Here is a 56951-nt window from a genome sequence, read left to right on the forward strand (position 1 = left end):
AAGTACCGGAGTTACTGGCGCGACCGGAGTTACGGGAGACACAGGAACAACTGGCGTGACCGGAGAAACGGGGTTAACCGGAGCCACAGGAGTAGGTGTAACAGGAAGTACTGGGGTTACAGGAGCAACAGGCCTTACGGGAGCCACAGGTATAACTGGCGTAACGGGAGAAACGGGATTGACTGGAGCCACGGGAGTAGGTGTAACAGGAAGTACTGGGGTTACAGGAGCCACAGGTCTTACGGGAGGCACAGGAACAACTGGCGTAACGGGAGAAACGGGATTAACGGGAGCCACAGGAGTAGGTGTAACAGGAAGTACTGGGGTTACAGGAGCCACAGGCCTTACGGGAGCCACAGGTATAACTGGCGTGACCGGAGGAACGGGATTAACGGGAGCCACAGGAGTAGGTGTAACAGGAAGTACTGGGGTTACAGGAGCAACAGGCCTTACAGGAGCAACAGGCGTTTCAGGTGCAACAGGGGCAACTGGCATAACAGGCGAGACGGGGGTTACGGGAGCCACAGGTGTTGGTACAACCGGAATTACCGGTGCAACAGGCGTGACAGGAACCTCTTTAACTGAGACTTCTGCTTATGCAGAGAATACTAATGGAACCATTCTTGTTATTTTGGGTGGAACATCGGTAGCCCTCCCTACAAATCAGAATTTAGGAACAGGTATTACAGTAAATGGAGCCAACAATACGTTCACACTTGCTACGGCCGGTCGTTATTATATTAGCTACAAAATAAATCTTACAGCTGCGCTCGCCATTCAATCCCGCATATTGCTTAATGGAGCTGTCGTTCCACCTAGTGTAATTTCACCATTACTTTCACTTAGCCAGCTAGCGGCCGATTTTATAATAACCGTTCCGGCGGGATCGACCATTCAGCTTCAATTGTTTGGATTAGTTGCAACTGCTGTGCTGTCACCTCCGGGTGCAACACTAAACATTATTCGATTAAGCTAAGTTTAAAAAAAGAGACGAACCCTTTGGGATCGTCTCTTTTGACTATCTTTGCAAGATGAGTAACTATTCAAGTACAATTTCAACAGCTGTATTAAGCTCAGGCAGAGCAGTGAGCTGGACAAGAACATCTTTCGGAACGGCTTTGTCCACAGTCAGAATCATGATCGCCGCACCACCAATAATTTTCCGTCCCACTTGCATGGATGCGATGTTGACATCATTTTGTCCAAGCAGGGTACCTACACGCCCGATAATTCCTGGCTTATCATTATGGGAGATCAGGATTTGATGGCTCTCCGGGGCGATATCTACCGGGAATTTGTCCAGGCGAACGATCCGTTCTCCATAACCTGCAAGCAATGTACCAGCGACACGGCGCTCCTCTGCATCCTGCGTTGTTACCAACGTTACTGTAATGAGATTGGTAAATCCTTTGGTTGCGGATGTTTGGCTTACAACCACATTTAGATCACGGGTTTTGGCCAGATGCATGGAGTTGACGATATTGGCTTCCCCACCCAGATGTCTGGCGAGAATACCCTTAACAATGTAACGGGTAAGAGGTGAAGTATCTACCTCAGAAAGATCACCTGCATAATCGATCCGAATCTCTTGTACTGCATTTTGTGTAATCTGTGCTGCAAAGCTACCCAGGGTTTCACCCAGTTTGAAGTACGGTTGCAATTTGTTCATAACGGTTGGAGCAACAGCGGGCATGTTCACCGCATTCTTGAACGGTTCATTCCGCAAAATGTGAAGCACTTGCTCTGATACATCAATCGCCACATTTTCCTGAGCTTCCACTGTGGATGCGCCAAGATGAGGTGTAACAATGATGCTCGGATGGTTCAGGAAAGGGTGATCCTGTGCTGGTGGCTCGCTTTCGAATACGTCAAATGCCGCACCTGCAACAATACCCTCATCGATCGCTTCGACAAGCGCCATTTCATCCACCACTCCACCACGAGCACAGTTGATAATGCGCATTCCTTTTTTCATGACTTCAAATTGCGCACGGGAGATCATGTGGCGGGTTTCTGGTGTCAATGGAGTGTGTACCGTCATGAAGTCGGCATTGCGAATGATATCATCCACGCTGGCCAGTTTAACCTGAAGCTTGTCAGCACGTTCTTGGGTGAGGAATGGATCATAAGCCAAAATGTCCATACCAAATGCCTTGGCACGTTTGGCTACCTCACTTCCGATCCGTCCCATGCCGAGCACGCCAAGGGTTTTGTTTCTCAACTCCACACCCAGGAAGGTTTTACGATCCCATGTACCCTGAATGGTTTTGGCGTATGCCTGTGGAATGTGACGTGCCAGCGCCATCATCATGGCAAATGTATGCTCACATGTGGTGATGGTGTTGCCATCAGGTGCATTAATAACGATGATACCGCGCTGAGTTGCAGCTTCCAGGTCAATGTTATCTACCCCAACTCCTGCACGGCCAATGACCTTAAGGTTTGTTCCGGCAGTCATAATACGATCTGTAACACGAGTCTGGCTTCGAACGAGAAGGGCGTCATAATCGCCAATGATAGCTACGAGCTCATCTTCACTAAGACCGGTATTCTTTTCAACAACAACATCATTTGCATCCACCAGCTGCTGGATACCCAAATCACTGATTGGGTCCGATACTAACACTTTGTACATGGTTTCTTCCTCCTTAGTATGTGTATCTATATCGTCAAGGTCTGACCTCAAGATAGAGGTGTTCCTTAAAACCAAGTCCATCCTTCCGCCCAACAACGCGGTGTCGCAGCAGAGGGTAGAGGTGTAATAATAGAGTGTTCCCACGTCATTCGCCTAAAAATAAATCAAAAAACTCTCAATCCACATACTGCTTGCGCAATAAGGGACGAGAGTTGTCGTGGTACCACCCTAATTCACTGCCGCTTCGCAACGACAGTCTTCACGGTCAATAAAGACCGAAGAGGATAACGGCTCTAAACCGATTGCACCTACTCCAATTTCAATGCAATAACTCAGGAACGCTCAAGATTCATTGCCTGCCACCGATTTACACCATCCATCGGCTCTCTGTAAGAACAAAGCAACATCTTTTTTCCATCATCGTGTTTAACGTGACTAATTTTTTCATAATGTATCATGGCTAACATGAGCATGTCAATAGGCATAAATGTTTTAATTCGAATCGAGTGAAACTCTTCCATATGTCTGTCTTTTGTTGGAGTAATACATGAATCATATTCGTAAAATAGTGAGATTTCGAAGTTGGAAACGCAATGCCAGACATCCTGTTGAAGCCCGCGAAATGCGGGTAACAATGGCTGGAAAACCGGGACTTGAGGCAGGTCTTGAACCAATTTGGTTTTTTGGCTATCATTTAGTATACTATCCGATTGGGCAGCCAAGTAGGTTATCCATCAAAAATATATCAAGAGGACAGACGCAGGCGATGAAAAAATCAAAGTTTTCCAAGTTCAAAATTCAGAAGGCTGAACCACAGCAGTTAACCGAGCGCTTGCTTCTGATCAATCTATATTTTACACAGGGTTTAACTCTGATCATTGGAGTTATATGGATTTTACTTCAGAAACGTAATCTGTTCGATGTTCTCGCATGGCCTGAAAATGTTCATTTTATCTGGTGGGGGCTTGGTCTTGCTGGCATTATGCTGGTCATGGACATGGTCCTGTCGTATGTCATTCCTCAGGAGAGTATGGATGACGGGGGAATTAACGAGATGTTATTCAGGTCTCGTCCCATCTGGCATATCGTGTGTATAGCAGCCCTTGTCGCTATTTGCGAAGAATTGTTGTTCCGGGGAGCCATTCAGCATGCAATTGGACCTTACTGGACCAGCATTTTGTTTGCCGTAATTCATATTCGCTATCTTCGCCACTGGATTCCTACAGGTTGGGTATTTGTTTCAAGCTATGGATTGGGTTGGATTTATTTGCAATCCGGCACATTGTGGGCGCCGATATTATGTCATTTTATTATTGATTTGGTGTCCGGATTAGCGATACGTTTTCGGAGGGGATCATGAACCAGCAATTAAGTAGAATGAAGACATATGGCAGTCAGCGTCACCGACACTCGGACAAAACAGAGACAACCGAGCGGACTAATGCATCCCAAGTAAACTTGGTTGCTGAACCGGCTGCTGCAGTGGAAGGGGCAGGTACAGCGTTGACTACGGTAACTGTACCAAGATCGCAGCGCAAGTCATACGCATCAACCCTGGAAAGCCCAGTGCTTCCCAGTCGTGCACCAGCACGTTCCAAATCACAGCAAAAAACGACGGATGAAACTGTCGCGGAAGCAGGTTCACTTCCCACTCGAACCGAGCTTCATCCTTCACGGCGGTTACGTTTAAGCAAAAGGTTTGTAAACTCGCTAATTGTTATTTTTGTTCTTCTTACGGTCAGCCTCGTTTGGTGGGGTATACAAGGGGCTCCGCCCCTAAACACTTTCCTTCCTTGGCCTTGGTGATGATGCTCTGGTTCAGCGCTGTTTTATTATTGATTGTGATGTTAGGGATTCATATGTGGCGTGAAGCGCATTTTCATCAGGTAGTTGAAGATGAGGTGGAGGTAAACGGTTTGCCCCATTCGTTTGATGGAAGTGCCATTTTGTTTGTATCAGACCTTCATAAGAGAAAGCTTAGACAGCGGGACCTTGAACCGTTAATGGATCAGGTGGATTGGGTTCTGATAGGTGGAGACGTCGCTGAAAAGGGGATATCCTGGTCTACCGTTAGACACAATATGAAACTGTTGACAGATATTGCTCCCACTTTTGCGGTTTACGGAAATCATGATAAAAGGGCGGGAACAGCTCATTTAACTCGAATTTTTCAGGAAACGGGTGTTGAACTTCTGCAAGACAAGGTGGTATCTCTGCATCAAGGGAATTCAAACATCAATCTTGCCGGAATGGATTATCGGTCCCGTCAACTTAGCAAGCTTCTTATGGATCAGGACATAAATAAATGCACGATTATATTAATTCACGATCCGCTACAGGCAAATCGCATTCAGGAATATGCTGATCTTGTTTTAAGTGGGCATACACACGGGGGACAACTGGTCATCCCATTCCTTGGACCGCTTTTTCTTCATAAGGCATACCGGGATGTGTCGCACGGTTGGTATACCTTCAAGCGGGGTGACGGTCTTCCTGATGGTAAACTGCTGGTCAGCAGAGGTTACGGAACGAATCACCTGCCGTTCAGACTATGTTGCCCGGCTGAAATGCACAAGATTACTTTAAAATCGGCAAAACTAAACAGCCTTGATCATGATTGATCGAGGCTGTTTTTTATGTCTTATCGAGCTTCAAGCTCTATTGAACGAGGGTCTACAAATGAATAACCCTTTTTCTCCAATTTCGTTAACAATTCATCCAGTGCGTCTACAGTCCAGGGAAGCTCATGCATCAATATGTTACTCCCTGGATTCAACTGGTCAAGCACATTTTGAATCACTTTTTCCGGTTTGTTCTTTGTGCTTTTGTCCCAATCCAGTGAACCGTTGGACCAAGTCATGTATAACATGCCGTTTTTTTGAACTGCAGCTTTCAGAGCGTCATTGCCGGAACCAAAGGGAGGTCGGAAAAATTCCGGCTCGACACCAATGGTATCTTTAATGATGTCTTGAACATCCGTTACCTGCTTGGCGGCTTGTGTAGTGGACATTTTTTTGAGATCTTCATGGTCCCACGCGTGATTCCCTATAATTTGACCCCGCTCATGAATGATCTTTAACAACTCAGGGTGACTTTCGACACGATATCCATTGACGAAAAATATGGCCTTGGCATTATGTTTGTCCAGCGTATCGATTAATCCATTGATCATTTCTTCTTCCTTTGGACCATCATCAAATGTAAGCAAGACAACCTTCTTTTCACCATGTTCATCATTTGGCTTAATGTAATAATTCTCATTCATATGATACGTTTTCGTAATTTTTTGTTCTTGCTTATCCTCAGTTGGTTCCTTGTCTTTTGTAAGTTCAGGGTTGTCTTGAGCTGTGGGCTGATCAGTCTCCGCCGTCTCGGAGGAATCATTCAGACCACTTTGTACAGTGGAGGCGGGTTCATTTTCTGGAGTTGTTTTTTCAGCAGAAGTATCTTCTTGCACTCCACACGCAGACAGCAGTAGGCTGGCGGCAATAATGATTGCTGCAGTAGTTCTAAACATAAATTCAACTCACTTTCCTGTATTTATGCGGAATGAGATGTCGTGCTTCCGCAAACACTAGTTGTGATCTTAACATAAGAGGAGGTTGGTGTAATGAAGGCGTCATCCTTTTTCTGGGGGATAGTAGTTGGCGTTGCTGCCAGCTCATATCTGTCCAAAGGCAAAATACCCATGCTGTCTTCTCTGTCGTCAGGCAACGTAATGGGTCAGGCCAAGCACAAGATGATGGAAATGACGTTTCCTGGCATGGATGGATTCAGCCCCAAGAATAATGAACATGGTGAATCCCACAAAAGTACAGTGAAGAAAACGGCAAGAGCGATCACCCCGCAGGAAAAAGAAGAGAACATGAACATGCTCAAAGATTTTATTCGCACCAATCCTGATGTTAAACATGAAGTTGAGCAGATTTTGACTCAAACAAACACAACAGTACCGGGTTTATAAACCAAAACTACTGAATAGAATCAACCACAGTCTTGTATGATGTGGCTTGATTCTTTTTTTGTCGATTTTACTTCGTGCATTTGCAGGTATAAAATGATAACATAACTACATAGATTTATTTTCAGCACATATTGTTTTGTGCTTCATAATCTGTTATAAGACTTGCTTATAAAGGGGAGATCCTGTATGAAAATAGAACGATTAAGTCACGATAAGATACGGATTTTCCTGACCTTTGACGATCTGAGCGAGCGCGGAATACAAAAAGAAGATATGTGGCAGGAAATACCTAAAGTTCATGAACTGTTCACTGAAATGATGGATCAGGCATATTCCGAACTTGGGTTCGATGCTACAGGTCCACTTGCTGTCGAAGTATTCGCACTTCCCGCTCAAGGAATGGTTGTCATTGTTACCCGTGGGAAATATGATCCGCAACAATATGGTTCGGGCAATGAGGATGATCTGCCTGAAGAAGTATACGAGATGGAAGTTACGTTAGAGCAAAGCGATTCCATCGTATATGCCTTTAAGGATTTCGAAGTATTAATCGAGGCTGCACATATGCTGCGTCAACACGTGACAAATGCCGGAAGACTTTATTCCTACAAAGACAAATGGTTCCTGCATCTGGAGCCGGATGAGGTCGATTCCACCAAACACGCTGCGTTAATAGCGCTGCTTGCTGAATTTGGTGAAGGTTCTTCGGTTACGCCTGCGGTTATGGAAGAGTACGGTAAGGTTATTATTCCTGAACAGGCAATTGATGTGATCTGCACCCACTTCAAACGTCAGGATTAAGTTCAGATGTAAACGCGTCTTAGCCAGAGGAGGGAATTTCGGTGCTTTTGTTTTCGGTTTTAGCGGCAGCAGTAGCTCCGGGTCTCGCCTTGTTAACATATTTTTATCTGAAAGATCGTTATGATTCCGAGCCGCTTCACATGGTGTTGAGAGTGTTTGTCATGGGTATTCTGATGGTGTTGCCTGTGATGATCATCCAGCGAGGTATGATGATATGGCTCGGAGATAATCCCTATGTTGAATCTATTCTCATCTCTGGTGGGGTTGAGGAATTCATTAAATGGTTTGTGTTATATCATATCATTTATAATCACACGGAGTTTGATGAGCCCTATGACGGTATACTCTATGCAGTTGCCGTTTCACTTGGGTTTGCCACGGTAGAGAATGTTTTGTATGCCTTTGCGGGGAATGCATCCGTCTCAGCCATGTTTGTCCGTGCATTGCTCCCTGTGTCAGGACACGCCATGTTTGCCGTAATTATGGGGTATTACATGGGGCGGGCCAAATTTACGGATGGCAGGAAGAAACGATGGTTTCTTATGATGTCCTTAGTGCTTCCGTTTTTCTGGCATGCGCTGTACGATGTCATCATGAACACCATGGCAAACTACTGGCTGTGGTTCATTGCGCCGCTAATGGCGGGCTTGTGGTATGGAGCCATAGGCAAAATTACGCGGGCTAACAACCGCTCTCCTTTTCGATTTGTGAAACGGGAGGAAGAGATTAAATTATAGAAATACGGACACACTGGTGGACATGGAGCGCATACTGCGCCTGATGCCCCGGTGTGTTTTTTTTTGTTCTGGAATAAAAATCCCTGGGGAATGACCAACAGAAACGGGGACAGCGTAATGAGAATTAAAATTAAAATTAGATGCAAACAGTGCGGAGAGCGTTTTACGCTGCGTGGTAAAAAAGAAAGAGGTCGGATTGAGACCGGGTTTAAGCAGTGCCTGTGCGATAATCGGGATCAATTTGAGATTGAGGAAGACGGCGTTACGTCCTGGATTCAGATGAACTAATAGCCACGTGAAGAGTCAAACATTGTGCCGGCTGGAAAACCGATGCATAAGAGGACTTTCTTCGATCCACAATATAGATAGTGGTTTAGATGAAAGGAGACTCTACCGATGTATAAACGTTTAAGTTCAGTCATGTTTCCGATATTTGCAGTACTGCTGATCGGTGCCCTTGTTTGGGGATACCAAGAGAACCAGGAGAAAAATGCGATTTTGATCAAAGCGGAGAATCAGTACCAACGTGCCTTCCATGACCTGTCTTTTCACATGGACAAATTGCATTCCGAAATCGGCAATACACTGGCAGTGAACTCCACTTCCCAGGGAATGCATCGTAAAGGTCTGATGAATGTGTGGCGGCTCACGAGTGAAGCGCAAAATGAAATTAACCAACTGCCTCTCACCATGCTGCCTTTCAATGAAACAGAGGATTTTCTTTCCCGAATTTCAAACTTCGCTTATCAGGCATCCATGCGTGATTTGACCAACGAACCACTCAGTGAGAAAGAGATGGGCAACCTGAAAAAGCTGTACCAGAACTCCTCGGAGATCACGAAAAATCTTCAGGACGTTCAGCAAAAAGTGCTTTCAGACCGCTTGCGCTGGATGGATGCCGAAACGGCTATGGCGACTGAAGAAGAAACGATGGATAACACCATTGTCGATGGGTTTCGCACTGTGAACAAAAAGGTACAGGAGTACCCTGAGCTCGACTGGGGTCCTTCAGTATCCAACATTTATGCAAAACGTTCAGTCAAAAAGCTCGATGGAATCCCAATGACAAAAGAGCAGATTCAGAGCAAAGCTGCGAAATTCTCGAATGCAGACAGCAACAAGATTCAAGTGCAGGAGAATGGTAAGGGCACAGACTGGGAGTCTTATACTGCGACAATTAATCAAGCCAAAGACAGCAAATTGATGATGGATTTTACACGCAATGGGGGAATGTTGATTTCCTACAGCGATACACGTCCAATCGGAACGAAAAAGGTTTCGCGTCAAGAAGCTATGGCCAAGGCTGATCAATTCCTTGTCAATAAAGGCTACAAGGATATGAAGGCGGTAAACTACGACGAGTACGGTAATTTGGGTAACCTGACGTATGTGCGCAAACAAGGAGATACCCTGATCTATCCTGAGAAAATGACCGTTCGAGTTGGGCTGGACACAGGAGATGTTACAGGTTTTCAGGCGAGTGACTACGTTTATGAGCATCAAAAACAGCGGAAGATTCCGAAAGCCGCTCTTACTGAAGCTCAGGCTCGCAAAAAGCTAAATCCCGAATTTGAAGAGAACTATGCCCGTAAATCGCTGATTGAGAATGATTACAGCAAGGAAGTGCTGTGTTATGAATTCGGTGGACGCATCAATGGTACGAAATACCGAATTTACATCAATGCGGATACAGGCGTCGAGGAAGCCGTTGAGGAAATTAAACCAGTAAATGCGACTTCGTAATATCAAGCCAAGGCAGTTTCCATCGTATTACCGCGGAACAGACCACGTTGTGGTCTGTTTTTTTTGTTATCCGCTATGAGAAAGGTCATGGTATAATAGTCCCTGTACATACGATGATTAATAGCTAAGGTGGCGGTGAAGAACTTGTATCCGAAAATTAATGAAATTTTGCACATACAGATTGCCTCAGCAGATGAGAAAGAAGAGAGCAAGGAATACAAATCCCGTATTGCGGACTTGGATGAACACAGTTTCTTGATTGAAGTCCCCATGCTGCAGGGGAGCAGTCGTTTAAAAAGATTGTATTTCGGAGAAGAACTGTCCATCTATTATATGACTGACGATGGAGTCAGACATTATTTCAATACGTACGTGACCGGATTCGAGGAAGACGTTGTAAGACTTGTACGCATACGAAAACCGCTTCCTGACGATATTTCTAAAATACAGCGACGCAGCTTCCTGCGTGTTCATGCAAATCTTGAATTAGCCATTCAAGCAGAGGATCTGACCCGTGCCGTGGCAATGACTGAAGATATCGGCGGTGGGGGATTGTCCATTTACGGGGAACCAAAATTAACGGTCGCGGAGGGGCAAAAGTTGAATTGCTGGCTGCTCATTCCCTATCGAAATTCCACCATCGAACATGTGGCTTTCGAGGCTGAAGTCGTTCGCATCCAGAAACTGGAGTCGGGCAGGCAGATATGCATGTTGAAGTTTGTACAGATTACCGATTCGGAACGTCAAAAAATTATCAAGTTCTGCTTTGAACGGCAGCTGGACTATCGTGCAAAATAAGTGTCCCTATTTTGAATAAAAAGGAAATTTGCCGGGAAACGTAATGGGAAAAACGGAGGTACTTGTGATGAATCACCGCCATTTATCCCGAAGATATGATCGTCTCTACTATGTCTTATCAGTACGGATGGAGAGAAAGCTCCTCAAACTCATCTCTGTCTTGATCTTGCTGTTGGTGGTGTATCAAATTCTGCTCCAGGTCCCCTATTTCAAAAAAAATGTGACCTACATTGACCGAATGGAAGGAACACCGATTCAGCCAGAGTCTTCAACGGAAAGGGAACAACGCTGATTTGGCTGTTTTTGCATCCATGTGTAGAGTGTGGTATAATTTTCACGATGCAGGCAATGCCTGTTTTTTTATTGAGGCTTATCGTTTGAGGAGGAATGCCCCGTTGGCAAGCCAGAACACATCAGAGAACGGGAAGATGAACGTTGCAATTGACGGACCTGCTGGTGCCGGGAAAAGCACGGTGGCCCGATTGGTTGCAGAGGCGCTCGAGTATATTTACGTCGATACTGGCGCAATGTACCGTGCGGTAACCCTGCACATGATTCGGAAAGGGATTTCGCCGGATAATGTAACAGAGGTACTTCAAGAAGCCCACAAACTGGTCATTGATTTACAACCGGACCCGGGCGGACAGAAAGTGTTCTGTAACGGGGAAGATGTAACCTCGGAAATCCGCTCCCGTGAAGTTACGGGGATCGTGTCCCGATATGCGCAAATCGAGGGGCTGCGTTCGCAATTAGTGGATACTCAGCGGCAAATGGCTTTGCGCAAGGGCGTCGTCATGGATGGACGCGATATCGGAACGACAGTATTGCCCGATGCGGAAGTGAAAATCTTCATGACTGCCAGTGTGGAAGAGCGTGCACTTCGCCGCTTCAAAGAACTGGACCCCTCTGAAGGACTGACGTTGAAGCAACTAGAGCGAGACATCGCCACGCGTGACAAATTGGATGAAGAGCGGGAAATATCCCCACTTCGCTGTGCTGAGGACGCAACTGTTCTTGATACAACCAATATGAGCATTCATGAAGTGGTTGACAAAATCGTATCTTATTGCACAATGGTCAGAGGAGAGGTTGGTCTATGATTTACACATTTTGCAGCACAGTACTGCGGATCATTTACACCATTCTTTTCCGCCTGGAGGCAGTTGGCCGGGAGAACATCCCACAAGAGGGCGGCGTACTTTTATGTTCCAATCATATTAGTAACTTTGATCCTCCAACGGTAGGTATTAAAATTCGCCGTCAGGTACGCTTCATGGCCAAAAGTGAATTGTTTGATGTTCCGGTACTTGGCAAAATCATTAAGGCAGTAGGCGCGTTTCCCGTTAAACGAGGAGGCGTTAGCAAGGAATCCATCAAAACTTCACTGAACATTTTGCGTAATGGTGAAGTGCTTGGCATTTTCCCGTCCGGGAGCCGGCACAATGATGGAGGCATCGGCAAAAAAGGTGCAGCGAGCTTCGCTCTTCGGAGTGGTGCCACCGTTATCCCTACTGCTATTATCGGCAACTACAAGCTTTTTCGTAAGATGAAAGTTGTGTATGGAGCACCGGTGAACTTGGACGAGTTTAAGGAAGATCCTTCTGGAGATGCATTGGAAAGAGCGACTGAAAAGATTATGTCCAAGATTAATGAAATGGTGGAAACGGGCGTACCGAGCAAGTAATTGTTTTTCGCCCAGATTCTGAATGCATGTTTCCATTTTTTTGAGGGAAACTAATCCATGCCATTCAGCGATGAAAGTGTTTTGAACTCTGCTACAGGCAGGTTTGAATATAATGGGGTTTTTGAATTGAGGAGGGTATTTGACATGTCGGAAGAAATGAAAAATCAAGAAGCAACCCAAGATGAGTTGGATCAATTCGTTTCCTTGAAAAAAGGAGATACCGTAAAAGGAACCATCGTCAAATTGGAAGATAACCAAGCCTATGTGAGCATTGGATATAAATATGACGGTGTAATTCCAATTCGCGAACTGTCCTCTTTGCATGTAGACAGCGCGTCTGATGCAGTTGAAGTTGGACAAGAAGTTGAAGCTAAAGTACTTAGCATCGACGACGAGAAAGAAAAACTCGTTCTGTCCAAACGTGCGATCGACAGCGAAAACGCTTGGGATCAATTGCAAAAGCATTTTGAAGACCAAGACGTGTTCGAAGTTGTTGTTGCTGACGTAGTCAAAGGCGGTCTGGTAGCAGACGTGGGCGTACGCGGATTCATCCCGGCTTCCATGGTTGAGCGCCATTTCGTTGAAGATTTCAGCGACTACAAAGGACGCACACTGCGCGTTAAAGTGAAAGAGATCGATCGTGAGAACAACAAAGTGATCCTTTCCCAAAAAGACGTACTGGAGCAAGAATTCGAAGCAAACAAAGCTGAGGTTATGGCTGGTCTGCAAGAAGGTCAAGTCATCGAAGGTACTGTTCAACGTTTGACTCAATTTGGTGCATTCGTTGATGTGGGCGGAGTTGACGGTCTGGTTCACGTATCCGAGCTTGCTTGGACTCATGTGGACAAACCATCTGACGTTCTTTCCGAAGGCGACAAAGTTAGTGTGAAAGTGCTGAAAGTTGACCCTGAAAAAGGTAAAATCAGCCTGAGCATGAAAGCTGTTCAACCAGGACCATGGGAAACAGCTGGCGAGAAATTCAACACTAGCGATATCGTAACAGGTGTTGTTAAACGTCTGGTTGATTTCGGTGCATTTGTTGAAATCGCTCCTGGTGTTGAGGGACTTGTGCATATCTCGCAAATTTCCCACAAACACATCGGCACTCCACACGAAGTGTTGAAAGAAGGTCAGGAAGTTCAAGTTAAGATTCTCGACATGAACCCTGCTGAACAACGTGTAAGCCTGAGCATCAAGGAAACAGAAGAAGCTCCAGCCCAAGCGCCAAAAGCTGAAAGACCTGCTAGAAACAACGCTCCGCGTGAAGAAATCAACAACCCGAACGTTTCCTTGAGCAATCAAGGTATGAGTATCACACTCGGAGAACGTTTCGGTGACAAACTTAGCAAATTCAAATAAGTTATTCATGCATGGTTCTTAGTTATATACTGCATATTTTGCTGAACAATAAAAGCAAGATCGGCGAGCCCCAGGCGGGTTCGCCGATTGTTGTTATTGTGAGCATTCTTGGCATGAAACGTTAGCCAAGACATGTGTTTTTTGCTATGATGAGTAACGTAAGTATGGACAGGAGGAGTGGAATGTATGGCAAGACCCGTTGTGGCAATTGTCGGGCGACCGAACGTGGGTAAATCCACTATTTTCAATCGGATTATCGGCGACAGACTGGCCATTGTGGAAGACAAGCCGGGCATAACCCGTGACCGGATCTATGGAATCGGTGAATGGAACGGCAAACCATTCAGTATTATCGATACAGGTGGTATCGAAATCGACGGCGAGGACGTCATTCTTAAATCAATCCGGATGCAGGCAGAGCTCGCTATTGAAGAAGCGGATGTTATTGTATTCATGTGTGATGCAAAAGCAGGGATTACACAATCTGATGAAGAAGTCGCAGAGATGTTGTACCGCTCAGGCAAGCCCATTGTTGTAGCCGTTAACAAAGTGGATAATATTGGGCGTAGTGAGCTCATTTACGAGTTTTATGGATTTGGATTTGGCGATCCTATCGGTGTATCCGGAAGTCATGGTACAGGTGTAGGCGATCTGCTGGATGCAATCGTTGAGAAACTGCCTGAACTTGAAGAAGAGACATACGATGATGATGTGATCCGTGTTGCTCTGATCGGACGACCGAATGTTGGTAAATCTTCACTCGTGAACGCGATCTTGGGTGAGGAACGTGTTATCGTCAGTGATGTAGCCGGCACAACACGTGACGCCATCGATACCCCGTTTGAAAAAGACGGACAACGTTACGTGCTGATTGATACAGCAGGTATGCGTAAACGCGGTAAAGTGTATGAAACTACCGAAAAATACAGCGTTATGCGTGCCATGCGAGCGATTGAACGTGCGGATGTCGTTCTGGTTGTCATTAACGGTGAAGAAGGCATCATTGAGCAGGACAAGCATATTGCAGGTTATGCATTTGAAGCCGGTAAAGCTTCCCTGTTCGTAGTGAACAAATGGGACGTTGTGGATAAAACGGATAAAACGATGAACGAGTTTGAGAAGAAAATTCGGGATCATTTCCTGTTTATGACTTATGCTCCTGTAGTCTTTTTGTCAGCCAAGACAAAACAACGCTTACAAAAATTGCTTCCTGTGGTAACGCGAGTTGCGCAGCAGCATGCCATGCGCGTTCAGACACATTTGCTTAATGATGTTGTATCTGATGCTGTTGCAATTAATCCGCCGCCTACGGACAAAGGACGTAGAATGCGTATCAACTATGTGACACAGGTAGCCGTAAAACCACCGACCATGGTTATTTTTGTGAACGATCCAGAATTGATGCACTTCTCTTACGAACGTTATCTGGAGAATAAAATCCGTGGAGCGTTTGATTTCGAAGGTACGCCAATTCGCATATTTACTCGGAGGAAGTCCGACGAAGGTTAGGGGAGAAGTTTGTGATTTTACCAATCGCAGCGATTGTTCTGAGCTATCTGCTTGGTTCAATCAGCTTTAGTGTCCTCCTTGCAAAGGCAATACGGGGGATCGACATTCGTCAACATGGGAGCGGAAATGCAGGGGCTACCAATACATTGCGGATTTTGGGTAAAGGGCCTGCGATTCTTGTTCTGCTGTTGGATGTCCTTAAAGGTATTGCAGCTGTATGGATTGGAGTATGGTTCAGTAACGGTTCAGAGTGGATTCCTGCCATTTGTGGTATAGCATCGATTGCAGGACATAACTGGCCGCTCTACTTCCGATTCCGTGGAGGAAAAGGAATTGCAACAGCAATTGGCGTACTCGCTACTCTTGCAATTGTCCCAGCTTTATCCGCTGGCGTTATTGCAATCCTGTCTATCGTTTTGACTCGTTATGTATCACTGGGTTCCCTTATTTTCGTAGCCTTGACACCAATCTTCATCCTAGTGTTTCCCGGATATTCCATGAATTTATTCTGGGGAAGTCTGATTATTTGTCTGTTTGCATTTTGGAGACATCGCACCAATATTGCGAAGCTTGCCAGAGGACAGGAAAATAAATTAGGAGCCAAAAAAACTGGGGGTGGAAAACGCGTTGTCTAAAAAAGTTGCCGTCCTGGTCGCAGGCAGTTGGGGGACCGCTCTGGCCAGTGTACTGGCCGCCAATGGTCTGGATGTGACGATGTGGACACGTGGTGAGGAGCAGGCCGCCGAAATTAACAACGACCATAAAAACAGCCGTTTTCTTCCTGGTGCAGAACTATCAGATCGCATTCAGGCAACGACAGACATGGGGAATGCGGTTCAGGGTGCTTCAGCGGTACTAATTGTTGCACCTTCTTCGGCCATGAGATCGGTAGCCAATCAACTGAAGTCATACTACACGCCTGAAATGTTAATCATTCATGCGACCAAAGGATTTGAAACGGAAAGTCTCAAACGCATGTCTACAGTTATTTCCGAAGAGCTCGAATGCGATGAAGGGCACATTGTGGTCCTTTCCGGTCCGAGTCATGCTGAAGAAGTGGTAAAACGCTGCCCTACAACTGTAGTTGTGGCCTCACTGGACAAAGCGGCAGCGGATGCTGCGCAAGCTTTGTTTATGAATGCCTATTTCCGTGTGTATACGAATCGGGATATGCTTGGTGTAGAGCTGGCAGGTGCTTTTAAAAATATTATCGCGCTTGGTGCAGGGATGTCTGATGGCCTTGACTTCGGTGATAATGCAAAAGCAGCCCTGTTGACTCGCGGACTTGCTGAAATCACACGGATTGGTGTGGAAATGGGAGCGAACCCGCTTACGTTTGCCGGTCTGGCGGGAATTGGTGATTTGGTCGTTACCGCTACGAGTCAACATAGCCGTAACTGGCGTGCTGGTTCCATGCTTGGCCAGGGACAAAAGCTCGAGGATGTTCTGAATTCCATGGGAATGGTAGTAGAGGGAATTCGTACGACGAAAGCAGCCTACTTTATCTCCCAGAAATACGGGGTACAGATGCCGATTGCGGATCAACTGTACCATGTCCTCTTTCAGGATCGTGAGCCACGTGACGCTGTAGAGGCTCTCATGGGGCGGGATCCCAAGACCGAAATGGAAGTCATGAAACTTGAAACGTGGGAGCAGTGGCATTCCTGATTGGACATTGCTCAGCTCACTGGTAATGAAGAAGCTTATTCACCTTTTCTCCGGCCGACTCATACTATACACATGAGTATTGCCGGAGGAGGGGAGACGAATGGGTAACAACATTTCCAAGGATGCACTGAAAGCGATCAACAAAAAAACGGGTAAAACGATAACGGAAGGTGCCGTCAAGAAATTGGCGAGTACTGTAAAACCGTCCACCATGCAGAATGAAGCTCAGTTGCGCCAATTGATCAAGCAAGTATCCGCCATGGCTAAGGTTCCGGTATCTGAAGATACGGTTCAGGATATTGTAAGTGCGGTCAAAAAGAGTGGGCTGAATCCAAACAGTATGGAATCATTAATGAAAATGATGATGAAAAAATAATAGATCGTTCCTGCATCTGCAAGTGAGCGAGTAAGACAAAAAGACGAGTCAGCTTTAGCTGGCTTTCTTTTTGTCTTTTTTTTGGAAAAGTGCGCTGAATTTCGTGTTATAATAATTTCAATTGTCACCGTGTCAGGGATGAATAACGGATTGAAGGGGAGACTGCTGGATTATGAGCGCAATGGACAAGATGTGGCTATCATTGGTTGCGATTCTTATTATGGGACTGTCTGTATTCCTGATTACCTTTGCGAGGGCCAAAACCAAGGGCATTGTAAGGGGGATTTTATCATTAATCGCGTTTCTGATTATGCTCATTGGTTTTTTCGGCGGAATAGCATCGCTGACTTGATCTTTTTTTTGCCTGAAGCATGACATCCGCATAGCACATCGTAAGAACTGACACAATGAAAACGGATGAAGGGAAGGTGAGCCGATGGGGCCGCAGGAAACGGAGGACCTTACAGGACGCTATCCAAAATTGAGCGCTGCGTTGCTGGAAACGGCAAAAGCCTGGAATGGAGAGCCTTATACTTGGCTGCTTGGGGGAAGCTGCGGATTGCTGCTGCAGCAGGTCGAGTTGCCGCAGGCTCCCAGGGATATCGATGTGTACGCTGACCTTGCTGCAGCAAAAAGGCTGCACCATTCTGCCCCAGGTACCATGCTGGATGAACCTGTAGTGGATCGAACGGGGCCGTATGCTTCTTTACTGAGTCATTATCAGGTGGGGGAGTGTGCGCTTGAACTCGTGGGCGGTTTTGAAGTGTGGTCTCAAAAGAGTTGGTACCGGATTGAGATTGAACAGATCCTGGCTCACCATGCACCTCAAGCTCAAATAGGGTCCTACACGTTACGATTGATGCCGCTTGCTCATGAGCTTCTTTTTAATCTGCTAAGAGGTCGAGCTGATCGTTATGAGCCTATTGCCAACGTCATTCGGAAGCATCCACATGCTCATCAGCCCGTAATGAATTTATTGGGTGAGCATAACGTGTGGACAAGCCGATTCACTGCAGAGGTAGAAGAGTTGGTAGGCTTTAAATGGACTTAGTACGAGGAAGGAGGGGAAGGGCATGGAGCACACGATTACATTTTTACCACAAAATAAAAGCATCCGCCTTAAGGCAGGAGGAAATCTGTTGAATGCCGCACGCCGTGCAGGGGTGAAAATCCCCACTCGGTGTGATGGCAAAGCCGCTTGCCTCATGTGCAAGGTCAAAGTGGATGCAGATCAACTTCAGGCTTTGGACCCTCCTACCGATGCTGAAAGAAGAAAATTGGGTTCCCTGCTCGACGCGGGAACTCGTCTTGCCTGTCAGGCCAAGGTACGAGGAGCAGTATCTGTACATGTTCCGGAAGACCCGCTAAAGGCTGCAATCCGAAAACAGCTGGAGCTCCAACAGCAAGAGAATGACGATTGGTTCTGAAACTAACCTGAATTGAGCTAACCTAGACGGGAGTCTACATTGGACTCTTCACATTCAAGGAGGATGCGGATGAACATAAATGTGGAAAAGGACTCAAAAAGATGGAGGCATAGCATTATGCGAAGCGGCTGTCTCCTGTTGTTCCTTATGCTTACTCTTACAGTGAGTGGTTGCATGTATCCAACCCAGAGTAGTGACGATCCAAAAATAGCCTACCGGGAGAGCGTGAACCGGGTGCAGAGCGCTGTAGAGGCTTTTCAGAAGGATCAGGGTATTTTACCCATGATTAATGCGGATATGGACACACCAAAATATGAAAAGTTCAGAGTGGATCTGCAGAAGCTGAAACAGCAAGGTTATTTGGATGAAATTCCAGGCACTGCTTTTGAGAGTGGTGGTAGCGCTTACTTCCTGATTCAAAATGAAGAGACAGCGCCCACTGTAAAAGTGATGGATTTGCAAACAGTACAAAAGGTAAATGATGTTCAGCGCATGATCAATCAGTATAAAACCGTACATAACGGCAAGCTGCCCGCCGGGGAGGAATTGTATACAGGTCTATATGCCGTAGATATGAAACAAGCTGCTCAGGCAGGTGCTCCCATGGTGACCCTTAAGAGTGTATATTCTGGTCAGGAGTTACCGTTTATGATGGACGATGCAGGAAATGTGTATGTCGACTATGCATTTGATATCATGCAGGCGGTGGAGAAGTCAGATCGATCTCCGGCGGAGGCGGATGATGTGCGCGAGTTTCTGCTGGAGCACTCCCATTTCGTTCCTGTAAAATCAGTACCTTATACATGGCAAAATAATGCCCCGGTGGCACAAGTTGATCCTTAGATGAACTGAGCCAAAGAAAGAGATATTCCGCATAGGGGATATCTCTTTTTGTTGTAAGTATACTCACAAATTCAATAGAAAAACGGTGACGTCTAACACTTCAGACCTGAAAGTTGTAGTTCAACTACAGTTCATCGTCGGGAAAGCCACGAATGCCCTACTTATTGCACGGTGTTTCGAAACACCGTTATACCTTTTGCTCGACTTGTCCGGTACTCCAAATTCAAACGGAATGAAATCAGCATAAAAGCTTACCTTTGCTCATAAAGTAGATTGAAATAATGACGCGCCGTCCGAGAGCGGGGCGCTTTTCTAAAGGCTATGACCTGGAGAAAAAAACAAAAAAACGCGTCATATTGCTGCATACGGATACATAAGATGATACTAGTCCAATTGCATGTACGAGTTAACGCCGCTTTCGCCGGTTTCATCAGAATGCAACGTTCGGCGGCGGACGACTTCCGGGCACTCACAAAGGCGGCTCTACCGTTGCAGGGATTTCAGTCTTCTGATTGAAAAAACGAAGCGGATGCTCTTTAGCATTTTTCCTTCGGAGTAATTTAGGGAGGGGATTTCATTGGAGAAAGTGGACATTTTTAAGGACATTGCCGAGCGGACCGGAGGGGATATTTATCTCGGGGTTGTCGGCGCAGTCCGGACGGGGAAATCAACATTTATTAAACGTTTCATGGAAACGATCGTTCTGCCGAACATCACAAACGAGGCTGACCGCGGGCGGGCTGTAGACGAACTGCCACAAAGTGCGGCAGGCAAGACGATCATGACGACGGAACCGAAATTTGTACCGAATAACGCGGTTCAGATCAAGGTTGCAGAGGGATTGGATGTCAATGTCCGCCTTGTGGATTGTGTAGGCTATGCCGTTGAAGGTGCCAAGGGTTACGAGGATGAGAATGGACCACGCATGATCTCCACACCTTGGTTTGAAGAGCCAATTCCATTCCAGGAAGCAGCCGAGATTGGTACACGCAAAGTCATCCAGGAGCATTCCACACTGGGAGTTGTGGTGACCACAGATGGTACGATCGCTGAGATTGCCCGCAGTTCCTATGTGGAATCTGAAGAACGGGTCATTGCCGAGCTGAAAGAAGTGGGCAAACCGTTCGTACTGATCATCAACTCTACCCGACCTCGCAGTGAAGAAGCTCTTCAATTGCGCAGTGAACTGGCAGCTAAATATGACATTCCGGTCATGACATTAAGCGCAGCCACAATGACAGAAGATGATGTAACTGGTGTACTTCGTGAAGTGCTGTATGAGTTCCCTGTACATGAAGTGAATGTGAATCTGCCGAGCTGGGTGATGGTGCTGAATGAAACCCACTGGCTCCGCAGCAACTACGAAAATTCCGTGCGCGACACGGTGAAGGACATTCGAAGACTGCGTGACGTGGACCGGGTCGTTTCCCAGTTCATGGAGTATGAGTTCATCGACCGCGCAGGTCTCAGTGGCATGAATATGGGTCAAGGTGTGGCAGAAATTGATCTGTATGCTCCTGATGAATTATACGATCAGATCCTCGTGGAAGTGGTCGGTATTGAAATCAGAGGCAAGGATCATCTGCTGCAATTGATGCAGGAATTCTCCCATGCCAAGCGGGAATACGATCGCTTCGCTGAGGCCCTGGAGATGGTCAAAACGACCGGTTACGGAATAGCAGCTCCGTCTCTTGCCGAAATGGCACTGGATGAACCGGAGCTCATTCGCCAGGGTACCAAATTCGGCGTACGCCTGAAAGCAACCGCTCCTTCCATTCATATGATCCGTGTCGATGTCGAGTCCGAGTTCGCACCGATTATCGGAACGGAGAAGCAAAGTGAGGAACTGGTGAGGTATCTGATGCAGGACTTCGAGAACGATCCGATCAAGGTATGGGATTCAGATATGTTTGGTCGCTCACTGCATTCCATCGTGAGGGAAGGCATTCAGGGCAAAATTGCCATGATGCCGGATAATGCACGGTACAAATTGCAGGAGACGCTGGGACGAATCATTAACGAAGGCTCAGGCGGTTTGATTGCCATCATCTTGTAAGTCAAAAGACCACAGGGATTATCCTTGTGGTCTTTTCTTATGCTGTTATTTTCTTTATTAGGTGTAATTTGGATATATAAATCATTGCCTCCGAAAAAACTTAGCGAGTTTTAGCTTTAAATTGTTAAAACCCATTTACATACTAGGGATTAGCCGTTATATTAATACTCAACTATTGTGATCAAGGTCACAGAGAGAGTGCGATTAGGGGGAGCAGAGATGAAAAAGAAAGATACGAAATGGGTATGGTTAAGTGTTCTGCTTGTATTTACATTGGTACTGTCCGCTTGCGGGATCAAAAAAGAACCAGCGACAACTCCAGCTTCGGGAGCATCAGAGGACAAGCCCAAGACAGAGGCGGTAACGGGACCTCTGAGCGGCAAGCGAATTGCACTGATTATGGAATTTAACACAGGCACGTTCTCACAACAATATGTGCAAGGCGTCAAAGAGGAAATTGAAAAATTCGGCGGTGAGCTGACTACGTTTGTTGCCGATAATGATAAAGCCAAGATGGTTTCACTGCTGGACAGCGCGATCAACCAGAAGTTTGATGCAATCTTGACGGATCACGGAGATTCACTCCTGGAACCGGGTGTGAAAAAAGCGGTTGAGCAAAAGATTCCGGTAGTTGTATTTGATGCTGATATTCAAGTGCCTGGAGCAACCGTGTTGTCTCAGGACGACCAGAAGATGGCTGAGCTTACGCTGGAACAAATGAAAAAGGATATCAATGGACAAGGCAACATTGTCAAAGTATGGGTTGCTGGATTTGCACCTATGGAGCGTCGTCAGATTGCTTACGGTGAATTTATGAAAGAAAATACCGACATCAAGGAAATTGCCACATTTGGCTCGGCACAAAACCCGGCGCTGGATACGCAAGCCAAAATGGAGGCGATTTTGAAGCAGTATCCAAAAGGCGAAATCACTGCCGTGTGGGCTGCGTGGGATGAGTTTGCCAAAGGCGCGGCGCGCGCGATTCAGCAAGCAGGTCGTGATGAAATCAAAGTATACGGTATTGATATGAGTGACGAGGATTTGCAAATGATACAGGATCCCCAAAATCCTTGGATTGCTTCCGCAGCGGTAGATCCAACAGACATTGGCCGAGTTCAGGTTCGTTATGCTTATCAAAAACTGAACGGGGATGAGACCGAAGATCAGGTGGTCCTCAATCCGGTCTATGTTCAGCGTGAAGCTTTGCCAGAGACACAAATTTCTACGTCTGAATTATCCCAATACGTTGAAGGTTGGGGAGGAAGCACGCAAGGTATCAAGGATTGGATGAAGGAATACGGCATCACTGCTAAATAAAGCAGCGTAAGAGAGGCGCGCCGCAAGGTGCGCTTTTTTTAGAATCGATTTGAAGCCTTAGGTTTATAAGGATAGCATGACCCCTTAGGGGAGGGATTGGAGGTCGACATTATGACAACTGCGACGATATTGCTTCAAATGGAACATATCCATAAGCAGTTTGCGGGCATTCCTGCACTTAAAGACGTTGATTTCACTGTAAAAGGTGGAGAGATTCATGCACTGCTGGGCGCTAACGGAGCAGGGAAAAGTACCTTGATGAAAATTCTCTCGGGTGCCTATCAGCTGGATCAGGGCTCGATTCGTTTAAACGGAGAGCAGTTACGTCTGCATTCTCCCGGGGATGCCAAGGCAAACGGAATTCATTGTGTCTATCAGGAGGTGGATGCTGCACTGGTTCCCCAACTGACGGCTGCGGAGAACATTATGCTGGATCAATTGGCATCACCCGTTGGTGGATGGTGGAAAAGCCCCCGTAAGCTCCAGCAGCGAGCGCAAGAAGCGCTAAAGGAACTGGGGGCGAATATATCCGTTCAGAAAAAGGTAGCCGATCTGACACTTGCAGAAAAACAGATGATTTTGCTGGCGCGAATCCTGATCCAGGAGGCAAAGGTGATCATATTTGATGAGCCGACTGCTCCGCTGAGTCAGGAAGAAACCGATGCCTTTTTCCGGATTGTCCATTTGTTAAAAGAGCGGGGAGTGGCTTGCATTTTTATTACCCATCGTCTTGCCGAAGTGACGGGGCATTGTGACCGAGTGACTGTCATGAGAGACGGTCAGCATGTATTTACGGGTGAGGCACGCGGATTGACCGTGAACGATCTGGTCACACAAATGCTGGGCAAACCATTCGAAGAGGAGTTTCCGAAGACTGAAGCACCCGTTGGCGAGGTGCTGCTTGAAGCTCGTGGACTTCGCCGAGGGTTCAAGGTCAAAGGAGTGGACTTGTCTGTACGCCGCGGCGAGGTTTTGGCTGTTGTGGGCCTGGTCGGTGCTGGCAAAACGGAATGCTCCCGGCTTCTGATTGGAGCAGACCGGTTGGAGGAAGGGGAAATCCGGCTACAGGATCGACAGCTGCGTATTTCCCAGCCAGCGGATGCAGCAGCATTAGGCATCGTTTCCGTTCCCGAAGAACGCCGCAAACAAGGGATTCTCATTCAGGAAAATGTGGAACGAAATTTGAGTCTGCCTTTGCTTGGACGTATTAGCACGTTCGGATTCGTCAGCCGGAAACAGGAGCGGGAAAATGCGGAAGCGCTGGTCAAACAGCTTGGGATTAAGACGTCATCGGTACGTCAGGAAGTGAAGTACTTGAGCGGAGGCAATCAGCAGAAAGTGGCTATCGGCAAATGGCTGAATGCGGATGCGGATGTTTTTATATTTGACGAACCAACCAAAGGTGTCGATATTGGTGCCAAAAGTGACATCTTCCGTATCATTAATGAGCTCGCTCTGGCAGGAAAGGCTGTCATCTATTTTACATGCGAACTAGACGAGGGACTCGGCATTGGGGACCGAATTGCAGTGATGTACGAAGGGAAAATCGTAAAAGAATTTAAACGGGGCGAAACCAACCAAGAACAGCTGCTATACTACGCAAGCGGTGGACAAGAGGTGCAGACATGAAGGACAAATCAATGGATTTTGCGTTCCGTTATGGGGCAATTATCGTTATTATCGGAGTTATTGCTTTTTTTGGCATCAAATTGCCTTACTTTTTTACGTACAGTAACTTGACTGACATCTTGGGATCAATTTCAATCGTCACATTTGTTGCGATTGGTGTGACGTTATCTCTCATTGTGGACGGATTTGATCTATCGGTAGGCGCAACCGTCTCATTGACAACAGTCGTAACAGCTTCGTTAATGATTTGGTACCAGCAGCCTCTGGCTGTTGTCATCATTGTCCCTCTGGTGATCGGTGCAGTGATTGGTCTGCTGAATGCCTTATTGATCGTAAAATTGCGCATTCCTGATCTGCTGGCAACACTGGCGACCATGTATATTATCGGGGGTATCCACAAAACGTACGCACAAGGTTATACCATTTATAATCACATGCAATTTCCAGATGGCAGTAAGGCTGCCGGAGAGATGGACCCAACGTTCCTTCTGATTGGTCAGGGAAAATGGCTTGGAATGCCCATTTCGGTCATTCTTCTGCTGATTGCAGTCATTGGTGTTCATATCTTTTTGACCTACACGAAATATGGGCGTCAAATGTACGTCACAGGAGGCAATGAAGAGGCTGCACGTCTATCCGGAATCAAGGTAAAAAAAGTGCGGACACTTGCTTATGTGGCAGCTGGCGTGTTTGCTGCAATTGGGGGAATCATCTATGCCTCCAAAGTGGGTTCTGGGCAAATTGATGCTGGATCTCCGTTGTTAATGGAATCCGTAGCCGCTGTGTTTGTAGGGTTCTCTGTCTTTGGTGCGGGTAAACCTAATGTTATCGGAACCTTCATAGGTTCGGTCCTGATTGGTGTACTGGTGAATGGTTTGACGATGATGAATGTCCAGTATTTTACGCATGATATTGTAAAAGGCGGCGTGCTCGTTCTTGCCTTGGCAGTGACATTTTACGTGCTAAACCGCAACCGCACTTGAAATTGTGTGCTGTCTGTATTAGTATAAAATTTGTTCCGCGTCTGGAACGCGCTTGGTTTCAGGCGACATTCTGCCGGAAATGACTGTTGACCGCAGGCGGAGATTTGTGTTCATCACGCTCAAGATGTACGTAGATTTTTTGCGTATGAACGTATATTTCGCTATAAAACGGAAACACAGTATAACATTCAGGACATTGATTCAGGAGGTGAAAACAAATGAACAAATCAGACTTGATTACACACGTGTCTGAAGCGACTGAATTGTCCAAAAAGGATGTAACGAAAGCGGTTGATGCCGTATTCGAAGCAATCTCTGAGGCTCTTCAAAGCGGAGACAAAGTACAATTGGTTGGTTTTGGGAACTTCGAAGTTCGCGAGCGTTCTGCACGTAAAGGACGTAACCCGCAAACAGGTGAAGAAATCGAAATTCCTGCGAGCAAAATCCCTGCATTCAAACCAGGTAAAGCGCTCAAAGACGGAATTAAATAAGATTTCTACATATTCCATATGTCAAAGAAGAGACCGTGACTTGTTCACGGCCTTTTCTTTTGCCTTCTAACGATGTGCTCCACTGTTTTTTGTATCCTCAGGGTCATCCGGATGCTGTGCATAAGCGATCAAAATCAGGTCTTCTCCTGCTGCATCCGAAAGGTGCTGTTCGATTTCTTTTAATTGATGAATGTGCTCTTCTGTCAAAGCTGCAGGGGTGTACTTCATGCAGAGGCTCCTTTCTGTGCCATGTATTCTGTAGTATGACCCGGTTCACATAGAATATTGCAGCTTTTACAAGCGACACTCAGTTGACAAATGAATCAATCTTAATCATCATTAACGCTATTGAAGAACTAGGAGAGGGGACGTTACGTATGGACCATCCAACCGGCAGTGATTACATTGTCATTAAGGCAGAGGAGAACGGAGTTCAGGTTATCGGTTTGACTCGAGGTCAGGATACACGTTTTCATCATACCGAGAAGCTGGACAAGGGAGAAGTCATGATAGCCCAGTTTACCAATCATACTTCAGCGATCAAAATCCGGGGCAAGGCTACGATGATCACGAAGCATGGCCAAATTGAATCAGAATAAAAAAACAATACTTGAGGTTCTTACCAAATAGTCAGAGTACATTTAACCAAAGTCTTTCTGCGATATCAGGGAGTGGAGTCGTTGCAGCATATACTTCTGATATTTATGGGAAATTGCAGGCATAGCCTGCTTTTTTTCATTGTACAATGAGGTATGAGCCTTTACCGGACAGACTACACTAACAGGTATGGGCAGGGAGGCATTTATGAAACCGCGGATGATCGTGACAGCTTCGCTGCTGGCAACGGTTACGGCAGTTTTTCTGCTAGTTGCCGTGCAAACCTTACATATGCGAACACTGGGTGGAGAGCGGGCTCAGCCCGTCACTGCCGCTGAGCAAAAGCAGGAGTTGTCAGACGAGAATCTGGTAGATGTGCTGAGCTCCATGCATTTAACTACACCGATTGCAAAAGTGGAGTGGAAGCAGTCTATTCTGAAACTCGATTTGAAAGTGACCGGGACCGAAACGAGTTACACCGAGATTTACGCCAACATGGCGGCAGTAGCCGAGCTTGGATTTCACAGTCTTGATAACGTGGAGCAAGTTTTGCTGCGTGTAATGGCAGAGGATGAATGGCTGCACAAAAGACATTTGCTGCTGGCTGCTGATATTCGGAGAAATGAATGGCCAACGGATGCCATTGACGCGCTGCGAAACTGGAAAAGCCCTGTCATATCTGGTGAATTAAAAGAATGGTTTCATATTATGGAGACCGACCTGTGGAAGAAGCAATTCGAAATGTTGAACGAAGGTTAATAGAATAGCAGGATTCAGTGCGTGGCCGGACAACATATGCTATAATATATAAGATTGTAGTGCAGAAATGGTTTAACAATGCAAAGGCTCGGAGGCTGAGAATGAACTCATATCGCGTACCCCAACTAGCAAAAAAATATACGGATTACGACATGATTCGACAACATACGGAAATACCACCGTTTCCGGATAGCCGGGCTCGTCTGCTGCAGGTGTTTGTGGGCCGCACAGATGAAAAGGGGCATGATGAGTTGTATGCTCTTGCAACCTCGCTCGTCCAGCTGGCGATGGATACGCATGATCGAATTGATACGATCTCCGGGGATCGGAAAGAGCAGGAGATGCGTTCGCGTCAGTTGAATGTGCTTGCTGGTGATTACTTGAGCAGTCGATTTTATCAGCTTCTTGCTCATGCTGGTCGGATTGAAATGATCGGCAAGCTCAGTGGTGCAGTATCTGAAGTCAACGTACGCAAGATGACTCTGTATGATCGGATGAAAAAGCTTCTCGTTTCGGCTGAAGAATACTTGCGTGAAACGGTACAGCTGAAGATGCAGCTGTTTCTTTCTTTTGCGGACATGATTGGAGAAAAGGAACAAAAGCTGTGGGAAAGTCTTCTTTCTGAATTTAGCTTGTGTGAAACCGTTGTGGAAGAACTGCAGCGGATCAGTAACGAGAAGAGCTTTAATCATAGTTATGCCTTCTGGTATATATACGAGCAAGGAAATGAAGACGAGCGAAACATCCTTCGCCAGTCAGAGCCTGATGAGCGGGCATATGGCGGCATGGTACTCAAATATCGAATGGATGAGATTTTGCTGGACAGGCTTCGTGAGAGTACGCACCGCATACAGCTGTTACTGCAGGAAGAGAACGATCAGCGGGGGCTACATGATGTGCAAGCCATCCTGGAAACCTATCTGGGTTATCTAGAGCCTTCACATGCAGCAGTAAGGGAAGATTGAGGGGGAGACAAATGGGGAGCGCAGAGACGAAACCGAAAGAAGAGTTTGTCCATTCGGTTTTTCAAAGTATAGCCGGAAAATATGATGTTATGAATGACATCCTGAGTTTCCGCAGGCATAAGGCCTGGCGCAAATTCACGATGAAAAAAATGAACATGTCCAAAGGGGATACAGGGCTTGATCTGTGCTGTGGTACCTGTGACTGGACCCTCGCCATGGCAGAGGCAAGTGAAACGGGTCACATGCACGGGCTGGACTTCAGCAGCAATATGCTGGAAGTTGGACAGACCAAGGTGACTGCAGCAAACCGTCAGAAGCAGATTACCCTGGTTCAGGGGAATGCAATGTCACTTCCTTTTGAAGACAATTCATTCGACTACGTAACCATTGGGTTTGGTCTTCGTAACGTGCCTGATCTGAGACAGGTATTGTCCGAGATGAAACGCGTAGTAAAACCGGGTGGTATGGTGGTGTGTCTGGAATTGTCCAAGCCAACCTGGCAACCGTTTAAAGGCATTTATTATTTTTATTTTGAACAAGTATTGCCGAATCTTGCCAAATTGTTTGCCAAACGTTATGAGCAGTACAAGTGGCTGCCGGATTCATTGGCATTATTTCCGGGAAGGAAGGAACTGGCCCACATTTTTGAAGAAACCGGATTGCAGCAAGTGCAGGCCTATCCTCTGACCGGAGGCATCGCGGCACTGCATATTGGAACCAAGGAGAATCAGCATGTTTAGGAAAATTCGCATCTTTTTAGAAATGATCAAGATTGAACATACGCTTTTTGCTTTGCCTTTTGCATTTATGGGTGCAATTCTTGGCTCTATGGTCGTGAACGATACGTTCCCAACCTGGATGCAGATTATGTGGGTGCTGCTGGCCATGGTTGGTGCACGCAGTGCGGCATTTGGACTCAATCGCATGATTGACCAAGCGATCGATGGCAAAAATCCGCGGACAGCAATGCGGGCCATCCCTGCTGGCCTGTTGAAGAATGGCGAGGTTGTCATCTTTATTATTGTCTCATTTGTATTATTGTTCTGGGCTTCATCCAATCTTAATGTGTTATCAATGCAGCTGCTGCCAATCGCAGTATTTATGCTGGTATTGTACTCGTACACCAAACGATTCACATGGCTCTGCCACGTTGTTCTCGGGATGACCATTGGTCTTGCTCCGCTTGGGGGCTGGGTTGCTGTTACCGGTACAATGGATTGGACAGCGATTGTGCTGTACGTTACGATAGTGTTCTGGACCGCAGGGTTTGATATTATTTATGCTTGTCAGGATTTGGAGTTTGACCAGGAAGAGGGGCTTCATTCGATTCCTTCCCGATTCGGACTCATCAAATCATTGAACATTGCCAAGTTCTTTCATGTGATTACAGCCATCGGATTTTTGGCCCTTCTGTTGATGACAGATCTGAGCTGGTGGTATGGCGCAGGCATGCTGATCACATATGGTATTCTTTTCTATGAGCACTATATTGTTTCGCCTAATGACATGAGTCGTGTACAGACGGCTTTCTTTACCATGAATAGTGTACTGAGTCTGGTTGTATTTACGTTTACCCTGATTGATCTGGCGGTGAAATAGACATGCAACAGCTGGACAATAAACGACTTGTTGTCGGGATTACCGGAGCCAGCGGAAGTATTTATGGCATAAGACTGATTGAAACACTGCTGAGCCTCGATTACACTGTTCATCTGGTGATATCTAATGCGGGCTGGCGGGTACTAAAAGAAGAAATGGATTGGGATGTCACGGATCGTGAAGGCATGCTGGAAGAAAAATTTGGTGGCCTTGGCGGCTCGTGGATCTATCATCCTGTAAGTGATATAGGCGCTTCGATTGCAAGTGGATCTTTCCTGGCTGATGGCATGATTATCATGCCGTGCTCCATGGGAACGCTGTCCTCCATTGCGCAGGGGTCGTCGGATAATCTGATGTCCCGCGCTGCGGATGTCATGATGAAGGAGGCAAGGCCGCTGATTCTGGTCCCACGGGAGACACCTCTGCATGCGATCCATCTGGAGAATATGCTGAAGCTCTCTCGCCTTGGTGTTCGAATGATTCCGGCCATGCCGGCTTTTTATCACAAACCTCAGACGATGGAAGAGTTGATTATGTTTTTGGTAGGTAAGGTATTGGACAGCCTGCGCATTCAACATCAACTGTTTGCAAGATGGGGAGAACCGGATAAACGGGGCTAGCAAAGGTGTTCCTACAACGGATACTTATCCAAGGGGGCAACACTCAGGTCGCCCCGGAATCCCGGGGTATTGGTGAGCGCTGATGGTAGAGTCTCGGCGAAACCACAGCCTTGACCCATGCTCCGGCAACTTCTGTACTTTTTGTTTCAGAACAAGTCGCAGAGTTTAATTCCCGGGTGTCTGCCATGACACTCGAAGAAATGTGGTACGACTTAGAAGAAAACAAGCAGGAACGGCAAGCCCTGGTTTTCGTTATGCCTGCAGGCCCGACTTGCTGGAGGGGAAGGTAAGCATGGATTTATGGACTGATAATACGCTGACACGGGTGAACGAATGAAACTATTGGATATTTTCGGATTACTAAAAAAAGACATGGATTACATTGAGAAAGAATTGTATCGCAGCGTTCAGGGAGATCAAAAGCTGCTTAGCGAAACTTCACTTCACTTGCTCAAGGCAGGTGGGAAACGTTTACGTCCGGTATTTGTGCTGCTCGGCGGGAAATATGGTACATACGACATTGAACGCCTGAAGCTAATTGCGGTACCACTGGAATTGATCCATTCAGCTTCCCTGGTACATGATGATGTCATCGACAATGCGGAAACGCGGAGAGGCAAACCAACGGTCAAGTCCAAATGGGACAATCGGATTGCCATGTACACCGGTGATTATATCTATGGAAAAGCACTTCAGTTGACAGCTGGTCTGTCCGAACCAGCCATTCATCGCATTCTCGCCAAGGCGATGGTGCAGATGTCCATCGGTGAGATGGAACAGATTCGCGACTTTTTCAACACAGGACAAAGTGTTCGTAACTACTTGCTGCGGATTCGCCGCAAAACGGCGCTTCTGATTGCAGTCAGCTGCCAGCTTGGTGCTCTAGCCACACGTGCACCGAAACATGTGTCCTCACTGCTCTACACTTACGGATATAATGTCGGTATGGCTTTCCAAATTCAGGACGATGTTCTTGATCTGGTGGGTACGGAGAAACAATTGGGCAAACCTCCAGGCAGTGATATGAAGCAGGGAAATATTACGCTGCCAGTGCTTTACGCTCTTCAGGAACCGGATCTTCGTGAGCAGCTGCTTCACGAGATTTCACGTGTTCAGCGTGAGGAGGGGCGGGCAAGTGCTTCGGATGCAATTGGTATGATTCGCCAAAGTCAAGGAATCGCTAAAGCAGAAGCACTGGCTGACCGATATATGAAGAAAGCGCTCGATGCTCTGGATCAGCTGCCTAATATCAAGACCAACAAAAATTTGCGTGACATCGCACATTTTGTAGTCAAGCGTACTCATTAATAAGTAAACGAATCATGTTGCTTGCTGCTCGGGATTACTCCAAAGACATAGATGTGAGATTCCTCATTGGGAGGAAATGGACATGTATGTTACAATCAAAGTGATTGCGTCTACATAATGAACTAACTTTGAACCGTGAGTGAGGAGTGAGCGTATGGATCGTACATTTTTGATGGTGAAGCCGGATGGTGTGCAGCGTGGTTTGATAGGGCGTATCATTAGCCGTCTGGAAGACAAAGGGTTTAAAATGGTGGCAGGGAAACTGGTCCAGATGACTGAGGATCAGGCCAAACGCCATTATGCGGAACACGAAGGAAAACCGTTTTTCGATGATCTGGTGCAATTTATCACATCTGGACCTGTATTTGCGATGGTTTGGGAAGGTGACGACATTGTGGCACTTGCGCGTATCGTAATCGGCAAAACCAATGTGAAGGAGGCTGCTCCCGGTACAATCCGCGGAGACTTTGCGAGCCATACACCGCATAACCTGATTCACGGAGCTGATTCCCCGGAAAGTGCCTCTCGTGAAGCAGCAAACTTCTTTACTTCAGATGAATTGGTGACGTACGACAAGAGCATCGCAGCCTGGTTGTAATTTATTAGCCAGAAGGGTGATACGATGCTGGAGCAGGAACAACTAGACCCGGATTATGCCGGTTTTATTCGGAAAATCAAAGAGAGCACAGGCATTGATCTTGCTCAATACAAGGAAGGCCAGATGAAGAGACGGCTGACCACACTTCGCAACAAAAACGGGTTTCATACATTTTCTATTTTTTTTGATGCCATGCAAAAGGATAAATCTCTGTTTTACGAGTTTCTCGATCGTATGACGATTAACGTTTCGGAATTTTGGCGCAACCCCAACCGTTGGGAAGTGCTGCGTGACGAGATTTTACCTGAATTGATTGGTCCAAAGCGCCGAGTGAAGGTATGGAGTGCAGCCTGTTCAACAGGCGAAGAGCCATATACACTTGCGATGATCCTCGATACGATGGGAATCCTGAAGGACAGCTCCATTACGGCAAGTGACCTGGATGAAGGTGCGCTGGCCAAGGCCAAGGAAGGGCGTTATATGGAGCGCTCGCTCAAGGATGTTCCGAAAGAGACGGCCAGTCGCTATTTCAAACAGGATGGCCTGGTATATCGAATCGATGAGAAACTTAAAAACTCAATCAAGTTCATGAAGCAAAATCTGCTGCTGGATCCATTTGACGATGGATATGATCTGATTGTGTGTCGGAATGTCATGATCTATTTTACCGAGGAAGCCAAAAACCTGTTGTATCATAAATTTGCAGCAAGTTTGCGTCCAGGCGGCATTTTATTTGTAGGCAGCACAGAACAGATCTTCTCACCCGGACAATATGGTCTGGAGACAGCGGAGACTTTCTTCTATCGCAAAAAATAATTCAAAAGATTTTGATGACCGTCTGGATTGCACGAACAGGTGCCCAGACGGTTATTTACATTTATGGGTTAAGGAGTGAGCACTAGTACCCTCCAACCTGGGTAGCACAACCTGTTCGAAATTCATTTTTGGACAGGAAACGACCGGCTTTCTTGTCAAAGCGGGTCAGCTATACTATAATGAGCAAAGAAATTATGGGATTTTAGCAATGTGCAGTTTAACAGTTTAAAGGGGGAACGTATTATGAGTTTACGTTATTTAACCGCAGGGGAAACGCACGGACCCCAATTGACCGCAATTATTGAAGGATTGCCAAGCAATCTGAATATTGATTTTGAGGAACTGAACTTCCAGCTCCACCGTAGACAAAAAGGATATGGCCGTGGACGCCGGATGCAGATTGAGAAAGATCAGGCTAATTTCGTGGGCGGCATTCGTCATGGATATACAACTGGGGCTCCGGTAGCTCTGGTCGTTCAAAATAATGACTGGAAACACTGGCAGAACATTATGAACATCGAGCCAATTGAAGGCAGTGATGAAGAGAAACGCCGCGTTCATCGTCCTCGTCCTGGACATGCCGATCTGAACGGTGGGCTGAAATATAATCTGAAAGATCTCCGCAATGTTCTGGAGCGCTCCAGTGCACGTGAAACGACGGTACGTGTAGCTTGTGGCGCGATCGCTCGTCAATTCCTGGCCGAGTTTGGAATTAAGGTGGCAGGGCGCGTATTACGTATCGGTGAGATCGAGGCGCCATATCAAGACCTGCCGATCGATGAACTGATTGAAGTCACCGAAGCTTCCTCGGTTCGCGTAACCGATGCAGAGACCGAGAAAAAGATGGAAGCCTACATCGACCAGATCAAGCAGGAAGGCGACTCCATCGGGGGAATCGTAGAGTGTATTGTTGAAGGTGTGCCTATCGGTCTCGGAAGCCACGTACAGTACGACCGCAAACTGGATGCACGGATTGCTCAAGGTGTCATGTCCATTAATGCATTCAAAGGCGTGGAAATCGGTATCGGATTCGAAGCAGGAACGATTCGCGGTTCCCAGGTGCATGATGAGATTATTCACACGGAGGAACGTGGTTACCATCGGGCAACCAATCGTTTGGGCGGATTTGAGGGTGGTATGACCAATGGAATGCCGGTTGTGGTTCGTGGGGTAATGAAACCTATTCCAACTCTGTACAAGCCGCTTCAAAGTGTAGATATTGATACCAAAGAAGCCTTCACAGCTCAGGTAGAACGTTCTGACGCATGTGCTGTCCCAGCAGCAAGTGTAGTAATGGAACATGTAGTCGCATGGGAGATTGCCAAGGCATTCCTTGAGAAGTTCGGTGGGGATTCCATGGAGGAAATTCGCGCGAACTATAACAACTACAACGATCAATTGGAGAACTACTAATATGCGTCAGCTGACAGTTCAGTTGGAGGAACGCTCGTATCCCATTCTGATTGGCAGTGGTCTGCTGGCGGAGGCGCCGCAATTCTTTGAACAATACGGTTTGACGAAAAAAAGTCCGCTGCTCATTATTACGGATGAGAATGTGGCTCCCAAGTATTTGGCTGGTCTGGAACAAACGCTGCGAGCGGCTGACTATACAGTCGTTTCGGCAGTTGTTCCTTCCGGGGAAACATCAAAATCCCTTTCAGTGTATCAGGACATGATGACGATCGCCATTGAAGGCAAGCTGGACCGGAGTTCGGCCATTATTGCATTAGGCGGAGGCGTTGTGGGGGATCTCGCTGGATTCGTGGCTGCTACATATATGCGTGGAATCAAATTTGTTCAAGTACCTACAACGATTCTTGCGCACGACAGCAGTGTTGGTGGCAAAGTTGCCGTTAACCATCCATTAGCCAAAAATATGATCGGTGCATTCCATCAGCCTGAGCTTGTGCTCTATGATGTGGATACACTTCAATCCTTGCCGCCGCGCGATGTTTCAGCCGGATTGTCGGAAATGCTGAAGCACGGGCTGATTCGGGACGAAGCTTTTGCACATTGGTGTGAAGAGCACGCTGAAGAGTTGCTCGGGCTTGATCCGGAAGCACTCGGTTACGGACTCGAACGCGGATGTGGCATCAAGGCGGAAATTGTGTCTCGGGATGAACGCGAAAACGGAGAGCGAGCACTGTTGAATTTGGGACACACCATTGGACACGCCATTGAGGCGATAGCTGGATACGGCGAATTTTTGCACGGCGAAGCCATTTCGATCGGTATGGCCGGATCGGCTTTGCTAGGCGAGAAGCTTGGTGCACCCGCGGGGCTCTATGACGATACGGTGCGCATGCTTCGTTCACTGCGACTACCGGTGACCATGCCGAAACATCTGGATACGGATGCGTTGATGGATGCCATGATGCATGACAAGAAATTCCGTGAAGGACATATGGTCTTCATTATCCCGGATCGGATCGGTGCAGCGAGAATTGTGAAAGACGTGCCCGTATCGGCAGTTCGGGATGTCATTGAATTGCTTAAAGAGGGAGCTGAATAGCGATGGTAACACGGGGAATTCGCGGGGCAACAACAGTCACGCAAAATAATGAAGAACAGATTTTGAAGGAAACGGCGGTATTGCTGCAGGAGATTGTAGACCGCAACGACATTCAACCGGAAGATATTTGCAGCGTCTGGATTACAATGACTGGTGATTTGGATGCAGCCTTTCCAGCGAAGGCGATTCGTCAACTGGATGGCTGGGAACTGGTGCCTTTGATGTGTGCACTGGAAGTACCTGTTCAAGGTGCTTTACCGCAATGTATTCGTTTCATGGTACATGTCAACACGGCCAAAGATCAACATGAAATGAATCATGTATACCTGAATGGTGCGCAGTCATTGCGCCCTGATTTGGCTGCACCTTCAAATTCATAAACATGGAGTGGTTGTCAAACCGTTCTGAATGATGTATAGTGAGAACCAGTTGAGTAGAGTATGAGTTGAGCTGAGAGCAGCTGAGATAGTGGAGTATATAGCAGAGTCCAGCGGGTGGTAGCCGAGTAACAATATCGGCCAACTGATTCGCGGTACGTCGTGCTACAGGATTAGAAGAAACAGGAACCACATATGAAACGTGTCCAGAGACACCGTTTTGTTTTGGTATAAGCTCGTTATGGCTACCTTTCCATTTCACATTTGTAATGGAAATCGTGACGCATGAGGGTTTGTGATACCATTTTCAAGACGTGCTGGTTGGTGGATGTATGACGTTCATACGTGAGACTGATCTGATAATCCGGCGTGGATGTATAGGGACTTGTTATTTATGAAGCACGAACCTGTTGAAAACAGCTTATAAACCAGAACCTCTACCTGATGGTAGAGGTTTTTTTGTTGTATATAACCCATGACTTCCTTCTACCTAATCTGAAAGGACGTGATCTGATGATAACGCCAAACGTTAATCAAGTACTGAAAATGTCGAATGAATATAATCTGATTCCGGTAGTCAAACGGATATTGGCTGACATGGAGACCCCCATCCGAATTTTCCGTCGTTATGCTGACAACGACCGGGCATTTCTGCTGGAAAGTGTGGAGGGCGGCATTCAATGGGCGAGATATTCTTTCATTGGTACCGATCCGTTCCTGATGATTTCGGCCAAAAAGGGCCGGATTGTAGTGGAAGAAGCAGGCCAGAAGCGTGAACTGCCAGGCAAACCGATTGAAGAATTAAAAGCGCTGCTGCGCAAGTATCGTAGTCCCAAAGATGATGAACTGCCTCCATTTACAGGCGGGGCGATTGGCTTTTTTGGATATGATCTGCTGCAGTATTATGAGAAGCTTCCAGCCCATGCCCTGGATGATCTGAATATGGATGATATTCGTTTCATGTTTTGTGACCAGATTATCGTGTTTGACCATGTGAAACAGCAAATGCTGCTTGTTGGAAATGTGCACGTAAAAGAAGGGGCAACGGATGAGGATATCAGGCAAGCCTACGCAGCGACTTCAGAAAAGCTCGAACAGGCCGCAGAGCGTTTGCAGCAGCAAGGACCAGGGGAAAACCTGAATCCGCGATCCATACCGGGAGACGTTGATCTGGGGGATATTCGTTCGAACCTCACGAAGGAACAGTTTATCGGCAATGTGGAGCAAGCCAAGGAATACATTCGTGCTGGTGATATCTTTCAAGTCGTATTGTCCCAGCGCTTCCACATCGATACCGAAGTTTCTCCGCTTCATGTGTATCGTGTTCTTCGGACATTGAATCCATCACCGTATATGTATTATCTGAAAATGGATGACGAAATTATCGTTGGAACCTCACCAGAGGCACTGGTTAAGGTGGACGGGAATCGTGTGGAGACACGACCGATTGCCGGCACACGTCCAAGAGGAGCGACCGAAACGGAAGATCGCGCACTTGCAACCGATTTGCTGCAGGATGAGAAGGAACGAGCGGAACATCTTATGCTGGTTGATCTGGGGCGCAACGATCTGGGCCGGGTATCCAAGTTTGGCAGCGTGAAGTGTGACATGTTCATGGAAATTGAGCGTTACTCCCACGTTATGCACATGGTCTCGAATGTCACGGGTGAGCTCAGGGAAGACAAGGATTTCTTCGATGCATTTCTCTCCTGCCTTCCTGCAGGAACGGTATCCGGCGCACCGAAGCTGCGTGCGATGGAAATTATTGCAGAGCTGGAAAAAGAAGCGCGCGGTGCTTATGCAGGCGCTATCGGATATCTTGGTTTCTCGGGAAACATGGATTCCTGCATAACGATCCGGACCATCATTTTCAAAAAAGGAAAAGCATATGTGCAGGCCGGAGCAGGAATCGTTTGGGATTCGGTACCTGAGAATGAATATGAAGAAACCGTCAATAAGGCGAAAGCATTACTTAAGGCCATTCGTACGGCAGAAGCGATGTTTCCGCCTAAAGAGAAGGATAGCACCCTTACACTTGCCAACGCAGACTATTTTGTAACTTCAGCCACCGCTGCACAGAACTGAGAGAGGAGAGACCGGATATGAATATGAACCCAGTGATAAATGAAGAATCCAAGCGATCTGCATCCGCAGATAGCCAAACCGAAGGGATGAAGGAAGGCATTGCCAAAATTTTGGAGGGCAACCACCTCGAACAGGCGGAAGCACGTGACTTGATGTACTCGATCATGAGAGGTGAAGCTACTCCGGCTCAGATCGGCGGGTTGCTTATGGCTCTTCGAATGAAGGGGGAAACGGTGGACGAAATCACCGGTTTTGCCGAAGCAATGCGCGGACAGGGTGGTCGAATACTTACTGACGGAAGCGGTTTGTTGGATACTTGCGGAACGGGCGGATCGGGTATTCACAAGTTCAATATTTCAACAGCCTCAGCCATTATTGCAGCAGCAGTCTCTGTTCGTGTAGCGAAACATGGCAATCGATCCGCTTCAGGTAAAGCTGGCAGTGCGGATGTGCTGGAAGCCTTGGGTGTCAATATTCATCTTAATGGAGAACAGGCGAGACAATGTCTCGATGAAATCGGCATTTGCTTCTGTTTTGCTCAAGTGTACCACCCGTCCATGAAACATGCGGCTGCCCCGCGCAAAGAGCTGGGTGTACGTACGATTTTCAATATGCTTGGACCTCTCACCAATCCTGCGGGGGCGGATCGTCAACTGCTCGGGTTGTATGACCGCAGCCGCACGCCGATGATTGCTGAAGTACTTAATCGCTTAGGTTTAAAAAGAGCACTCGTAGTTGCCAGTCATGACGGGCTGGATGAAATCAGCATATCCGCACCCACTCAGGTATCCGAACTGCGTAATGGTGAGGTTCATACGTATGACATTGATCCGCGGAATATGGGCTTGTCTCTTCATCCACTTGAAGCAGTTCTTGGAGGAGATGCTCTCCAGAATGCCGAAATTATAAAACGAATCTTCCGCGGGGAACGGAGTGCCTACCGTGATGTCGTTCTTTTAAATGCAGGAGCGTGCATCTACCTGTCAGGTCTTGCAGAGACCATTGCAGAAGGTGTATCCATGGCGGCAGATGCTGTGGATTCAGGCAGGGCAGCGATGAAACTGGAACAGTTAATACACACAACGGAGGCGTACAGTCATGTATCTTGATCGAATCGTAGCAACGAAACAACAAGAAGTTGAAGTATTGGCTCAAACGTTTCATATGGATGAGGCCTTGAAGGCAATCGAAACACTGCCGGCTACTCGTGGGTTTGAGCGGGCATTATCGAAGGAACGGAACCGGAGACTGGGTCTTATAGCCGAAGTGAAGAAGGCTTCACCATCCAAAGGGCTCATTCGTCCGGATTTCCATCCGGTAGAAATTGCCTCCGCTTACGAACGGGCAGGGGCGGATTGCATCTCTGTACTGACAGATGTCTCCTACTTCCAAGGTAGTGGAGAATATTTGCAGGCCATTCATCAGGCTGTAAATATTCCGCTGCTGCGTAAGGATTTTATTATTGATGAGCGCCAGATCGCCGAGGCAAGGCTGCTTGGTGCAGATGCCATTTTGCTAATTGCAAGCATACTGACACCGGAGCAGATCCGTCAGTATCTGTTATTTGCCAAAAGCATTGGACTGGATGCCTTGATTGAAGTACACGATCGCACCGAACTGGAGCAGGTACTGGAGATACCGCAGGCAACTCTTGTTGGAATCAACAACCGCAATCTGAAGACGTTCGAAACCAGTCTGAGTACAACGCTTGATCTGATGGAATTGATTCCGGATGGTGTAACGTTAATCAGTGAGAGTGGAATTGACGGTCCGGAGCGTTTGGAATCTCTAATAGAGGCTGGTGTGCAGGGTATCCTTGTTGGAGAACATCTGATGCGCAAGGATGACGTGGAAGCAGCCGTCTATGAACTGATGGGGCCAAAAGAATGAATACTTTCAAGTATGACGGTACAGGCGGCAGAGATAACAGGCCGCCTAGGGAATCGGCAGCGGCAGTAAAAATTTGTGGACTTCAGGACGTTGAAGTGCTAAAATCGATGATAAACTTGCCGATTGATTACATTGGTGTAGTCTTTGCCGAGTCCCGTCGCCGAATCGAACCGCAAAAGGCAGCCGAGTTAAGAACGGTACTAATGAACTGGACAGCGTTAGAGCGGCCGAAACTGGCGGGAGTATTTGTGAATCCCACGTTCGAAGAGCTCGAAGGTATTATGGAGGTGGCTCGCCTGGATGTCATCCAGTTGCATGGGCAGGAGTCTCCGGAGTTTTGTAGGCATGTGAAGCAGCGCTTTGGCACCGAGGTGTTTAAGGCTCTTTCTTTTCCTAAGCATGAAACGGGAGCGGGAGCGAACGATACTGACGCGACGGTACTCGATCCTTATCTAGGCGTTGTGGATGCCATATTACTTGACACTTATGATCCACTGTACGGAGGAGGTTCCGGTAAAACCTTTGCCTGGGAACGTATCCCCGCTTATGCCGAATGGGCAGTTCAACATGGAATTATGTTGTTTGTAGCTGGGGGATTACAGCCGGAAAATGTAAAGCAGCTGATACAGAACTATGCACCAGACGGCGTCGATGTTTCCAGCGGCGTGGAGTCTGATGGCGTGAAGGATATTGCAAAAATCACAGCATTTGTAGAAAGGGTGAAGCAGGCATGACACATCAATTGCCGGATCAACACGGTCGTTTCGGTCCCTTCGGAGGCCGCTTTGTACCCGAAACACTAATGAACGCTCTAATCGAATTGGAAGAGGCCTACGGTCGTTACTCTCAAGACGAGGAATTCAATAAGGAACTGAATTATTTGCTGAGCGAGTACTCCGGACGGGAGACGCCGCTGTACCACGCGGAACAATTGTCTCGCCATTTGGGAGGACCCAAGATCTACCTGAAGCGCGAAGATCTGAATCACACGGGTGCACATAAAATCAACAATGCGATCGGACAAGGTTTGCTTGCCAAACGCATGGGGAAAAAGAAAGTCATTGCCGAAACGGGTGCAGGACAGCATGGCGTTGCCACAGCGACCGTTGCCGCTCTACTGGGTCTTGAGTGCAAAGTATTTATGGGTGAAGAAGATACAGAGCGTCAACAATTAAACGTATTCCGAATGAAGCTGCTTGGGGCAGAAGTGATTCCAGTGACATCAGGCACACGAACGCTGAAGGATGCAGGTAATGAGGCACTTCGTTATTGGGTTAGCAACGTGGAGGATACGTTCTATGTTTTGGGCTCCGTTGTTGGCCCTCATCCATATCCCATGATGGTGCGTAACTTTCAACGGATTATCGGAGATGAAACACGCAGACAGATTCAGGATATCGAAGGGCGTCTTCCAGACGTTATCGTTGCGGCTGTCGGTGGCGGAAGCAATGCGATCGGCATGTTCTATCCGTTTATCGGAGATCAGGATGTGAAACTTGTGGGTGTTGAAGCTGCGGGCAAAGGTGTGGACACTGAATTCCACGCAGCAACCATGAGTAAAGGGACACACGGCGTATTTCAGGGTTCCATGAGTTATTTGCTTCAGGATGAATATGGACAGGTTCAACCGGCACATTCCATCTCTGCGGGTCTGGATTATCCAGGAGTTGGACCGGAGCATTCCTACCTGAAGGACATTGAACGTGCGAAATACGTACCGATTACAGACCAGGAGGCACTGGATGCGCTGCAATTGCTCAGCCGTACGGAAGGCATTATTCCGGCGCTGGAGTCTGCACATGCTGTTGCTCAGGTCGTTAAACTTGCACCTGAACTTACAGCGGATGATATCGTTGTCATCTGCTTGTCGGGCCGGGGAGACAAAGATGTTGAATCCATTATGAAATATACGGGAGGGAATTTGGCATGAACCTTATGGACCAGGCCTTCCAGCGTTTAAAGGAACAAAATCGAACAGCACTCATTCCATTCCTGACCGTTGGCGATCCCGATGTGGAGACCACAATAGATATTATTAAGGAGCTTGAACAGGCCGGAGCGGACATATTGGAGCTTGGTGTTCCCTATTCTGATCCGCTTGCGGATGGTCCTGTCATTCAGCGAGCATCCGAGCGGGCCTTGAAAAGCCAGATTTCCATTCGTACCTGCATGGAAACAGCAGCCAAAGCACGCGAGGCTGGAGTGAAACTGCCATTTGTGCTGTTTACTTATTACAATCCAGTGCTGCAAACTGGACTCGATCTGTTCTTTGATGAGCTTGTCAAACATGATATCAGTGGCATGATCATCCCTGATCTTCCGATTGAGGAAGCAGAGGATATGCGCCGCCGTGCGGACGCCGCTGGTGTGCATCTTGTTCCACTTGTGGCCCCTACATCCAACGCGCGCATTGAGCGCATCGTGACAGGAGCACGAGGCTTTATCTACTGCGTCTCTTCACTGGGTGTAACGGGGGAGAGAGCTTCCTTTTTCGATGGGGTGGAGAGCTTTATTGAAACTGTAAAAAGTTTTACAGACCTGCCGGTAGCGGTAGGGTTCGGCATATCGAGCCATGAACAGGTGGAACGGTTTTCCCGCATTTGTGACGGAGTTGTTGTGGGAAGCGCCATCGTCCGCCAGGTCGAAGAAGCCATTCCTCTTCTTGGGAATCCCGATACCCGTGAGACCGGACTGTTGCAAATTCGCAACTTTGTGGCACAATTAAAAGGATAGGGACATAACGACGTGTTATATTTCCCGGTACATGTTTCGGCATGTGATTTATAACTTAATTACAGGAGGCGGTCGGGTTGAAACCGAAATCCCAGATTGTCAATCTGCCTGTGTACCAACCGGGCAAACCGATTGAAGAAGTGAAACGTGAACTGGGGCTTGAGCAAGTCATCAAGCTGGCCTCCAACGAAAATCCATACGGCAGCTCTCCTGCCGTACTGGAAGCCATTACGAGAGAGTTGGCCAATGTTAGCCTGTACCCTGACGGCAGTGCGGTAGAACTGACAGGGGTGCTGGCGAAGCATTTGGGCGTGGAACGGAGCAACATTATTTTTGGCTGTGGATCGGACGAGATTATAGCCCTGATTACCCGTGCCTTCTTCCTCCCAGGAGATGAGACCGTCATGGCGGATCAGACGTTCTCCGTATACAAAAGCAATGCTGACATTGAAGGTGCTGTGACGATTGAAGTACCGCTTAAAGATGGAACCCATGACCTGTCTTCCATGCTTGCGCAAATTAATGACAGAACCAAGGTGGTATGGGTATGTAACCCGAATAACCCAACAGGAACGATCATCTCTGAACAGGAACTTACGTCATTTATGGATCGTGTACCTGCTCATGTCATGGTTGTGCTGGACGAGGCTTATTATGAATTTGTAACCGATGCGGATTATCCACAGAGTATATCGTTGCTGGAACGTTATCCGAATTTGGTCATATTACGAACCTTCTCCAAAATTTATGGTCTGGCATCACTACGCATTGGATATGGTATCGCGCGTCCGGAAGTAATCGATCTGATCAACCGTGTCCGTGAGCCGTTCAACACATCGCGTTTTGGTCAGGCTGCAGCAACAGCTGCACTTCTGGATCAAAAATTTGTTCAGGAATGTGCAGAGATGAATGCATCTGAGCGTGATTTCCTGCAAAATGAGTTTACACGGCTTGGATTGCCATACTTTGCTTCGCAAGGCAACTTCATCATGGTGGATCTGGATATGCCATCCAAAGACGCGTTCCAATCCTTGCTCAAACAAGGCATTATTGTGCGCCCTGGCTTCCAAGTCTATCCGACATACATTCGTGTGTCTGTTGGCACACCGGAGCAGAACCGTGCGTTTGTGAAGGCACTGGAGAACACGCTGGCTGAGAAGGCGATAACAAGCCCCTAATTACCGGCGATGAAAGAGTGAGGACCCATGAAACTAAAAATTGCAATGATTGGAGTAGGGCTCATCGGCGGTTCACTCGCGCTTTGCTTCAAAGGCAAGCCGGATGTTACCGTGATGGGCTATGCACATCTGCCTGAACTGAAGGACAAGTACATAGCGAGTGGCGTAGTCGATGACGCTACACTCTCTCTGGAGGAAGCGGTACAGGATGCCGACTTTATTTTTTTGTGCGTGCCGGTAGGTTTACTTGAATCGTATTTTCAACAATTGGCCAAGCTGCCCTTGAAAAAGGGTTGTATCATAACGGATGTTGGCAGTACCAAAGCTTCGATCGCTGCCTGTGCGGAGCATATACGCATGACGGATGCCTATTTCATTGGCGGTCATCCCATGGCCGGTTCTGAGCGTGCTGGCGTGGATGCGGCTTCGGCTGTGCTTTTCGAAAATGCGTACTATGTTTTGACTCCGTCCGCTCATGTCCCGGAAGAGGCTTACTCCCGTCTGTCCGAACTTCTAGCGTACACGCGAGCACAGATCGTTCGGGTTGAACCGCTGCTGCATGATGATATTGTGGGGGCTATCAGCCATTTGCCACATGTCATTGCGGTTGCACTTGTGAATCAGGTGCGCGAATACAACGAATCAAACCCGCTGTATAAAATGCTGGCGGCAGGCGGATTCCGTGATATTACAAGGATTGCTTCCAGTGATGCGATCGTGTGGCGTGATATTCTGCTGAGCAACCGTGAAGTGCTCCTTGGTTTAATGAAGGACTGGAATAACCAGATGTCTGCCTTTACAGAGATGCTGGAGAACCAGAACGGTCAAGGGATAGAAGATGCGTTCCGTCAGGCACGTGAGTTCCGCAGTGTGCTGCCCGAACGTCGTAAAGGCATGATTTCACCGCTGTTTGATTTATATACCGATGTGCAGGATGCACCGGGGATGATTGGTAAGATCGCAACTGAGCTTGGAACACATGATATCAACCTGAGTAATCTGGAGATCATTGAGAACCGGGTTGATGTGCCAGGCATCATGCGTTTGTCCTTCCGTCAGGAAGAGGATATGGAGCGTGCGAAGTCTTTACTGGATTCCCTGGGATACCAGGTATGGGTGTAAGATAGAGGCAAAAAAAGAGGGCCAGAGCCCTCTTTTTTTATGTTGATAGCCCATTGTTAAATGACGTTTCTGAAAAAGGGTAAAAAAAAGACCGCTTACATAAGCGGCCATTGCTCACTTGGAGCAATACAGTTATTGGATAGGAGTGGAGAGAAACCATACTGTACTTTTATTATATGTATACGTTTTCATTTTGTCAACACTTTAAGTGAATTTGTTAAAAATAATAATAACTTACGTTAATTCAGGAAATAAAATCCTTCAACTCAGGTGTGAAAAAAAGATTAAAATTTTGAAACCTTTTTGAATCCTCGTACGTCTAATGAGTGTGCAATGTGCATTTTTGCCAAAATGGATTCTAATGGCGTCATACGAGCGCAATAAATTGCATAAGAATGACAGGTCGGGTTTTTATGATGCACAATAGATTTGCCAGGATGATGCTGACCGTTGTACAATAAATACTGTTAATGTAGAAACGTTGGGGAAATTGCCATTACATAGGGGAATTTGGCGTAGAGGCCTGAAGGGCCCTTACGCTGTTTTATGCGGTGAGAACCGCAACTTTTTTGTGCCTGTTCGGTAATACATGGATAGAGTCGAACGGGGAGAAGCACATGGATGGGCGAGGAGGGGTCGCACTCAAATGACGGATTCCCAGTTGATTCGAGAAATCAAGGAAGGTAACCTGGAGTTATATTCCGAGCTGATGCGTCGTTATCAGCGTAAAATACTGGCTTTCGTATATCATATGTTGAAAAGTTCCAATATGGAGCTGCTTGCGGAAGATCTCTGTTCTGAGACTTTCTATAAGGCGTTCCGCAGTTTGCACTCATTCCGTGAGGTGGATGCTTCATTCTCAACTTGGCTATACACCATTGCGAGAAATACGGTGCTGAGTGAACTGCGCAAGCAGCGCAGTGGAAGCGTTCCTCTTGAAGAGAGTGGTATCGTACCAATTGCTCCTTCCGAGAACGCGCCAGAGCATGCTGTACTGCGCAGTGAGCGGGTAATGCTGGTTAGAGATGCCATTAACAACTTACCGGAGAAGCAGCGTTCTGCCATAATACTCCGTGAATATGATCAACTAGACTACCAGGAGATTGCCAATATTCTTGGGCAGAGCGTCAGTTCTGTAAAATCGTTATTGTTCAGAGCAAGATCAAGCGTAAAAACTCAATTGGAGCCTTATTTCTTCGAACCGGTGTACGAGCCATATGAAGGGATGAAGAACCGATGAATTGCAATGAAGCCCAGGACCTGTTTGCACTGATCTGGGACTTGCCGGCAAATCATCCGCAGCGGATTGTATTTCATGCCCATCTGGATGGTTGTGAGGACTGTTCGCAGCAGTTTGAGGTTTGGGAAGAAGCCCAAATATTGCTGCACAGCATACCGGAACCCGTGACAGAGCAGCAGGCAGAGAGAGTCAATCGCAATGTAATGGACCGCATTTATGCGGAGTCACCATGGCTTTTGCCTGAAGAGGCAAAGGTGAATCGATTCTCTGCTGCGATCCGCAAGCATATGTCTTTGTGGATTGCTGCGTTTCTGGCCATTTTTTTATGCAGTTTCTTGTACATGGCGATGTTTAAGCCAGAAGTATCTGAAGCTGAGCAGAAGCAAAGCGTTGTTTCTACGGGGATACTCGAAACAGCTGTTGCTGGAAGTGATCTGACGGCTTCAAGCATGTACCAGTACAACATGCCAGGGGCAGACAGAGGGAGCATCATTGAACCTTTTGTCGTAAGTATGGGACCTGCTTATCCGGGATACTGGATGGCCTTGTCACTGCTTGCCATAGGCATGGCTCTGTTTTCACTGGGGCGCATGCATCGTACGACGAACAAACGTAAACAAGGTGCACGCGCATAGCTACCTGCCGTTCACCGTATAGAGAAATGAGGGATGAGATGAGGATTGGGCTTATTCGTCACGGTCTTACTGATTGGAATGCTGCAGGACGTATTCAGGGGCAGACTGATATCCCTTTGAATGCAGAAGGGCGTCAGCAGGCAGAACGGCTGGGAAGCCGTCTGTTGACTGAGGAGTATCAGTGGGACTATATCATCACCAGTGGTTTATCCCGTGCGCAGGAGACAGGAGAGATCATCTCTAAACTGCTAAATGTGCCTATGCTTGATCCGGATGCACGTCTGAAAGAGAGAGGTTTCGGTCAAATCGAGGGTCTGACCTCGGATGAACGAATCGCCCGCTGGGGAACAACCTGGGAGACGCTGGATCTGGGACAGGAGCAGATTGTTGATATACAGGCACGGGCTTTAGCGTTCCTGGAGGATCTATGGGCTGCATATCCAAGCAAAAATGTGCTGATTGTGACGCATGGGGCTTTTCTGGCCAATCTGTTATCTGCCTTGTACAAAGACCGCTATACGGAACGAATTGGAAACTTGTCGCTTACTATTCTGGAAAAAGAAAAGGACGACTGGAGTCCCTTGTTATATAACTGCACACGACATCTATCTTTGGATTCGGCCAAACAATCTGAGTAATTGGACTCAGATTGTTTTTTTTTGTTTTCAAACAGCGAAGCTGTCGTTCTATATCATTTCGAGCCTCTCATTTTTCTTCTGAGCAGACAAGTTAGGGCATAGTATGGTTAAAACGATAAAAGATTTGTGCAAAGAGGTTTAGATCCTTGGAATTCCGTCAAACATGTTTACAAAACCAAACTACTCAGGCCCCGAATCAGTAGCCAAATAGTAGTCAACGGCGAGGCGATGGACCCATGAATCTAGCGGATATGCTTACTTTTGCCGATATCGGCCAGCTTAATCGTATAGCAGACTATTACCAATGTGAGTGTAAGCCGAATTCCAAACATGAACTCATCCAGAGTATTCTCACGACATTGGGCAGCAGGCGATTTTTTGAGCAACAGGTTAGCGAACTGAACGTGGCGCATCTGCGTTTTCTGAACAACCTGCTATTTGATCCCCGTCAATACTTTGGGATGGAAGAACTTGTCGCCATTGCACGTCAGTCGATGGACAAAAAGGAAAGCGACGCTGGCGCCAGTCCGCGCGATCTGATTGTTCGCTTCACCAAGAGCGGGTGGTTGTTTAACGGAACAACACAGCATACCAAGTACCTGTATCAGGTGCCCCAGGATTTGAAAATGAGATTCCGGGATGTGTTATCAACTCACCTGAAGGCGGGTATTAAAAAGACAAGTGAACCACCCATGTATAGGGATGAGTACCATCTGCTTGTAGACGATCTTAAGTTGTTTCTGCAATTTGTTCAGCAGCATGAGATCCCCTTGAACGCAGAGGGCATGATGTACCGTCGTTCCCAGCAGCAGGTGATGGATCATCTACATGTCAGCGAGACATTGGTTGGAAAAGCAGGCTGGAGGTTTGGCTACGGCCGTTCCTTCAAGGATTATCCAGACCGTTTTGCATTTCTATACGATTATGCATTTCACCACCGCCTAGTTCGGGAAGAACAAGGACTGCTGAAACTGTCTGCATCTGGCGAAGACAAGCTGGGGGCAGAGAAAACTGCCGAAATGATACAGCTATTTCGGTTTTGGTTAAGACTTTATAAAGGTGCTATTCCAAATTTGTCCTCCATCGTCTACTGGACAGGGGAATGTGCACCGGATTGGTCCACAGCAGAGTCTTTGTTTCGTCAGATTGGTCCGTTGATACAGCCATTTTATTACGACACGCCGGAGACCATTTATGAAACAAGAGTCATCAAAATGATGCTGCATCTGGGTATGCTTCGCATTGGAGAACAGGAGAGTGGAGTAACCGTGCAAATGACGGCCTGGGGCTTACGTTTGGCGGCATCCTGCAGATCGCTGTCCGGAGACACGACTCCTGTAATGTTTGACATTTAGAGGACATGTTGCTAAAATCACTCCCAAATTAAGGAGTGATACTGATGATAATTCCGTTCAAAGGTCAACAACCACAGCTTCATTCTTCGGTGTATGTGGCTGAAGGGGCCAAGCTGATAGGTGATCTGAAAATAGGAGAAGAGTCGACGGTCTGGTTCAATGCAGTACTGCGGGCTGATATGGCACCAATCTTGATTGGGCAACGCTGTAACATACAGGACAATGCTGTAGGACATGTCAATACAAATCAACCTCTGATTCTGGGGGACGATGTTTCCGTGGGACATGCTGCGATTATTCACGGTTGTCACATTGGAACAGGCTCACTGATTGGTATGGGAGCCATCCTTCTCAACGGAGCCGAAATTGGTGAATATACACTAATCGGGGCCGGTTCTGTTGTAACTGAAAATACTAAAATTCCGCCCTATACCCTGGCTTTGGGAACACCGGCCAAAGTGATCCGTGAACTGACGGATGCCGACCTTGAGCGGATGTCCAGGACATCACTTGGTTATGTTGCCAAAGGTAAGGAATATAGGAGCTCTTAAATCCGTTTTGGAGGTGCATCCTATTGGATAAAATGAAAGTTACGTATGAAGTCATGTTGGGGCTGGCTGCTGAGATGGTGTGGGACGAAGCGCTTCGTAAACAGCGTAGCGAGAAGCTGTATATGGAAATCGATAAGGCGTTGGCTACCGGAGACGAAGTAGCTTTCCGGAGTCTGACGGATGAACTGAAAACCATAAACTGATGATTAAAACAGATAAAACAGGAAATGCGTCAATACGCATTTCTTTTTTTGTTTCATATAGAGAGGTTTCGAATGAATCTATAGATTTACATCGAAGGCTCATATATAATATGGGAATAAAATGGATAGAGAGGGGAAATAGGGAATTGAAATTCAGTGAGATGACTCATGACAGCTGGGCTGAACTGCAACTCTATCTGGATACATGCCTTATCCCATTTACCGGTCTTACGGGAAATCAGTCTCCGGCTGAAGTTACGGAGGCGTTAGAGAGGCTTAGAGATTTTCTGGACACGATTGAGGTTCCATTCAAGGGACGAATCATGACGTATCCCGCATTTCATTTTGCTTTTCAGGAAATGTCAATGGCATTAAACACCATATGTGAGCAGCTTAAGCAATCCGGATTCAAATTTGTGGTGATAATGACATCTGATGGTTGTTTGGAACTGGATAAAATTCCGTGTGCAGATCTTGTTTTTAGTCGTTCCCAATTGACTGAGCAAATGGATGAAATGAAAATAGCGAGTTTTGTCGGGGAAAAAGTCCGGGAGATGTGGAAAAGCTAACTTTGATTTATAATTGTGACAATTTATCAACACTTTTTTAATAACGCTTACAATTGAAGCTTAAAAATGTGTGACAAATTCTTGACGGTGTTCTAGGGCTACTATATGATTATGTATGTTCTAGTAAGTCGTGGAATTTCTGATAATGAAAACGTATGAGAGAGTTGGCTGACAAAGGGGGTTGGAGACAGTATGAGCAGTGAGCATGACCAGCACGAAGCCTCGAACAAACCGCCAAGCCGGAAGGAAATGTCACGCAGGCAGTTTTTGACGTACACGCTTGGTGGAGCTACAGCCTATATGGCCGCCGGTGCGATTCTTCCCATGGTCCGTTTTGCGGTGGACCCGATTTTGCAACATAAGGGAGAAGGCACTTCTGTCAAAGTAGCTGAAATCAGCAAAATTACGAACGAACCTCAAGAATTCACATTCGAACTGCAGCAACAGGATGGTTGGTATTTGAGTAATGCTTCGCTAGTGGCATGGATTCGTAAGGATGAGCAGGGTAAAATTTATGCGCTTTCACCAATCTGTAAACATTTGGGTTGTACAGTGGGCTGGAACAGTGACAAAAATTATCCTGATGAGTATCATTGCCCCTGCCATGGCGCGCACTATGACAAGGAAGGGAAAAATCTTGCCGTAGCCCCGAAACCGCTGGATGAATATGTGGTCAAGGAGGATCAGGGTTGGGTTTATCTGGGCGAGATTGTTCCGAACACCCGAGTGAAATAGGAGGCGTGAACGCAGATGTTTAAAAATGTCTATGACTGGATTGACGAGCGTCTCGATATCACGCCAATCTGGAGGGACGTTGCGGATCATGAAGTTCCAGAGCACGTAAACCCGGCTCATCACTTTTCCGCATTCGTCTACTGCTTTGGTGGATTGACGTTCTTTATCACCGTAATTCAGATTCTCTCAGGAATGTTTCTGACAATGTACTATGTGCCTGATATCATCAATGCCTATGCCAGTGTCGAGTATTTGCAGACCAAAGTAGCTTTCGGCCAAATTGTGCGCGGCATGCACCACTGGGGAGCGAGTCTGGTAATCGTAATGATGTTTTTACATACGATGCGTGTGTTCTTCACAGGCTCTTATAAAGCACCGCGTGAAATGAACTGGGTCGTGGGCATGCTGATCTTTTTCGTCATGCTGGGTCTGGGATTGACAGGATACCTGCTGCCATGGGATAACAAAGCCTACTTTGCAACCAAGGTTACTCTGGAAATTGCCAATACCGTTCCTTGGCTGGGGCCAATTATTAAGGAATTCCTGCAAGGTGGAACCATTGTAGGTGCGCAGACGTTAACGCGTTTCTTTGCCCTACACGTCTTCTTCCTCCCAGCTGTGCTCCTGGTGCTTCTGGTCGGACACTTTATTATGATCCGCAGACAGGGCATTTCGGGACCACTATAATCTGAGAAGGGAGGAATCGTAATGGCTCACGGTCACAAGTCTGATGATCAGGAGAAGATTATCTTTGTCGGTGATTCACGCGTCCGCAAAGGGGCAGGGTTCATTACCCCGCCAGACTATACGGCGTATCCAGGCAAATCCGAGGCATTTATACCTAACTTTTTGCTAAAGGAATGGATGGTTGGCGTTGTTGTACTGGTGGGTATTCTGGTATTGACCATTTCTGAACCTGCACCACTTGGTTATCCCGCTAACCCTAGTGCATCCGTTATTCCTATGCCGGACTGGTATTTCCTTTTTCTGTATCAATATCTGAAATATCCATACGCTTCAGGCGATTATGTCCTGCTCGGTGTGTTGGGTGTCAGTGGGGTGGCCTTCGGTGCTTTACTCCTTGCCCCGTTCTTGGATACAGGCAAGGAGCGACGGTTCTACAGGCGTCCCATTGCTTCATCCCTGATGGTCTTGTCGATCATTTCCGTGTTTTATCTGACGAATGTGGCATGGACGCACTACACGCACGAGTTAGAAGCGACAGGTCAGAAGCCTGAACATATTCAGCGTGAGGAAGAAGCGCTGGAGAAGCATGAACAAGGACTGCCAACTTCCAATGCACCGGGCCAAAAGGAAGAAGTGGCTATCGTCGAGAAGGACGATCCTGCGATGGAAACGTTCAAGAAGGCAGGATGTGTATCTTGCCATGCTGCTGATATGAAGGGTGCTGCTGGTCCCTCTCTTCGTGGTGTTGGTGACAAGCACAGCCAGGAAGAGATCTTGACCATTATCAAAGAAGGATATAACAGCATGCAGCCACAGTATGACAACGCCATCGCCCAAGGTCTGACAGACGACGATATCAACCACCTTGCGGAATGGCTTGCGAAACAGAAGGCAGAACAGTAAAATCGAATTAAGCCAAAAACCTGACTGTTGTTGCGGTCAGGTTTTTTTTGAGGAGTTTTACCAACCAGCGATTTATAGCTCATAGAAACTGAAAGAAGGAAGGGGCAGCGAACGTGTCTTTATCGTTTTTCTGGAGCCGGGAGTTTTTAACCAATCGGTATTTCCTGTGGCTTCTGTTTTGGTGTAATGCGGTAGGAACCGTCTATGGTTACATATGGTACGGAGATCAGTTGGAGAGAACACTGGCTGAACAGCCGCTGTGGCAGGTAGTATTTGTCCCTGACAGTCCAACAGCGAGTTTATTTTTTACACTTGCTTTATTATGGGTCTTGTATAAACCCAAATCGGTTGTACTCAACAGAATTGGACATGTTATTCAAGCTCTCGCTGTGGTCACATCGGTGAAATATGGTGTGTGGGCCGTATCCATTATTTTTGCAGGTTGGATGCAGGGAGGTTCACCCCATTGGCAGGACTGGATGCTGATCGCTTCACACAGTGCCATGGCCATTGAAGCGTTGATTTATGTAAGATTTTTTGGTTTCCGATGGGTGGCGCTGCTTATTGCCAGTCTATGGACGTTATTGAACGATACGATGGATTATACATATGATATTTTCCCTTGGCTTCCGGGTTCGCTTTATGAGCATTTGGATGGTGTACGTAATTTTACATTCGGACTGACACTGGTCAGCATCTTGTGTGCATGGCTTGCATTGAGACAGGCTAAACGAACCTGATTTCATAAGCTTGTTCTAAGCTGCTCTACCCCGCCATACATTGGTGATGGGGGGGATGTCCATGAAGAGAACGTTCTGGATCAAAACCGGATTAATGGTAGTATCGTTCATGACTCTGTTGTTCTGGACGAACTTGTCATACAGTGTATCTGCTCAAAGTAAAGGGAATGACGGGGGGGCGGACCAGCAGGTTCTCGTCAATAGTTCTATTCAGCAGCTTAATGAGGAAGCGACTTCACTCTACAGACATGCCTTGGAGCATAATATTGAGGAAGTCAGAAACAGCATTATGCGTATTAGCGAAAGATTGGAACATATCTCGTTTGAAGGCCAGACGACGGTCGAAGGCATACATGCCATATCCGAAACCATCGTGGAAGTTAAAGAAGCAGCTGTCCGCGTTAAAAGTGACGATACCGGTCTACAGCAAGCTTCTGCCAAACTGAGACTGGCTGCCGACAGTCTTGCTAACCCAGCCAAACCATTATGGCTCCAATATTATAAAATTGTGCAAAATGACCTTCAGGCCTTATCAACCGCTGTGAATCGACATGATAATGGAGCAGCGCTCTCCAGCCAATATGCGGTGCTGGAGGAACATTATGAAACGATTCGTCCGGCGGCCATGATTCGCCGAGAACCATACGAGATAGCTCAATTGGATGCCTGGTTGTCTCACACCAAAGGGCTGACTGCAGCCAAACAGCCAGATGTGGCTCAGCTGCAAAGCATGCTATCCCATGGTGAAGAGCTGGTGAATCAATTGTTTGGACGCGAAAAGGATGAGAGCGCATTTGTACCATTTGTTGAGGGGCCGAATCGGAGAGCGGCAGGACTGTTTATTACGTCTGTGATTGTAGCTGCACTCAGCTATGCGGGATATCGCAAGTATCGTGCGCAGCAGCAAGGCATATTTCCATTCCGGCGCTAATGGACCTACCTTATGTGCCATGAGAAAAACCTCTCCCAAGAAAAGCCGAAATGGGCTCTTTCTGGGAGAGGTTTTCTTTTTTTATATATCATATTTAGCTTTCTTTAAAGCCTTCCCCGTGTACATCATGGACGTCACTGATAATGACAAAAGCCCGGGGGTCAACAGACCTGACGATGGTTTGCAGTCGCCTGAATTCCTGACGGGAAATAACGCAGTAGGCAACGTGTTTCGCTTGCTTGGAGTAAGCACCGATAGCTGGGATCAGTGTTACGCCGCGGTCCATTTCCTTGGTAATCAGATCGGCAATCTCGGGAGCATGGTCACTGATGATCATAAATGCGCGAGCGGAATATGCCCCTTCCTGAATAAAGTCGATAACTTTGGAAGCGATAAATACGGCAACCAGCGTATACAGTATTTTTTCTTTTGGAATGTAGATCAGGGAGATGCCAATAATAATAAAATCGATCCCCAGCAGGATCCGGCCCATACTCCATCCATATTTCCGGCTGAGAATCCGTGCGATAATATCGGAGCCGCCTGTCGTTCCACCGGAGCGGAATACAATGCCAAGGCCCGCACCAAGAGTGACACCTGCATAAAGTGCCGCCAGCAAGAGATCGTTCTCCGTATGGAGCGGCTCAATCCACCCCAAGTGAATCATTTTCTCAAATAACCACAGAAACACGGTGAGCGCACCGATCCCCACCCCCGTGTAGATCATCTGTCTGCCACCCAATATTTTGAGTCCGACCAGAAAGAGGGGAACGTTAATAACAAGGGTTGTCAGAGAAGGAGAGAGGCCGAAAGCATAATTTAACAGGACGGTGATCCCTGTGACGCCGCCTTCCATCAGCTGGTTGGGAATAATAAAGTACAGCAGTCCAAAGGCATACAAAGCGGTACCCAACAGAATAGGGAGAATCAGTTTGAATTGAACCCATGTTTTGGCAGTGCTCATAAGATCCCTCTCCATATGTAAATTAATGATGAAGCAATACTTCCCATATAGTATACCTATTTATTGATTCTTTAAAAATGATTTGTGCCTTATGATGGTGGAAGTAAAACGGAATAACTGATATATTAGGAACAAATACGACACAATTTCAAAAGGAGAATCCGTTCTCATGGAGAAAAGCATCGCAGAAATGCAGCGCGAGGTTGACCTCTACATCTCCCAGTTCAAGGAGGGCTACTTCAGTCCACTGGCCATGTTGGCCCGTATGTCGGAAGAGGTTGGAGAGCTTGCTCGGGAAGTCAACCACGAGTTCGGTGAAAAGCCGAAGAAAGCATCCGAAGCAGACAATTCCATTGAACTGGAGCTTGGGGATATTTTGTTTATCACGATTTGTTTTGCCAACTCGCTCGGGATCGATCTCGCGCAGGCACACGACAAAGTCATGCATAAATTCAATACACGCGATGCAAATCGGTGGACTCCAAAAAACACCGATTAGGCGTAGATTACATATGCTGTACCATCACCCGATTGGGGAGGGACAGCTTGGATGATGAAGCCGGAAGATTATATGCAGCAGGCTTACCGCTGTATTTTGCAAAATGATTTTGAGCAGGCGATCCGTTGGTTTGAATCGGCCATTCTTGCTCACCCGGAACATGCGGAGCTCCACTATCGCTGTTCCATTACGCATGCCCGCAGCCAGCATCTGGGCCCGGCGCTGGAACATGCCCGCAAGGCGGTTGATCTGTCCGGAGGCACAGAGGAATATGTCCTGCATTTGCAGACATTGGAAGCCAAGCAGCTAAGCACACAGGCGAAGGTTTTGCTTGAACAGGCGGGTAGCGGTATGCAGGAGCGTTATGCTCAGGCAGCTGCTCTGCTTAAACAGGCGGTTAAGCTTGATCCCCTGTATGTTGAAGCCCATGTGATGCTTGCACTGGCATATAGCGATCTGAATGAGTTCGATCGTGCAATTAAGGCAGTCCGGGATGCGTTATCGCTGGACCCGCAGAACGGGCAACTGCATCAGTTGTACCAACAAATCAAGCAGCGTAAAAATTCCATTCAATAAGAAATTCGTTTCATCTGCATCGTGAAAGCGATAGCTGAGGAAATGGATTCAAATGATTGATCCAACATACAGTGAGGAGATGCAGCCAAGATGAGTGAAGTAATAAGAGTTGCCGTAATCGGAGCGGCTGGCCGGATGGGCCGGGAAGTGGTGAAGCTGGTGCTTCAGGATCCAGAACTGGAGCTCGCTGCCGCGGTTAACCGCTCCGGCGCAGGCACGGATGCCGGAACCCTTGTCGGTCTTCCCGAGTGCGGAGTTCTCGTAACTGATGATATCGAAATGGCCTTTGCTGAGACCAAACCGCAGGTCATGGTTGATTTTACAATACCGCAATATGCTTTCGCTCATACAGAACTTGCGATCCGTTATGGAGTCAGACCCGTTATGGGGGTTACCGGCTTCACGACGGAGCAGATTGAACAACTGGACAAGCAGTGTCAGGATAAAGGGATTGGAGGTCTGATTGCTCCGAACTTCTCCATCGGTGCTATATTAATGATGAGATTCGCAGCCCAGGCGGCCAAACATATGCCTAATGTTGAAATT

Annotated in this window: 66 protein-coding genes and 1 other annotated feature (1 of these 67 only partly in view); of the genes, 62 read left to right on the forward strand and 4 right to left on the reverse strand. The window is 47.1% G+C overall.

Annotation, left to right across the window (positions count from 1 at the left end; all coding sequences use genetic code 11):
* On the forward strand, positions 1-976 hold a 976-nt coding region (locus AAIH57_RS19030), incomplete at its 5' end, for a BclA C-terminal domain-containing protein (RefSeq protein WP_430022642.1).
* A gap of 63 nt (positions 977-1039) precedes the next feature.
* Here the strand turns inward: AAIH57_RS19030 and serA are convergent.
* Positions 1040-2635: a phosphoglycerate dehydrogenase gene (gene serA, locus AAIH57_RS19035; RefSeq protein WP_175397820.1), complete on the reverse strand. Its 1596-nt coding sequence runs from the start codon at positions 2633-2635 to the stop codon at positions 1040-1042.
* Positions 2636-2833: 198 nt separating this feature from the next.
* Positions 2834-3065 (reverse strand) — a binding site (T-box leader).
* Positions 3066-3401: 336 nt separating this feature from the next.
* Here serA and AAIH57_RS19040 point away from each other — a divergent pair.
* Genes AAIH57_RS19040 through AAIH57_RS19050 form a run of 3 tightly spaced genes read left to right on the forward strand, consistent with a single transcriptional unit; the run spans position 3402 to position 5256 of the window.
* A complete protein-coding gene (locus tag AAIH57_RS19040) occupies positions 3402-3995 on the forward strand; it encodes a CPBP family intramembrane glutamic endopeptidase (RefSeq protein ID WP_430022643.1) in 594 nt (197 codons plus the stop codon).
* A complete protein-coding gene (locus tag AAIH57_RS19045) occupies positions 3992-4441 on the forward strand; it encodes a hypothetical protein (RefSeq protein ID WP_430022644.1) in 450 nt (149 codons plus the stop codon). The genes AAIH57_RS19040 and AAIH57_RS19045 overlap by 4 nt, the downstream gene beginning before the upstream one ends.
* Before the next feature lie 53 nt (positions 4442-4494).
* Complete coding sequence (locus tag AAIH57_RS19050; RefSeq protein ID WP_430022645.1) at positions 4495-5256, forward strand: metallophosphoesterase; 762 nt, start codon at positions 4495-4497, stop codon at positions 5254-5256.
* A 20-nt stretch (positions 5257-5276) separates the two neighbouring features.
* Here the strand turns inward: AAIH57_RS19050 and AAIH57_RS19055 are convergent, their stop codons facing one another.
* On the reverse strand, positions 5277-6152 hold the full coding sequence (locus AAIH57_RS19055) for a polysaccharide deacetylase family protein (RefSeq protein ID WP_430022646.1): 876 nt from the start codon (positions 6150-6152) through the stop codon (positions 5277-5279).
* Positions 6153-6245: 93 nt separating this feature from the next.
* Here AAIH57_RS19055 and AAIH57_RS19060 point away from each other — a divergent pair, with 93 nt between their 5' ends.
* From AAIH57_RS19060 to AAIH57_RS19170, 23 genes are all read left to right on the forward strand, one after another.
* Positions 6246-6599 (forward strand): hypothetical protein, encoded by a 354-nt coding sequence (locus tag AAIH57_RS19060; protein ID WP_175397825.1) that lies wholly within the window; start codon positions 6246-6248, stop codon positions 6597-6599.
* A 186-nt stretch (positions 6600-6785) separates the two neighbouring features.
* Positions 6786-7400: a genetic competence negative regulator gene (locus AAIH57_RS19065; RefSeq protein ID WP_175397826.1), complete on the forward strand. Its 615-nt coding sequence runs from the start codon at positions 6786-6788 to the stop codon at positions 7398-7400.
* A gap of 41 nt (positions 7401-7441) precedes the next feature.
* Positions 7442-8137, forward strand: a complete 696-nt coding sequence (prsW, locus tag AAIH57_RS19070; protein WP_175397827.1) for a glutamic-type intramembrane protease PrsW — start codon at positions 7442-7444, stop codon at positions 8135-8137.
* 117 nt (positions 8138-8254) lie between these two features.
* Positions 8255-8425, forward strand: a complete 171-nt coding sequence (locus AAIH57_RS19075) for a hypothetical protein (protein ID WP_175397828.1) — start codon at positions 8255-8257, stop codon at positions 8423-8425.
* A gap of 108 nt (positions 8426-8533) precedes the next feature.
* Positions 8534-9880, forward strand: a complete 1347-nt coding sequence (gene ypeB / locus AAIH57_RS19080) for a germination protein YpeB (RefSeq protein ID WP_175397829.1) — start codon at positions 8534-8536, stop codon at positions 9878-9880.
* Between the two features lie 144 nt (positions 9881-10024).
* The gene (locus AAIH57_RS19085) at positions 10025-10678 is read left to right on the forward strand and encodes a flagellar brake protein (protein ID WP_430022647.1); all 654 of its coding nucleotides are present in this window, start codon (positions 10025-10027) and stop codon (positions 10676-10678) included.
* Positions 10679-10745: 67 nt separating this feature from the next.
* Positions 10746-10970 (forward strand): hypothetical protein, encoded by a 225-nt coding sequence (locus AAIH57_RS19090; RefSeq protein ID WP_175397831.1) that lies wholly within the window; start codon positions 10746-10748, stop codon positions 10968-10970.
* Positions 10971-11073: 103 nt separating this feature from the next.
* A complete protein-coding gene (gene cmk, locus AAIH57_RS19095; RefSeq protein WP_175397832.1) occupies positions 11074-11778 on the forward strand; it encodes a (d)CMP kinase in 705 nt (234 codons plus the stop codon).
* Entirely contained in the window at positions 11775-12362 is a 588-nt protein-coding gene (locus tag AAIH57_RS19100) for a lysophospholipid acyltransferase family protein (protein ID WP_430022648.1), read from the forward strand. The genes cmk and AAIH57_RS19100 overlap by 4 nt, the downstream gene beginning before the upstream one ends.
* A 144-nt stretch (positions 12363-12506) precedes the next feature.
* Positions 12507-13721 (forward strand): 30S ribosomal protein S1, encoded by a 1215-nt coding sequence (gene rpsA, locus AAIH57_RS19105; protein ID WP_095292903.1) that lies wholly within the window; start codon positions 12507-12509, stop codon positions 13719-13721.
* A 186-nt stretch (positions 13722-13907) separates the two neighbouring features.
* Positions 13908-15230 carry a ribosome biogenesis GTPase Der gene (der, locus tag AAIH57_RS19110; RefSeq protein WP_175397834.1) on the forward strand — a complete coding sequence of 441 codons (1323 nt, stop codon included), beginning with the start codon at positions 13908-13910 and terminating at the stop codon, positions 15228-15230.
* Positions 15231-15241: 11 nt separating this feature from the next.
* Positions 15242-15865 carry a glycerol-3-phosphate 1-O-acyltransferase PlsY gene (gene plsY, locus AAIH57_RS19115; RefSeq protein ID WP_430022649.1) on the forward strand — a complete coding sequence of 208 codons (624 nt, stop codon included), beginning with the start codon at positions 15242-15244 and terminating at the stop codon, positions 15863-15865.
* On the forward strand, positions 15858-16898 hold the full coding sequence (locus AAIH57_RS19120) for an NAD(P)H-dependent glycerol-3-phosphate dehydrogenase (RefSeq protein WP_175397836.1): 1041 nt from the start codon (positions 15858-15860) through the stop codon (positions 16896-16898). Before plsY ends, AAIH57_RS19120 begins: the two co-directional genes overlap by 8 nt.
* Positions 16899-16998: 100 nt before the next feature.
* Entirely contained in the window at positions 16999-17274 is a 276-nt protein-coding gene (locus tag AAIH57_RS19125; protein WP_056696692.1) for a stage VI sporulation protein F, read from the forward strand.
* A gap of 172 nt (positions 17275-17446) precedes the next feature.
* Complete coding sequence (locus tag AAIH57_RS19130; RefSeq protein ID WP_017687688.1) at positions 17447-17626, forward strand: DUF2768 family protein; 180 nt, start codon at positions 17447-17449, stop codon at positions 17624-17626.
* A gap of 84 nt (positions 17627-17710) precedes the next feature.
* Positions 17711-18325, forward strand: a complete 615-nt coding sequence (locus AAIH57_RS19135) for a hypothetical protein (protein WP_175397837.1) — start codon at positions 17711-17713, stop codon at positions 18323-18325.
* A gap of 22 nt (positions 18326-18347) precedes the next feature.
* The gene (locus AAIH57_RS19140) at positions 18348-18701 is read left to right on the forward strand and encodes a 2Fe-2S iron-sulfur cluster-binding protein (RefSeq protein WP_430022650.1); all 354 of its coding nucleotides are present in this window, start codon (positions 18348-18350) and stop codon (positions 18699-18701) included.
* Positions 18702-18770: 69 nt separating this feature from the next.
* Positions 18771-19544 (forward strand): hypothetical protein, encoded by a 774-nt coding sequence (locus AAIH57_RS19145; RefSeq protein WP_430022651.1) that lies wholly within the window; start codon positions 18771-18773, stop codon positions 19542-19544.
* 577 nt (positions 19545-20121) lie between these two features.
* Positions 20122-21600 (forward strand): stage IV sporulation protein A, encoded by a 1479-nt coding sequence (gene spoIVA, locus AAIH57_RS19150; RefSeq protein ID WP_175397840.1) that lies wholly within the window; start codon positions 20122-20124, stop codon positions 21598-21600.
* Positions 21601-21819: 219 nt separating this feature from the next.
* Complete coding sequence (locus AAIH57_RS19155; protein ID WP_430022652.1) at positions 21820-22917, forward strand: sugar ABC transporter substrate-binding protein; 1098 nt, start codon at positions 21820-21822, stop codon at positions 22915-22917.
* 111 nt (positions 22918-23028) lie between these two features.
* On the forward strand, positions 23029-24546 hold the full coding sequence (locus tag AAIH57_RS19160; protein ID WP_430022653.1) for a sugar ABC transporter ATP-binding protein: 1518 nt from the start codon (positions 23029-23031) through the stop codon (positions 24544-24546).
* Complete coding sequence (locus AAIH57_RS19165; RefSeq protein WP_154895605.1) at positions 24543-25529, forward strand: ABC transporter permease; 987 nt, start codon at positions 24543-24545, stop codon at positions 25527-25529. Before AAIH57_RS19160 ends, AAIH57_RS19165 begins: the two co-directional genes overlap by 4 nt.
* 218 nt (positions 25530-25747) lie before the next feature.
* A complete protein-coding gene (locus AAIH57_RS19170) occupies positions 25748-26020 on the forward strand; it encodes an HU family DNA-binding protein (protein WP_024630670.1) in 273 nt (90 codons plus the stop codon).
* 66 nt (positions 26021-26086) lie between these two features.
* On the opposite strand, the gene AAIH57_RS19175 is transcribed toward AAIH57_RS19170, so the two are convergent.
* The gene (locus tag AAIH57_RS19175; protein WP_430022654.1) at positions 26087-26248 is read right to left on the reverse strand and encodes a hypothetical protein; all 162 of its coding nucleotides are present in this window, start codon (positions 26246-26248) and stop codon (positions 26087-26089) included.
* A 149-nt stretch (positions 26249-26397) separates the two neighbouring features.
* Here AAIH57_RS19175 and mtrB point away from each other — a divergent pair, with 149 nt between their 5' ends.
* The 32 genes from mtrB to AAIH57_RS19335 all read left to right on the forward strand — a co-directional run bounded on the left by mtrB (position 26398) and on the right by AAIH57_RS19335 (position 54366).
* The gene (gene mtrB / locus AAIH57_RS19180; RefSeq protein ID WP_095292880.1) at positions 26398-26619 is read left to right on the forward strand and encodes a trp RNA-binding attenuation protein MtrB; all 222 of its coding nucleotides are present in this window, start codon (positions 26398-26400) and stop codon (positions 26617-26619) included.
* 205 nt (positions 26620-26824) lie between these two features.
* Entirely contained in the window at positions 26825-27376 is a 552-nt protein-coding gene (locus AAIH57_RS19185) for a hypothetical protein (protein ID WP_175397844.1), read from the forward strand.
* 101 nt (positions 27377-27477) lie between these two features.
* Positions 27478-28341, forward strand: a complete 864-nt coding sequence (locus AAIH57_RS19190; protein ID WP_430022655.1) for a heptaprenyl diphosphate synthase component 1 — start codon at positions 27478-27480, stop codon at positions 28339-28341.
* 11 nt (positions 28342-28352) lie between these two features.
* Positions 28353-29081, forward strand: a complete 729-nt coding sequence (locus AAIH57_RS19195) for a demethylmenaquinone methyltransferase (protein ID WP_175397846.1) — start codon at positions 28353-28355, stop codon at positions 29079-29081.
* Positions 29074-29940, forward strand: a complete 867-nt coding sequence (locus AAIH57_RS19200) for a UbiA-like polyprenyltransferase (RefSeq protein ID WP_413035397.1) — start codon at positions 29074-29076, stop codon at positions 29938-29940. The genes AAIH57_RS19195 and AAIH57_RS19200 overlap by 8 nt, the downstream gene beginning before the upstream one ends.
* Positions 29941-29942: 2 nt before the next feature.
* The gene (locus tag AAIH57_RS19205; protein WP_175397848.1) at positions 29943-30560 is read left to right on the forward strand and encodes a UbiX family flavin prenyltransferase; all 618 of its coding nucleotides are present in this window, start codon (positions 29943-29945) and stop codon (positions 30558-30560) included.
* 333 nt (positions 30561-30893) lie between these two features.
* Complete coding sequence (locus AAIH57_RS19210; protein ID WP_175397849.1) at positions 30894-31868, forward strand: polyprenyl synthetase family protein; 975 nt, start codon at positions 30894-30896, stop codon at positions 31866-31868.
* Between the two features lie 154 nt (positions 31869-32022).
* The gene (gene ndk, locus AAIH57_RS19215) at positions 32023-32466 is read left to right on the forward strand and encodes a nucleoside-diphosphate kinase (protein ID WP_175397850.1); all 444 of its coding nucleotides are present in this window, start codon (positions 32023-32025) and stop codon (positions 32464-32466) included.
* A 24-nt stretch (positions 32467-32490) separates the two neighbouring features.
* The gene (locus AAIH57_RS19220) at positions 32491-33282 is read left to right on the forward strand and encodes a CheR family methyltransferase (protein WP_430022656.1); all 792 of its coding nucleotides are present in this window, start codon (positions 32491-32493) and stop codon (positions 33280-33282) included.
* Positions 33283-33525: 243 nt separating this feature from the next.
* Positions 33526-34695, forward strand: coding sequence for a chorismate synthase (aroC, locus tag AAIH57_RS19225; RefSeq protein WP_175397852.1), 1170 nt, complete (start codon positions 33526-33528; stop codon positions 34693-34695).
* Position 34696: 1 nt separating this feature from the next.
* Positions 34697-35794, forward strand: coding sequence for a 3-dehydroquinate synthase (aroB, locus tag AAIH57_RS19230; protein WP_430022657.1), 1098 nt, complete (start codon positions 34697-34699; stop codon positions 35792-35794).
* 2 nt (positions 35795-35796) lie between these two features.
* Positions 35797-36174, forward strand: a complete 378-nt coding sequence (gene aroH, locus AAIH57_RS19235) for a chorismate mutase (protein ID WP_175397854.1) — start codon at positions 35797-35799, stop codon at positions 36172-36174.
* A gap of 510 nt (positions 36175-36684) precedes the next feature.
* Positions 36685-38256 (forward strand): anthranilate synthase component I, encoded by a 1572-nt coding sequence (gene trpE, locus AAIH57_RS19240; protein WP_175397855.1) that lies wholly within the window; start codon positions 36685-36687, stop codon positions 38254-38256.
* Between the two features lie 86 nt (positions 38257-38342).
* On the forward strand, positions 38343-39365 hold the full coding sequence (gene trpD, locus AAIH57_RS19245) for an anthranilate phosphoribosyltransferase (RefSeq protein WP_430022728.1): 1023 nt from the start codon (positions 38343-38345) through the stop codon (positions 39363-39365).
* A complete protein-coding gene (trpC, locus tag AAIH57_RS19250) occupies positions 39355-40146 on the forward strand; it encodes an indole-3-glycerol phosphate synthase TrpC (RefSeq protein WP_430022658.1) in 792 nt (263 codons plus the stop codon). The genes trpD and trpC overlap by 11 nt, the downstream gene beginning before the upstream one ends.
* Positions 40143-40880 (forward strand): phosphoribosylanthranilate isomerase, encoded by a 738-nt coding sequence (locus AAIH57_RS19255; RefSeq protein ID WP_430022659.1) that lies wholly within the window; start codon positions 40143-40145, stop codon positions 40878-40880. The genes trpC and AAIH57_RS19255 overlap by 4 nt, the downstream gene beginning before the upstream one ends.
* Complete coding sequence (gene trpB / locus AAIH57_RS19260; protein WP_413035386.1) at positions 40877-42076, forward strand: tryptophan synthase subunit beta; 1200 nt, start codon at positions 40877-40879, stop codon at positions 42074-42076. Before AAIH57_RS19255 ends, trpB begins: the two co-directional genes overlap by 4 nt.
* Complete coding sequence (gene trpA, locus AAIH57_RS19265) at positions 42073-42879, forward strand: tryptophan synthase subunit alpha (protein WP_430022660.1); 807 nt, start codon at positions 42073-42075, stop codon at positions 42877-42879. The genes trpB and trpA overlap by 4 nt, the downstream gene beginning before the upstream one ends.
* 77 nt (positions 42880-42956) lie before the next feature.
* Positions 42957-44057 carry a histidinol-phosphate transaminase gene (gene hisC / locus AAIH57_RS19270; protein WP_430022662.1) on the forward strand — a complete coding sequence of 367 codons (1101 nt, stop codon included), beginning with the start codon at positions 42957-42959 and terminating at the stop codon, positions 44055-44057.
* Positions 44058-44084: 27 nt separating this feature from the next.
* Positions 44085-45179, forward strand: a complete 1095-nt coding sequence (locus AAIH57_RS19275; protein ID WP_175397861.1) for a prephenate dehydrogenase — start codon at positions 44085-44087, stop codon at positions 45177-45179.
* A gap of 646 nt (positions 45180-45825) precedes the next feature.
* A complete protein-coding gene (locus AAIH57_RS19280) occupies positions 45826-46419 on the forward strand; it encodes an RNA polymerase sigma factor (protein ID WP_095361919.1) in 594 nt (197 codons plus the stop codon).
* Positions 46416-47054 carry an anti-sigma factor family protein gene (locus AAIH57_RS19285; RefSeq protein ID WP_430022663.1) on the forward strand — a complete coding sequence of 213 codons (639 nt, stop codon included), beginning with the start codon at positions 46416-46418 and terminating at the stop codon, positions 47052-47054. The genes AAIH57_RS19280 and AAIH57_RS19285 overlap by 4 nt, the downstream gene beginning before the upstream one ends.
* Positions 47055-47092: 38 nt before the next feature.
* Positions 47093-47692 (forward strand): histidine phosphatase family protein, encoded by a 600-nt coding sequence (locus AAIH57_RS19290; protein WP_175397864.1) that lies wholly within the window; start codon positions 47093-47095, stop codon positions 47690-47692.
* A gap of 236 nt (positions 47693-47928) precedes the next feature.
* Positions 47929-49047, forward strand: coding sequence for a hypothetical protein (locus AAIH57_RS19295; RefSeq protein WP_175397865.1), 1119 nt, complete (start codon positions 47929-47931; stop codon positions 49045-49047).
* A 44-nt stretch (positions 49048-49091) separates the two neighbouring features.
* Entirely contained in the window at positions 49092-49598 is a 507-nt protein-coding gene (locus AAIH57_RS19300) for a gamma carbonic anhydrase family protein (protein ID WP_175397866.1), read from the forward strand.
* A gap of 23 nt (positions 49599-49621) precedes the next feature.
* The gene (locus AAIH57_RS19305; RefSeq protein ID WP_095292837.1) at positions 49622-49801 is read left to right on the forward strand and encodes an IDEAL domain-containing protein; all 180 of its coding nucleotides are present in this window, start codon (positions 49622-49624) and stop codon (positions 49799-49801) included.
* Between the two features lie 146 nt (positions 49802-49947).
* Positions 49948-50370, forward strand: coding sequence for a DUF2487 family protein (locus AAIH57_RS19310; protein ID WP_175397867.1), 423 nt, complete (start codon positions 49948-49950; stop codon positions 50368-50370).
* Positions 50371-50562: 192 nt separating this feature from the next.
* Positions 50563-51105, forward strand: coding sequence for a ubiquinol-cytochrome c reductase iron-sulfur subunit (locus AAIH57_RS19315; RefSeq protein ID WP_175397868.1), 543 nt, complete (start codon positions 50563-50565; stop codon positions 51103-51105).
* 15 nt (positions 51106-51120) lie between these two features.
* A complete protein-coding gene (gene qcrB / locus AAIH57_RS19320; protein WP_017687726.1) occupies positions 51121-51792 on the forward strand; it encodes a menaquinol-cytochrome c reductase cytochrome b subunit in 672 nt (223 codons plus the stop codon).
* 21 nt (positions 51793-51813) lie between these two features.
* Positions 51814-52695 carry a c-type cytochrome gene (locus AAIH57_RS19325; protein WP_430022664.1) on the forward strand — a complete coding sequence of 294 codons (882 nt, stop codon included), beginning with the start codon at positions 51814-51816 and terminating at the stop codon, positions 52693-52695.
* Between the two features lie 113 nt (positions 52696-52808).
* On the forward strand, positions 52809-53435 hold the full coding sequence (locus tag AAIH57_RS19330) for a DUF1405 domain-containing protein (RefSeq protein WP_430022665.1): 627 nt from the start codon (positions 52809-52811) through the stop codon (positions 53433-53435).
* 61 nt (positions 53436-53496) lie between these two features.
* The gene (locus AAIH57_RS19335) at positions 53497-54366 is read left to right on the forward strand and encodes a sporulation protein YpjB (RefSeq protein WP_430022666.1); all 870 of its coding nucleotides are present in this window, start codon (positions 53497-53499) and stop codon (positions 54364-54366) included.
* Between the two features lie 94 nt (positions 54367-54460).
* Here AAIH57_RS19335 and AAIH57_RS19340 read toward each other — a convergent pair whose 3' ends face one another.
* Positions 54461-55330, reverse strand: coding sequence for a YitT family protein (locus tag AAIH57_RS19340; protein WP_430022667.1), 870 nt, complete (start codon positions 55328-55330; stop codon positions 54461-54463).
* Between the two features lie 169 nt (positions 55331-55499).
* Between AAIH57_RS19340 and AAIH57_RS19345 the strand changes: the two genes are divergently transcribed.
* From AAIH57_RS19345 to dapB, 3 genes are all read left to right on the forward strand, one after another.
* Positions 55500-55829, forward strand: coding sequence for a nucleotide pyrophosphohydrolase (locus tag AAIH57_RS19345; RefSeq protein ID WP_056696770.1), 330 nt, complete (start codon positions 55500-55502; stop codon positions 55827-55829).
* 51 nt (positions 55830-55880) lie between these two features.
* Complete coding sequence (locus tag AAIH57_RS19350) at positions 55881-56405, forward strand: tetratricopeptide repeat protein (protein ID WP_430022668.1); 525 nt, start codon at positions 55881-55883, stop codon at positions 56403-56405.
* Positions 56406-56495: 90 nt separating this feature from the next.
* Positions 56496-56951, forward strand: the 5' portion of a protein-coding gene (gene dapB / locus AAIH57_RS19355; protein ID WP_413035373.1) for a 4-hydroxy-tetrahydrodipicolinate reductase. 348 nt of this gene lie beyond the right edge of the window; only the first 456 of its 804 coding nucleotides appear in the window; the start codon lies at positions 56496-56498; its stop codon lies off the right edge, out of view.

It is taken from the genome of Paenibacillus sp. MABNR03, assembly GCF_050455445.1.
GTDB lineage: Bacteria > Bacillota > Bacilli > Paenibacillales > Paenibacillaceae > Paenibacillus > Paenibacillus xylanilyticus.

Excerpts from the sequence above, each read along its gene's own strand:
- AAIH57_RS19055 (WP_430022646.1), bottom strand. The coding sequence starts at position 6,152 with ATGTTTAGAACTACTGCAGCAATCATTATTGCCGCCAGCCTACTGCTG.
- ndk (WP_175397850.1), top strand. The coding sequence starts at position 32,023 with ATGGATCGTACATTTTTGATGGTGAAGCCGGATGGTGTGCAGCGTGGT.
- AAIH57_RS19170 (WP_024630670.1), top strand. The coding sequence starts at position 25,748 with ATGAACAAATCAGACTTGATTACACACGTGTCTGAAGCGACTGAATTG.
- aroH (WP_175397854.1), top strand. The coding sequence starts at position 35,797 with ATGGTAACACGGGGAATTCGCGGGGCAACAACAGTCACGCAAAATAAT.
- AAIH57_RS19195 (WP_175397846.1), top strand. The coding sequence starts at position 28,353 with ATGGGGAGCGCAGAGACGAAACCGAAAGAAGAGTTTGTCCATTCGGTT.
- AAIH57_RS19345 (WP_056696770.1), top strand. The coding sequence starts at position 55,500 with ATGGAGAAAAGCATCGCAGAAATGCAGCGCGAGGTTGACCTCTACATC.
- qcrB (WP_017687726.1), top strand. The coding sequence starts at position 51,121 with ATGTTTAAAAATGTCTATGACTGGATTGACGAGCGTCTCGATATCACG.
- AAIH57_RS19285 (WP_430022663.1), top strand. The coding sequence starts at position 46,416 with ATGAATTGCAATGAAGCCCAGGACCTGTTTGCACTGATCTGGGACTTG.
- trpE (WP_175397855.1), top strand. The coding sequence starts at position 36,685 with ATGATAACGCCAAACGTTAATCAAGTACTGAAAATGTCGAATGAATAT.
- AAIH57_RS19190 (WP_430022655.1), top strand. The coding sequence starts at position 27,478 with ATGAACTCATATCGCGTACCCCAACTAGCAAAAAAATATACGGATTAC.
- AAIH57_RS19135 (WP_175397837.1), top strand. The coding sequence starts at position 17,711 with ATGGGGCCGCAGGAAACGGAGGACCTTACAGGACGCTATCCAAAATTG.
- trpD (WP_430022728.1), top strand. The coding sequence starts at position 38,343 with ATGAAGGAAGGCATTGCCAAAATTTTGGAGGGCAACCACCTCGAACAG.
- AAIH57_RS19075 (WP_175397828.1), top strand. The coding sequence starts at position 8,255 with ATGAGAATTAAAATTAAAATTAGATGCAAACAGTGCGGAGAGCGTTTT.
- AAIH57_RS19200 (WP_413035397.1), top strand. The coding sequence starts at position 29,074 with ATGTTTAGGAAAATTCGCATCTTTTTAGAAATGATCAAGATTGAACAT.
- trpA (WP_430022660.1), top strand. The coding sequence starts at position 42,073 with ATGAACCTTATGGACCAGGCCTTCCAGCGTTTAAAGGAACAAAATCGA.
- AAIH57_RS19340 (WP_430022667.1), bottom strand. The coding sequence starts at position 55,330 with ATGAGCACTGCCAAAACATGGGTTCAATTCAAACTGATTCTCCCTATT.
- AAIH57_RS19050 (WP_430022645.1), top strand. The coding sequence starts at position 4,495 with ATGTGGCGTGAAGCGCATTTTCATCAGGTAGTTGAAGATGAGGTGGAG.
- aroC (WP_175397852.1), top strand. The coding sequence starts at position 33,526 with ATGAGTTTACGTTATTTAACCGCAGGGGAAACGCACGGACCCCAATTG.
- AAIH57_RS19145 (WP_430022651.1), top strand. The coding sequence starts at position 18,771 with ATGAACATAAATGTGGAAAAGGACTCAAAAAGATGGAGGCATAGCATT.
- AAIH57_RS19275 (WP_175397861.1), top strand. The coding sequence starts at position 44,085 with ATGAAACTAAAAATTGCAATGATTGGAGTAGGGCTCATCGGCGGTTCA.
- AAIH57_RS19300 (WP_175397866.1), top strand. The coding sequence starts at position 49,092 with ATGATAATTCCGTTCAAAGGTCAACAACCACAGCTTCATTCTTCGGTG.
- AAIH57_RS19165 (WP_154895605.1), top strand. The coding sequence starts at position 24,543 with ATGAAGGACAAATCAATGGATTTTGCGTTCCGTTATGGGGCAATTATC.
- rpsA (WP_095292903.1), top strand. The coding sequence starts at position 12,507 with ATGTCGGAAGAAATGAAAAATCAAGAAGCAACCCAAGATGAGTTGGAT.
- AAIH57_RS19315 (WP_175397868.1), top strand. The coding sequence starts at position 50,563 with ATGAGCAGTGAGCATGACCAGCACGAAGCCTCGAACAAACCGCCAAGC.
- trpB (WP_413035386.1), top strand. The coding sequence starts at position 40,877 with ATGACACATCAATTGCCGGATCAACACGGTCGTTTCGGTCCCTTCGGA.
- AAIH57_RS19140 (WP_430022650.1), top strand. The coding sequence starts at position 18,348 with ATGGAGCACACGATTACATTTTTACCACAAAATAAAAGCATCCGCCTT.
- AAIH57_RS19160 (WP_430022653.1), top strand. The coding sequence starts at position 23,029 with ATGACAACTGCGACGATATTGCTTCAAATGGAACATATCCATAAGCAG.
- AAIH57_RS19295 (WP_175397865.1), top strand. The coding sequence starts at position 47,929 with ATGAATCTAGCGGATATGCTTACTTTTGCCGATATCGGCCAGCTTAAT.
- trpC (WP_430022658.1), top strand. The coding sequence starts at position 39,355 with ATGTATCTTGATCGAATCGTAGCAACGAAACAACAAGAAGTTGAAGTA.
- AAIH57_RS19335 (WP_430022666.1), top strand. The coding sequence starts at position 53,497 with ATGAAGAGAACGTTCTGGATCAAAACCGGATTAATGGTAGTATCGTTC.
- AAIH57_RS19060 (WP_175397825.1), top strand. The coding sequence starts at position 6,246 with ATGAAGGCGTCATCCTTTTTCTGGGGGATAGTAGTTGGCGTTGCTGCC.
- AAIH57_RS19220 (WP_430022656.1), top strand. The coding sequence starts at position 32,491 with ATGCTGGAGCAGGAACAACTAGACCCGGATTATGCCGGTTTTATTCGG.
- AAIH57_RS19100 (WP_430022648.1), top strand. The coding sequence starts at position 11,775 with ATGATTTACACATTTTGCAGCACAGTACTGCGGATCATTTACACCATT.
- aroB (WP_430022657.1), top strand. The coding sequence starts at position 34,697 with ATGCGTCAGCTGACAGTTCAGTTGGAGGAACGCTCGTATCCCATTCTG.
- AAIH57_RS19045 (WP_430022644.1), top strand. The coding sequence starts at position 3,992 with ATGAACCAGCAATTAAGTAGAATGAAGACATATGGCAGTCAGCGTCAC.
- AAIH57_RS19290 (WP_175397864.1), top strand. The coding sequence starts at position 47,093 with ATGAGGATTGGGCTTATTCGTCACGGTCTTACTGATTGGAATGCTGCA.
- AAIH57_RS19175 (WP_430022654.1), bottom strand. The coding sequence starts at position 26,248 with ATGAAGTACACCCCTGCAGCTTTGACAGAAGAGCACATTCATCAATTA.
- AAIH57_RS19205 (WP_175397848.1), top strand. The coding sequence starts at position 29,943 with ATGCAACAGCTGGACAATAAACGACTTGTTGTCGGGATTACCGGAGCC.
- AAIH57_RS19040 (WP_430022643.1), top strand. The coding sequence starts at position 3,402 with ATGAAAAAATCAAAGTTTTCCAAGTTCAAAATTCAGAAGGCTGAACCA.
- AAIH57_RS19155 (WP_430022652.1), top strand. The coding sequence starts at position 21,820 with ATGAAAAAGAAAGATACGAAATGGGTATGGTTAAGTGTTCTGCTTGTA.
- AAIH57_RS19350 (WP_430022668.1), top strand. The coding sequence starts at position 55,881 with ATGATGAAGCCGGAAGATTATATGCAGCAGGCTTACCGCTGTATTTTG.
- AAIH57_RS19125 (WP_056696692.1), top strand. The coding sequence starts at position 16,999 with ATGGGTAACAACATTTCCAAGGATGCACTGAAAGCGATCAACAAAAAA.
- AAIH57_RS19065 (WP_175397826.1), top strand. The coding sequence starts at position 6,786 with ATGAAAATAGAACGATTAAGTCACGATAAGATACGGATTTTCCTGACC.
- AAIH57_RS19090 (WP_175397831.1), top strand. The coding sequence starts at position 10,746 with ATGAATCACCGCCATTTATCCCGAAGATATGATCGTCTCTACTATGTC.
- der (WP_175397834.1), top strand. The coding sequence starts at position 13,908 with ATGGCAAGACCCGTTGTGGCAATTGTCGGGCGACCGAACGTGGGTAAA.
- AAIH57_RS19280 (WP_095361919.1), top strand. The coding sequence starts at position 45,826 with ATGACGGATTCCCAGTTGATTCGAGAAATCAAGGAAGGTAACCTGGAG.
- AAIH57_RS19255 (WP_430022659.1), top strand. The coding sequence starts at position 40,143 with ATGAATACTTTCAAGTATGACGGTACAGGCGGCAGAGATAACAGGCCG.
- serA (WP_175397820.1), bottom strand. The coding sequence starts at position 2,635 with ATGTACAAAGTGTTAGTATCGGACCCAATCAGTGATTTGGGTATCCAG.
- AAIH57_RS19130 (WP_017687688.1), top strand. The coding sequence starts at position 17,447 with ATGAGCGCAATGGACAAGATGTGGCTATCATTGGTTGCGATTCTTATT.
- AAIH57_RS19185 (WP_175397844.1), top strand. The coding sequence starts at position 26,825 with ATGAAACCGCGGATGATCGTGACAGCTTCGCTGCTGGCAACGGTTACG.
- AAIH57_RS19325 (WP_430022664.1), top strand. The coding sequence starts at position 51,814 with ATGGCTCACGGTCACAAGTCTGATGATCAGGAGAAGATTATCTTTGTC.
- AAIH57_RS19210 (WP_175397849.1), top strand. The coding sequence starts at position 30,894 with ATGAAACTATTGGATATTTTCGGATTACTAAAAAAAGACATGGATTAC.
- ypeB (WP_175397829.1), top strand. The coding sequence starts at position 8,534 with ATGTATAAACGTTTAAGTTCAGTCATGTTTCCGATATTTGCAGTACTG.
- mtrB (WP_095292880.1), top strand. The coding sequence starts at position 26,398 with ATGGACCATCCAACCGGCAGTGATTACATTGTCATTAAGGCAGAGGAG.